Here is a 57,671-nt window from a genome sequence, read left to right on the forward strand (position 1 = left end):
GCGGATGGTCCTCGCCGCGATTTTCGGCGCGGCGCGGAATTCCCGCGAGGTCAAGCGTGAGCACCACGTTCGTGCAGGCCATTTCGTACTGGATCGAAAACAGCAGGAGGTCGAGCGCGGCCAGCGGTGTGCCGGATTCCAGGCCGCGAAGCACGTCGCCCGCGGCGCGCATCTCGCGGATGTAGTCGGTCCACGGCGTGAACGCACGTTCGGCGAACGCGCGCGGCCTGTCGTTGGCGAGCTTGTAGAGAATCTGAAAACCCGTGCTGCTCATGCCGATCTCGTAGAGATCGGGAAAGATCAGCGCGAGGTGCACGTCGACGTCGGCCGGGTTTTTGCGAAAGCTGCCGGCCTCGCCGCCGATATATCGGGACGCCCGCTCAACGCGGGACAAATCCACCGCCATGATCGATTTCCTTATCGAAAACCGGCGGGCGATGCGCTTCGCCGTTTCGTTATTGTTTGTCTGCCGCGCTTTTCGCCACGGCGTTTTCGTCGCGTCGTCGGGCCAGATCCTTCGCTTCGCTCAGGATGACGATTCTCGCCGGATGACGATTTTCGTCGGACGACGAATCTCACCGGAAGACGAATCTCGCAACTTCCGTCGTCGACGACGATCCTCTTAGCGATGCCCGCCGAAGTCCGCGACGAGGATGACAAAACCTCCGCGTCCCTCCGGTGTTGGGCCGAAGCCGAAACGCCAGCGGATATCACGCGTCTCGCGGCGCGCCGGTCGATAAAGCCCCGAGCCATCTGTCGGCGAGTCATCGGCCGGGGCGTCGTCCGCGGCCGGTTTGTCCGGCGCCGCCGGTTTTGGCTCGATGCCAAGCTCGCGTTCGAGCGCGTCGTCCGGCAGGGCGAGCCCGAACAGCGTGCCCACCGTCGCGCCGGCGAGTCCCCCCGCGATGAGGATCGTCGCGAAGTTCCGGTCCGCGTCCTCGTTTTCGTACGTGATGTTGATCGCCCCGGCGACGACGAGCCCCGCGCTCGTGCCGATCACCGCGCCGGCGAGAACCTCGTCGCCCTGACCGGCGCGCGCGGGCGCCGCAAAAACCAACGCGGCGGAAAGCACGATCGCCGAAATGGCAGCCCACGGGCCGTGTCTCACGCAATCGCCTCCCGCCAAAGCGGGAAACCATAACAAGCGGGGAGGAAATAGGAAATAGGGATGAGGAGGATTGAGGATCGAGGATTGAGGATTGAGTCATACCGTGTCGCGATGCGATCGATCCCGTACCCGCTCCCTTGCGGTCACGGTTCCAACGGTTTTGCCGGGTCCGCTCCCTTACGGTCGCGTTTCAAATTCTGCCATTCGGCTCCGCTGGTCGCGGTTCAAACGGCTTTAACGGCTCCGCGTGAGACGTTGCGATTTAACTCAATCCTCAATCCTCGATCCTCAATCCTCAATCGTTAAAAATGATACGCCACGAAAGCGAACACGCGCGAGCGGTCGCGCAACAAGCCCCAGAGGGTGTCGCGCTCGCCGAAAAAGACGTTCGCGCCGGCGCCGATGTGGAACGGGTCGGTGACGGACCACTCGACGATCGGCGTGAACTGGCCGTCCTCGCCGAAGACGTCGCCGTCGCGCGCCATCTCCCCGGTGATGTGCGAGAAATTGTAGGTGGCGACGCCCTGAAGCTGGAGCCGGTCGCGGAAAAACGCGGCGCGCCAGCCGAGAAACAGCATGGCCGTCGTCGGCGGGAAAAGCAGGTCCTCGCCGTCCGCGTCACCAACCGTGGAGTTCCAGAACGTGGCGCTCACCGTGGTGTCACCGGGAAACATATATTCGACATTGATCGCGGTGGAATAGGTCGGTTTTTCCACGGTCGTCAGGTCCTCGCGATAGACGTGCCGGCCCCACAGCGCCGTGCCCTCCGCGCGGATCGCGAACGCACCGACGGTCGTCGCCACGTCCGCGCCGGGGCCGTACAGGCGATGATGCACGACGCGAAACGGGTCGGTGACGGCGGCGGTCGGGATCTCCTCGACTCGGTCGGGCAGGGGGCCGTATCCCTCGGGCGTGCGCTCGAAGGCCCGCGCGATTTCGAGCAGGTCCGGGTTGATGTGAACGGTGGGGATCGGATCGTAAACGCTATAACCCATGACGTCGAAGTCGAACCCGCCCGCGCTTGCGCCGGCGCGAACCGCGCCGCCCGCGCGGGAAAAATCGTCGTCCGGGTTTTCGGTGCGTGCGTCGAAATACGACTGCTTCGATAGCTCGTCGGTCAGCTCGTCCTTCCAATCAGGAATCCAGAGATCGAGAAAGCGCTTGAGGTTACGATACGCCGGTTCGTCCTCGACGGGCGCGAGGATATCGCCAAGCGGGAATCGCTGCCCGAGCACCGCGCCCGCGTCGCCGGCGACCGTCAGGCGCGTCGGACGCAGGAACGGGATGACCAGACCCTCGACCTGAAACGCGCCGGCGTACCACGTCGCGTCGAGCGTCATCACCGGCAGGCGCGCAAGTCCGATCTCCGCGTCGAAGTAGCGGTCGAAGTTGTAGGGGTTGATGAGATCCGTCGGGCTGACGATGTCCGTCTTGCCCCAGGACCAGATCTTCTGCCCCGCGGTGAGATCGACCGGGCCGACGCGCCAGCGCGCGTACGCCTCCCACAATTCGGGCGTGTAGTGCGCGTCGTAGGCGTCCTCGTTGAAGGCGGCGTCGTACGTGACGATCCCGGAGATGCGTGCGGCCAGATCGCCGAAGGTGAAATCCCCCTGCGCGCGGACAAGTGTCAGCAGGGCGTAGATAAACTCGTCCTCGCCGTCGCGCGCGGTGTCGACGGCGGCCTTCTGCCACGCCTCGCCGGAAAGCACGCCGGCCGACACGGGGCCGGCGGCGGGTGCGTCGCCGAAAAAGTCATCCGGATCGTCAGGCGCGGCGGGCGCTTCGCCGAAAAACGCCGCGGAGTCGTCCCCGTCGCCTTGCGCGAACGCGATCGCCCCAAACGCGCAAAACGCGATCAGCGCGGCCATCGCGGCGAGGGATCGGGGAGCCGTCACCCTTGGCGTCGCTAGAGCTGCGACTCGTCTTTCAGGAACCGCTCGGTGAAATAGTCGTCGGCGATCTTCGCGTCGGCCATGTACTTCGTGATGGCAACCGTCGTGGACGTGCCTTTTTGCACGTTTTTCATTTCGAAACGCCGCGCGATCCACAGGCCGGGCTTGTACTCCTCGAGCCCGGCGACGGTCATCGTTTTCAGCAGCTTGCCGTCCTTGTCGGAAAACTCGGCCTTGGTGACGACCTTGTTGTCCTGGCGCACCCAATATTTGATCTTGCTGTATTCCGAACCGGTGGACGCCTTGGGCGCCGTCTCGACGACGTAATGCGCGGCGCCGTCCACCGTTTCGTCGGGCAGACGCTCGTGCGTGCCCTCCTCGGAATCGTGCGGGGAAAGGTCGTAATAGCTGAAGTCCGTGCCCATGAAGCTCGAGGATTTCTGTGACGAGGCGATGCGGCGCACGCGCTTTAGCGCCGGCAGGTAGAGAAGCTGATCGTCGTCGCGCCCTTTGTTCTCGACCACGAGGAACTTCGTGCCCGCCACGTCCGCCGGCGCTTCGAACGAAATCACCGTGCGGCCGAGCTTGTCCTCCATCTTGACGCGGCTACGCAGCTTGCGCTCGCGCGTTTGCCCCTTGGCGTTTGTCAGCGTCATGTCGAGTTGCAGGAGCATGTTCTCCTGATTGAAGCTCGACACCATGTCATCGACGATCTCGGACGCCTTCCTCTCGTCGGCGTGCGACGGCAAGGCGAAAACGGCGGCGGCGATCAATAGGACGAGGGCGAGGGCGCGCGGCATGTTTGGCTCCTTCGTATGATTCGATAAGTCCACACGCGGCATGCCGCGCGCGTCAAGCGGTCAGGCTTCGGGCATCGGATCGCGCGCCGTCTTCAGAAGATCCCACCAGATGATGGCGATCGCGAGGCCGTAAAACAGGCCCGAAAGCCCGCCCGCGCCCGCGACGACGACCGCGAACGATTCGTTGAGCTTGGTCAGCCACCAGCCGCCCACGTCCAGGATGACGCCGATAAAACCCATCAGCACAAGACCCGTTTTGGCCCTGTGCGGGATCGAGGTCTGGTTCCAGAGGATCCAGGACATCGCGAGTGCCAGAAGGCCCATGCCGAAAAAGTGCTGATGCGATATCGTCGCCAGGCGGTCCCACGGCATGCCCTCGTCGGGCTTGGTGACGATGGCGACCTCGTCGTATTCCGTCAGCGGGCGGAAGCTCGATTTGCCAAGCGGGTTGTGGCAGTTCACGCAGCGGTTGTCGAGAACCTCCATGACGGGGCCAAACGTTTTTTCGCGCGCGCCGGCGTCGAGCCATTCGAGAATCGTGTTCAGCTCGTCCTCGGTCTCCAGGTGCTCACGCATATCGCCGAGGACCATGTACTTGAGGCGCGTCATCGTCGGGTCGCCGTGGAAACGCACCTCGATATCGCGAAGGCTCATGCCCGGTTTTAAGTCGGCCTCATGCGTGGAGAAAAAGAGATTCGCGAGCGCCGTGAGATAGCCGAGGCCCAACACAAGCGCGAACATCGCTCCCGGAAGTTTCCGGTGCCAGACAGGTAAGTTTTTCATGGGGGCGGCTCAGTCGTGATCTTCCGGCCGGAAGATATCGTGGCACTTGTCGCACGAGTTTCCGAGCGCCCGGTACTTCTTGACGATCTCGCCCATGCCCGTGGCGCCGGCCAGATCGTTGGCCGCGACGACGGCCTCGTCCGCGAACTTCAGGAATTCGTCCTTGCGGTCCTTGTTTTGCGGCGGATCGAAATTCTTGGCGTTGGCAAGCTCCTTGGCGATCGTTTCCGCGTTTGTCTTCACGCCCGCCGTGTCGGCGTTCTCGACGGCCTTTTTGATCGCCTTGAAGACGTCCCGCACTTCTTCCATTTGCTTGTGAAGGGGCGAGTCCTCGTCGGCGACGAGCCGTGGCGCGTCGATGAGCGCGAACGCGACCATCGCCGCCAGCACCGTCAAACCCAAAACCTTTGCCGATAAACGCATATCTGAAAAACCTCCACGAAATTCGTCCCCGCGGGCGCCAAAAGTATAGGCGCACCTTTCGGCAGGAACAACGGATGGTTTTGCCGGAAATGGTGTGGATGTCGGACGAAGGCTTGTTCCGCTATCATCGCCGGCTAGGGGGACGCGGTGTCCGAAAAAGAAACCAAAACCGAAACCGAAACCGAAATCCTGCGGATCGCGTCGCGCCTGGCGGTCTGCCTTGTCGAGCCCATTCAACCCGGAAATATCGGCTCGGTCGCGCGCGCGATGAAAAACATGGGGATGAGCCGGCTCGTGCTCGTGCGTCCGCCCGACCTGGACGCGCCCGAAGCGCGCATGATGTCCGTCGGCGCCATCGACATTCTGCGGAGCGCCACAATCGCCGACACCGTTCGCGAGGCCGTCGCGCCGTTCCAAATTGTCGTCTCCACCACCGCGCGCGTGGGGCAAAAACGCCCGGCCGATTTCACGCCGCGCTCATTCGCCGCGCACGTCGCGCCGCTTCTTTCCGCCGGCGAGGAGGCCGTCGTCGTGTTTGGCCGCGAGGACAAGGGGCTGACGACGCGGGAGATCGACCTCGCGCCGCGCATCATCAATATCCCCGCCTCGCCGGAGTATCCGTCGCTCAACATCGCGCAGGCGGTGCTCATCGTCGGCTACGAGGTGTATTGTGCCCTGGCGGGCGAGGCGGCCGAGCGCGTGCCGGAGCGAAAGCTCGTCGACGCCGATCAGATCGAGCGCCTGTTCGAGCAGGTGCGCCCGCTGCTTTTGGAAATCGGGTTTCTCGATCCTTCGAATCCGGAGTTCATCCTGAGCGCGCTGCGAAAGATCGCCGGGAGGGCCGGGTTGAACTGGCGCGAGGCGAAGATCCTTCGCGGCATCTGTTCGGATATGGAATGGTATCTCAACCATGTGGCGGAAAAAGGAGAGCGCGATGGTTCGCGTGAAGTGGACGGGGGCCGCGGGCCTTCAGATCACGCACGAAGGCCGGACGTGGCTGATTGATCCGTACCACACGCGCTCGGGCAAGGGGAGCGTGTTGTTCGGCAAGCTCGCCAGCGACGAGGCGCGCGTCGCCGGGATCGCGGCCGGTTTGCCCGGCGAGTTGTCGGGCGTGATCGTCGGGCATACGCATTTCGATCATGCGCTCGACATCCCTTGGTTCGCGCGGCAAACGACCGTGCCGATCGTCGGCAGCGCGTCGCTTGAGACGCTGCTTGGCGTATTCGGCATCGCGGGCCGCGTGACGGTTTGCCGAGGCGGGGAGGAACAACCGCTCCCCGGCGGCGCGACGGTCAAGATGATTCCCTCGCGGCACGGCCTCGTGCTGTTCGGGCGCGTGCCGTATCCAGGCGAGGTGGAGCCCGGCGGCGAGCCGCCGCTTCCGGCCACGCGCTACCGCGTCGGCGGCATCTTCGCGCCGCTGATAAACGTCGGCGGAAAGTCGATCCTGCACATGGGAAGCGCGAATCTCGTGGACGAAGCCCTTGAGGGCGCGCGCGCGGATATCGTATTCATGTGCATCCCCGGCTGGAAACGCACGCCGGACTACCACAAACGCGTCCTGTCGCGCGTGCGTCCGTCGGTCGTCGTGCCGTTTCACTTCGACGACTTCACGCGGCCCTTCCGGGCCGACGGCTCCGCCCCCGACCTGCCGTTTTTCGGGCAGCCCGCCAAGGACGAGTTCGCGCGGGCAATCGCCGCGTGCGCGCCGGACGCGCGCATCGTCTTTCCGCGGACCAACGAGACGCTGGAGCTTTGATCGTGCCGGGACGGCGCGGACGATTCGGACTGACGCTTCGCGCGAAGCTGTTGTTCCTGTTGTTCGCGTTATCCGTGCTGCCCGCGGCCGTGACCTGGGTGACCGCGACGCACCTTATGAACGAGATGGCCGACGACGTGCTGCACGGCATCGACACGGCCGTGACGCGCGCTGAAAGCGCGCTGGCGCGCGATCCGGCCGACGCGCGCGGAAAGCAATTCGCGGATCACGTGCAGGCCATCGCGTCGATGCGTCACCGCGAAATGCTCTGGAATATGGCGGCGACGGGCGTCGGCCTGTTGCTGGGCCTCACCATTGTGTTGCTGGTTTTGTCGCGCCGGCTAGCGGGCCGTATGAGTGAGCCCATCGAGCGGCTGGCCAAAGCGATGTCGGACATGGACACGGGCGAGCGGATTTCCGATGCGATCCACCCGATCCCCGACGACACCGATCTGGCGCGGCTCTCGCGGGATTCGGGCGACGAGCTTGGCGATCTTGCCCGGCGCTTCAACACGATGGCGACGACGATCGCGCACCTGCGCGGCAATCTCGAGGAGTTCAAGGCGCGGATGGAGCGCGCGTCGCAAGCGCTCGACGAGCCGGACCTGCCGCCGGAGGATTCCCAGCGGCTCCAGCAACGGCGGCTGGAAGAGGCGGCCGGGAGCCTGGCGCAGCTCGATCGCGACACCGACGAGCTGTTGTCGATGGTTCGCCACGAATTGAAAACGCCGCTGACTTCGATCGTCGCAAGCTCCGAGGCCCTGCTTTCGAACCTGCCGTTCAGCCCGGAAAAGCGGACGGGGTTCATCCACATCATCCAAGAGGAGGCGCAGCGGCTGACGCGCCTCATCAACGAAGTGCTCGACCCCGCGCGGCCGTCGCCCGCGGCCGTGGGACGCGAGAGGCCCGTCGATCTGCGGGCCCGGCTGCGTCACGCGGTGCGCGCGGCGGCGCCGATCGCCGAAGCCAAGGGCGTGACGCTCGACATGGAAATCGATGATGACGAACGGTTGGCGAGCGTTCCGGCCGACGCGGACCGGCTGGCGCAGGCGGTCACAAACCTGCTCGACAACGCCATCCGGTTCACGCCCGCGGGCGGGCGCGTCGTGCTTGGCGCGGGCGTCAGGAGAGACGGCGACGAGCGGCGCGAAGTGGCGCACGTCTTTGTAAAAGACACCGGGCCGGGCATTCCGCCGGCCATCGAGGATCGTGTCTTCGAAAAATACGAGACGCTTGACCCGTCCACAAAAGACACCCCCGGCGGCCGCGGGCTCGGCATGGCGATCGCGCGGGAGATCGTCGAGGGACACGGCGGGCGCATCTGGTTTGCAACGGCGCCCGGCGGGGGTGCCATCTTCCACTTCACGCTGCCGCTGATGGAGCGCCACGCGGCGTCCGGCGGCGCCGCCGTGAATGTTTGACCGGCAATCCGGCCGCGTGATATCCGGTTGAGCCCTTCGCGGGAGCGTCGATGAACATCCTCGGAATCAGCGCGTTCTATCACGATTCGGCGGCGGCGCTTGTCGTCGACGGCGAGATCGTGGCCGCCGCGCAGGAGGAGCGCTTCACCCGCGTCAAGCACGACGAGGGATGGCCGGAGCACGCCATCGACGCGGTCCTCGCGCAGGCGGGCATCAAGGCCGGGGATCTCGACCTTGTCGCTTTCTACGACAAGCCGTTCAGGAAATTCGAAAGGCTTTTGAAAAGCTTTCTCAACGACGCGCCGCGCGGATATCGGTTATTCCTGCACGCGATGCCGCTTTGGGTTCGCCAGAAACTGCACATCCACGGCATCGCGGAGCGCGAACTCGGGTACAAGGGGACGATCGTTTTCCCGGAGCACCACGAATCGCACGCGGCGTCCGCGTTTTATCCGTCACCGTTTGACGAGGCGGCGTTCCTGACGATGGACGCCATCGGCGAATGGACGACGACGAGCTTCGGCATCGGCCGCGGCAACGACATCGAGATCCTCGCCCAGATTCGCTTCCCGCACTCGCTGGGCCTTTTGTACTCCGCCTTCACGGCGTATTGCGGATTTCGCGTCAACTCCGGCGAATACAAGCTGATGGGCCTTGCGCCCTACGGCGAGCCGAAATACGCCGACCGCATCCGCGACCGTCTCATCGACATCAAGGACGACGGCTCGTTTCGCCTGAACCCGGAGTATTTCACCTACATCGTCGGCACGCGCATGACCGGGAAAAAATTCGACGCGCTGTTCGACGGGCCGCCGCGAAAGCCCGAGAGCCCGACCGATCCGCGTTACATGGACATCGCCGCGTCCGTCCAGGCGGTGACCGAGGAGGTCGTCTCCAAGGCCGCGCGGCACGTGCGGCGCGAAACGGGCATGACGCGCCTTTGCATGGCCGGCGGCGTGGCGCTCAACTGCGTCGCGAACGGGAAGCTGCTGCGCGAAGGGACCTTTGATGCCATCTGGGTGCAACCTGCGTCCGGCGACGCGGGCGGGGCGCTTGGCGCGGCGCTGTGGGCTTGGCACCGATACCACGGCGCGCCCCGCACGCCGCGCCCCCGGGGCACGCAGGGCGGCTCGTATCTTGGCCCCGCGTACGATGACGACGCCATCGCGGCGTACCTCGACGGCATCGGCGCGCCTTACCGGCGCCTGTCGCGCGACAAGCTTTTGCGCGAGACGGCCGAGCGCCTGGCGAATGAACAGGTGGTCGGCTGGTTTCAGGGGCGCATGGAGTACGGCCCGCGCGCGCTCGGGGGGCGGTCGATCCTCGGCGATCCGCGCTCGCCGGCGATGCAGCGCGTCATGAATCTGAAGATCAAGTACCGCGAGTCGTTCCGTCCCTTTGCGCCCGCGGTCCTGGCCGACCGCGCGGGTCAGTGGTTCGACCTTGCGTGCGAATCGCCCTACATGCTGCTTGTCGCCGATGTGCGCGGCGAGCATCGCAAGGCGCTTACCGACGAGGAGAAGAAGCGCACGGGGCTCGATCTTCTCAACACGCCGCGCTCGTCGATTCCCGCCGTGACGCACGTCGATGGCTCCGCGCGCGTGCAGACGGTCGCCCGTGAGGACAACGAGCTTTTCTACGACCTCATCGCGGCGTTCGCGGACCAGACGGGCGTGCCCGTGCTCGTGAACACCAGCTTCAACGTGCGCGGCGAGCCGATCGTGGAAAAACCGGAGGACGCCTACCGCTGCTTCATGCGTACCGAGATGGACCTGCTCGTCATGGGCTCGCTGCTTTTGGAAAAGACCTCCCAGCCGAAGGTCGAGGAAACGCACGACTGGCGGCAGGAATTTCCGCCGGACTGATGCCATGAAACGCAAGGAGAGGCCCGGTGATATCTGGAAGTTCTCGCTGACGCTGGGGTGCATCCTTGCGCTGGTCGGCGGACTGCGCGCGTATCACGGCGCGCCGATTTCCTACCCGCTCATCGGGCTTGGCGTGGTGGCGGCGATTCTCGGTTTCGCCGCGCCGCCGGTGATGCGGCCGATCTACAAGGGCGGGATGTTTTTCGCGGACAAGATGTCGTTTGTCGTCACGCGCATCGTGCTGACGCTCTTTTTCGTCTTCGTCATGACGCCGTACGGGCTGTTTTTTCGGCTTGCCCGCAAGGACCTGCTCGATCGCTATCCTCACCCGGAGCGCGAAACGTACTGGCAGCCCCGCGAACGCAAGCCGTTCGACAAGAAGCAGGCCCAGCGGATGTTTTAGGAAGGCGGCAAGACGGGAAGCCTGGAAGGTCATCGCGGGAATAGTCTGGAAGTCTGAAAAGTCATCGCAAATCGCAAACGCCCGTTCGCCGGGGTCCATCATGTCCATCCAGTCCATCATATCCATTTTGTCCATTCGGGCAGGGGCACGAAGTCCGTCGCGATGCCCGTTCAGACTTCCGGTCTATCCGGCCTGAAAAAAAAGCGGGGCTCCGAAGAGCCCCGCTTTTTGGCGGTCAGGTTTTTTAGTCGACTAGAACTTGAACTCGACGCGGCGATTCTTCGCCCAGGCGGCCTCGTTGTGGGCCGGATCGAGCGGCTGCGACTCGCCCATGGACTTCACGAACAGGTCGTTCGCGGCGACGCCCATGTTGGTCAGGAAGTTCTGGACCGACTTGGCGCGGCGCATACCGAGCGCCATGTTGTACTCATCCGTGCCGCGCTCGTCGCAGTGACCGACAAGCATGATCTTGGTGCCGGCATGGTCGCTCTTGATCTGCGCGGCGTTCTGCTTGGCCTTTTCGACCTGGTCGGGACGGATGTTGTACTTGTCGTAGTCGAAGTACACGTTCGGCAGCGTGGCCGGCGCTTGCTTCAGCACGGGCTTCGGCGTCGGCGGCGGCGGCGGCGGCGGCGGAGGCGGGCAATTCTTCGCGATTTCCGCCAGCTTGATCGTCTCGGCGAACGACACCTTCGCGGCATCGTACTCCTCGGCGGCGTACTGGGCTTCGCCCTTGGCCAGCTCATCCTCGGCGGCCTTGAGCTTGTCGGGGCAGTTCTGTGCGGCGCCGGAAGCCTGAGCATCGGCAACGGCCGCCTTGGCCGCCGCGAGCTCCGCCTCAGGCTTTTCCTGTCCACAGGCCGACGCGAAGAGCGCGACCGCGAGGACAAGAATGAGCGGGGCAAATTTCTTCATACAAAAAACCTCCTTCTGGGTTCCCTTTGGAATGCGGCCGTCTCGGGCCGAATGGAGTCGTGGGTCGTTACGGACCGGTTCCCATACACAGAGTCGAATTCACAGAGCCTGACTGAGCTTGGCCGCACCATTAGCACAGGGATTTTCGCATTGTCAACCAGAAATCGCGTCTTTTTGCGGGCTTTTTACCGCGAATTACTTCTTCAACAACTGAAGCTTTTTCGCCGCTATCTTGGCTTCCTCGGTGCCCGGATAGTCCGACATGACCTTCTCATAGAAGAGTTTTGCATCAAATTTCTGCCCCATCTTTTCAAAGGCCATCGCCTGATTCAGCGCCGCTTTCGGGGCTTGTTTGCTCTTGGCCCACCGCGTCACGACCTCGTCGTAGGCGAGGATCGCGTCCGAATATTTGTTCTGCCTAAAAAGGCTCTCGCCGACGTAGAATTGCGCCTCGGGCGCGTGTTCCGACTGCGGAAACTTTTTTAGAAAATCCTCGAATTTTTTCTGCGCTTCGCCAAAACGGGACTTTTTGAACGAGAGCACCGCCTCCTCGAACTGGTCTTTTTCGGGTTTGTCCTTGACGATCAGGCCGCCCGGGCTCGCCGGAACCGAGGCGATCGCCGGTCCCGGCGCGATCCCCGCCTTGCGCTCGAGTTCAGTGAGCCGCTTGTCGATCTTTTCGAATTGCAGGTCCAGATACTTTCGCAGCGTGTCGTATTCCTTCGCCTGGCGCTCCTTGGCGAACTGGGCTTCGTCGAACGCGCCCTTCATCGCTCCGAACTCCTGCTGCATGTTGTCGAAGTAGACCTGCTGCTCGGCGATCTGGCCGATGTTGCGGTCGAGCACATCCTTGGTGTCCTGCGCGACGCGCTTGACCTCGGCGAGCTCGCGCTCGATCTCGGACTGGCGCTGCTTGTCGGCCTGCGTCGTGATGCAGCCCGACGCCAGAACAAGGGCCAGGACGACGGCAAAAAGACGAGAAACGTTCATTCGGGCGGTCATCTCAATCCTCCGGCAGCGGGCTCCAGTCGGGGCTCGCATCGAACGACGTGCCTTTTGTGATCGGTTTCGTGAACGTGTCGTTGACCGTGCGGATGAACAGCGCGCGGCCGGTGTCCGTCTCGCACGAAAACACAAGCGCGCGCCCGTCCGGCGAGAACGACGGGTATTCGCAGTTGGGCTTCATGTCCGCGGTGAGCGCGTACGGCTCGCCGCCGTATTCGTCGATGACGTAGATCGTGTAGTGCCAGTATTCGCGCGCGGCGTACGCGATCTTGTTGCCTTTGGGCGACCAGGCGGGCGACTGGTTGTACCCGCCGAAAAAGCTGATGCGCACCGGGTTCGATCCGTCGGCCCCCATGCGATAGACCTGCGGGGAGCCGGGGCGATCCGACACGAACAGCATGTTTTGCCCGTCGGGGCTGTAAGTCGGATAAAGGTCGATCGACCAGTTTTTCGTCAGGTTTTTCAGGTTGCCGCCGTTGACGTCCATCTCGTACACGTCGGTCGAAACGCCGAGCGATATTCCCGCCGCGATGCGCGTGCCCGACGGCGAAAAATCCGGCGTCAGCACGACGCCCTGGTCGATGCCGTAGATTTTTTTCGCCTTTCCGGATTCTACGTCAACGATGTATAGCGACGGTTGCGTCACATCGCTCGACGCCGCAAACACGATCGACTTGCCGTCCGGGCTCCATCGGGGTGTCATGGCCAACACGCCGAGGTTCGTCAGGCGACGGCGATTGCGTCCATCCAGATCGACGACGTACACCTCGCGCTGGTTCTTGGTGCCCGAAACGTAGGCGAGGCGCGAGCCGAAAAAGCCCTTGTTGCCGAACAGCGAAAGCAGAACCTCATTCGCGAACAGGTGGATCATGCGGTAGTAGTCGTCCGCCTTGCCGGAATACTCCTTGCCCATGACCAGGCTCTCGGTACCGACGTTGTATAGCCGCGCGGTGATCGTCAGGCTTTCGCCCGCGCGCTTGTACGAGCCCTTGATGAGGTATTCGACGCCGATGATCTTCCAGTCGCTAAACGAGAAACTGCCCGGCTTCACGCCCGCGCTGCGGGGGTCTTCCAGGTAGCGTGCGCGGTCGGCGACCTCGAATTCGCCGCTCATCTCCATGTCTTCGGTCAGAAGGTCCGCGAGTTTATGCGACAGATCGTCGAAACCCGTTTCCGACTCGGCGAAAAACTCGGGGATCGCCATGGAAATCTTCTGGATCGTCGTGCCATAGATCTTGGACGGCGTGATGACGCCGCCTTCGACCGGGCCGCCTTCCGTGCCGGATCCGGGCGCCGGCGGCGGGCCGCCCTCTGGAGGCGGTGTCGTCTGGGCCAAGGCCGGTGCGGCGGATAACGCCATGAAAAGACTAAGGAAAATCGCGATTATGACGTGGACCGTGGCCGGCGGGGGCGAGGCGGTCCGCAATCTTAAGGGCATCATGTCTCCCGGTTCGATCGTCGCGCGCGCATTTTGAGGTTTTTGCGCGCGTTGTAAACCGGCGCCCAATCGCCTGGCGGGCGCGCGTCAGTTTGCTTCTTTCGGCTTGAACGTGAACGAGATGCCGCCGGCCAGTTTTCCGTGCAGCTCCGACGGCGGGCGGGAGAATGGCACGGCGTTTGACACCGCCTGGCGAATGCTCGCGTCGAGCGAAGGGTCGCCGGACGACTTGATCGCGACGCCGATGAGGTTGCCGGCCGCGTCGATCTTCACCGTGGCGGGGATGCTTTTGTCGCGAAGCTCCGCCGGCATTCCGGGCGGCAGTTTCCAGCGCGAGCGGATTTTTTCGCGAACGCCCGCGAGATAGAGCTTTTCGATCGACGGGCGCGTGCCGGCTTCGCCTTCGCCGCCGCCGCCGGCCTGAGCCTTGCGCCGCAAATCCTCGATGCGTTTTCGGGCGAGTTCCTCCTGGACGCGGGTTTTGGCGGATCGCTGCTTGACGGTCGATTTCACCTTGGGTTTGGGCGCGACGTTTTCCGGCATGTCCTCGGTTTTCGTCGCGGTCTGTTTGACCTCGCGCTCGAACGGGTTGAGCGCGGTCTTGCGCACTTCCGGCACCGGATCCGCGCCGACCGATCGCCCCTTGGGCAGGTCCGCAAGATCGAACACGAGCGGTTGATCGGGCGGGGGAGGCGGCGCGTTTCCGACCGTAACCGCGACGAAGATCGCATACGCCACGAAAAACCCGACGTGAGTGAGGATCGACGCGAACCACATCGCGCCGAAAAGGCGGCCGAACGGATCGGGGCGCGGCGGGTTGTAGCGCGGGACGGCGGCCAGGCGGTAGGTCATCGCGCGCGTCGCGCGGCCCTTACGGGCCCGCGTTCCCCTTGGGCAGGGTTTTCAGGCCGAGCTGCTCGACGCCCGCGGCTTTGGCCTCGGCGATCGCCGCCACCACGACGCCGTAATCGACGGCCGTGTCGGCCTCGACGAAGATGCGTTTTTCGGCCTTGCCCTCGTACAGCTTGCGGAGTTCCTCGCGCAGCGCTTCCCTGGCGATAGGCGTCTTGCCGATGAATATCCGCCCCTCGGCGTCAATCGACAGGCGCACGTCTTCCTCCGCGGACTCGATCTTCTTGCCTTCCGCCGCGGGGAGATTGACGCCGATGCCTTCCTGCATGAGTGGCGCGGTAACCATGAAGATCACGAGCAGCACCAGCATGACGTCGACCATCGGCGTCACGTTGATGTCACTCATCATGTCGCGGCGCCGGCCGCTGGATCCGACGCTCATGCCCATCGGACACCAGAAAACAGAAAAGAGGAAAGAGAAAAGAGAGTCACGACGTGCGACCTTTCAGGAAAATTTTCCCGATTGCGATTCATTCCGCATTCCGCATTCCCAATTCCCCATTCATTAACCAATGGACGCCGAACGAATCGACTCGGTTCCGCGCCTTCACACCAGCCTAAAGGATATGCCGGTCGATGATATTCAGGAAGTCCGCCGTGAAGGCGTCCATTTCGCCTTCCAGGACGCGGATCTTGTTGTTGAAATGGTTGAAAAAAATGACGGCGGGGATCGCCGCGAAAAGGCCGATGGCGGTCGCGACGAGCGCCTCGGAGATGCCGGGCGCGACGACGGTCAGGCTCGCGGAGCCTTTTTGCCCGATGTCGTGGAAACTGATCATGATGCCCCAGACCGTGCCGAAAAGGCCGATGAACGGCGACGTATTGCCGCACGTGGCCAGAAACGGAATCGCGCGCTCCAGGCGCGTGATTTCGGCGACCGTGGTGCGGCGCAGCGCGCGGGCGATGTTCTCGCGCGCGGCCTCTTTTTTCGTGACGCCGCCTTTTGGCGATGTGCCCGCGGTCATGGTGATTTCGGTTTGCTGCCCGGTGTCGCGGAAACGCTCGAGCTCGCGGTAGCCCGCGCGGTACAGCTCGCCAAGCGGCGTCAGCGTCAGGTCGCGCGAAGCCCGGTAGATCTCGTCAAGCTGGCGGGACTCCCAGAAGAGCTTGAGGAAGACCTCCGACTCGCGGGCGGCTTTCCGCAGGGTCAGCCCCTTCAGGAAGATGATCGCCCAGCTCGTGACGGAAAAAACCAGGAGCAGCAGCATGACGAATGTCACCACCGGGCCCGCGTTCTTGATCACCTCGACGATGTTGAACGCGGACGGGCCGGTGGAATCCAACGGCTGCGTGACGGCCAAAAGGGCCAGGGAAAGTTTCATGCGCGCCTATCCGGAAAACGGCGAAAATTCGCGCGGCAACGTAAGCGACCCGCCCGCCGATGTCAACGAAAAATCGCGTCCGGCGCGCGGGCAAACAGCCCGGACGGACCCGCCAAAAAGGCCAACTTTCGCGCGCCGCGCCGGCGGAATTTACAGGCGGGCATCCACGTGTAAGATATTGGCGCGGAAACGCCGATACGTATGAACCTGCCGCCGGCCGCAAGAAAAATTGACAGCGGCATTCGCCACGGGGCCAACGGAGCCCGGCGAAATTGAATTTACCAGGTTGAACCACGAAAACGACTCCTCCCTTTCCCGGGAACGGAGCGTGGAGAGCGTCATGAATGCAAGGCTCATGCTCGCGTTGTTTTGCACCGCCGCCGTGTTCGCGCTTGTCGTCGGGTTCGCGTGCGTTCCGGGCGACGATGATGACGACGACGATGACGACGACGACGATGACGACGACGAACTTCCCACCGAAAGCATCAAGACCATCGAGGCGATCGCCGTCGGCGACGACGCGGGCCGATACAAGAACGGCCGATGGAGCCCGGACGGCGACGTGCCCGCCGAGGCCCTGCCGCTTTCGACAATCGATTTTCGCGGCCCGGATTTCGGGTTCGCGGCCGGCGTCGGGCGCATCCTGCAATACGAAGACGGCGAATGGACCGGCGCCGCGGCGCCGATCGAGCCGGACCTCGATGTCCGCCGCATCCTGATCCACCCGGACGGCCGCGTGTTCGCGTTCGGTAACCGCGGCGTCGATTCCGGCGGCGTGCTGGTCACGCGCGGGCTCGACGGAATCTGGACGCGCGACGACCTGTCGAGTCTGACCTCCGACGGCGTTTTCATTCGCGACGCGATGCTCTCGGACGAGGGCGTCATCCTGCTCGTCACCGTGAACCTCTCCGCTTACCTGTACATGGCCGGCGGGGTCGCACCCGCGTCGGTGCAGGTCTATGCGTTCGATCCGACGAATTTCCTCACATACAACGCCATCGGCCGGTTGTTCGACGGGCGCATCCTGCTTGGCGGCTGGCGCAGCGACGGCATCAACCGCTTCGGATTCGTGATGGTGGAGGACGGGCTGGGCGGCTACATGCCGTTCGAACTCCCCGCGAGCGACTGCCCGGTGCAGGAAGTGCATCGCTTCGAATCCATCGCGCTCGCCACGTTCATGGTCGGCAAGTGCGTCCGGTCGGTGCTGTACGCATACGAGCAACCGGCGTGGACGGAGATACCGCTGCCTGGCAGCAAAGGCGCGGATTGGCGCATCAACGACCTCGGCTTCATCTCGCGGCGCGAAGGATTCGCGGTGGGTTATGACGACACGTCCGACGACCTGCTTACGCTGATTCGCGAGCCGAACGGCTGGGTGCTGATGGAGCCGTACGAGGGTGACACCCCGGGCCGGCGCCTGAATGCCGTCGCCGTCTGGCCGGCGGGCGCGTCGCTCGACGATGACGACACCGCGGACGACGATTCGCTCGATGACGACACTTCCGATGACGACACGGCCGATGACGATACCGCGGATGACGACACCGCGGATGACGACACGCTCGATGATGACACGGGAGACGACGATACGGTGGGTTCGTGACGAATTACGAGTGACTAGTGACGCAGGCCATCCCGCGTCGCCCGGTGTTGACGGAGTCGCGCGCGTGGGCAAGCGGCCGCCCCTATCGTATTGGCGAGCGGACCTCTCGGAAGAACCACCCGCAGCCGAGTTGGAGTTCGGCGCTCCCGCCGCTAACCGCGCTCCGCGATATACCCGCCCAGCCGACGCAACCCCTCCATCAACCGATCCAGGTGATTCGCATAGCTTAAGCGGATGTACCCCTCGCCGCCGGGACCGAAATCCGTGCCGGGCGTCACGGCGACGTGCGCGCGTTCGAGGATGTCGAACGCGAGCGCGAGCGAGTTGAATCCCGTCGCGCGGCACAGCTCGCGCACGTCCACGAAGACATAAAACGCGCCGGTCGGCTCCACCTTCGGCGCAAGCCCAAGCTTCGCGAGCCCCGCCAGCACCGCGCGCCGGCGCTCGTCGTAGAAGACGCGCATGCGCTCGACGTCGACGGCGGCGTGCGTCAGGGCGGCATTCGCCGCCGTCTGCGCGAAGCTTGGCGCGCTGATGAAAAAATTCTGCTGGAGATTGCGCATCGGGCGCACGAGATCATGTGGAACGATCGCGTAACCGAGCCGCCAGCCAGTCATCGCGAACAGCTTCGAGAATCCGTTGATGACGATGCCGTCTTGCGTGAACTCGCCAAGCGACGCCGCGCGGTGCTTATAGGTCAGCCCGTGGTAGATCTCGTCGGACACGACTGGGACGGGCAGCTCGGCGAGCGCGGCGATCGCCTCGCGCGGCATGACCGCGCCCGTGGGGTTCGCGGGGGAGTTGATCAGCAGCGCGCGCGTGCGTTTGGTGATCGCGCCGCGTACCGCGTCCGGGTCGAGCGCGAAGCCGTCTTCCTCGCGGATCGGCACGCGCACCGGCACCGCGCCCGCGGCGGCGATGATGTTCGGATAGCAGGCGTAGTAGGGGTCCGGGATGATGACCTCGTCGCCCGGATCGCCGATCGCAAGGAACGTCAAAAGCAGCGCCGCCGACGTGCCCACCGTCACCAGAACGCACTCCGGATCGACCGCCACGCCGTATTGATTTCGATGCCACGCGGCGATCGCCTCGCGCAGTTCGGGCTTACCGAGGCTATGCGTGTAGTGCGTGTCGCTTGTGTCGATCGCGGCGGCGCCGGCCTTACGCGCGGCGGCGGGCGAATCGAAATCCGGCTCGCCGACCTCCATGTGCACGATGTCGACACCCGCGTTTTCGAGCTCCTGCGCGCGCTCGAGTACCTCCATCACGTAGAACGGCGGCGTGGCGACGGCGAGTTTCGAGACGTGATGCATGCGTCCGTTGTAACGCGAAAAAAATGCATTCACCACAGAGAACACGAAGGACACAGAGGCCCACGCAAATTTTTTTCTCCGTGTTCTCCGTGTTCTCTGTGGTTCAAGTCCGCTTTCGTGGTAGCAAGGGCGCGTGCGTATCGTGATCGCCATCTTCACGTGGATTTTCACGCGGCCGTCGTGGGAGCGCTCCGAGATCTGGGGCGAGCGGATCGGCCGGCTTATGTGGCGGGTCGGCATCCGCAAGCGCGTCGTCATGGACAATCTTCACCTGGTATTCGCCTCCGATACGACGCCCGAGGGCCATCGAAAAGACGACGCCGAGCTCGCCGCGATCTGCCGCGCGGTGTACGAAAACCTCGGCCGTCTCATCGTGCTCTATTTCCGCACCGACCTCATGGACGCGGCGTTTTTTCGCGACCGCTTCGAGGCGGAGGGGATGGAACATCTGCGCGACGGAATCGCCAGGGGGCGCGGCGTTCTCGGCATCGGCATGCACTTTGGCATCCTCGATATCGCGATGGGCAAGGCCGCGCACGAGCTCGACGCGCCGATTACGCTCGTCGGCAAAAACATCAAGAATCCCGTCGTCAACAACTGGTTTATCGAATCGCGCCGGCGCATGCGTTTCGATACGGTCGGCCCCAAGGACACACGCCAGGAAATTCTGACGCGGCTTGGCCGCAACGAGCTTGTGACGATGGTGCTCGATCAGAGCATGCGCGAGCGCTACGCGATTTACGTCAACGTCATGGGACGCCTGACCGCGACAAACAAGTCCGCCGCCGGGCTTGCGCGCGATTCCGGAGCGACGGTCGTTCCGGGCTGGGCGTATCGCGTCGGCCCCGCGCGCTACCGCCTGGTCGCCCAGCCGCCCATCCCGTACATCACGCATGACGACCCCGACGAGGAGCGGCGGCTCAACACGCAGGCGTACGTCGAACGCCTGGACGCGGCGATCCTCGAGAATCCGGAGCACTGGTTCTGGCTGCACCGAAGGTGGAAGCGGGTAAAGGAGATCGAGGATCGAAAATCGAAGATTGAAGATTGAACGGAACGCGAGCGTGAATTCTTCAATCCTCGATCTTCAATCTACAATATTGCCTACTGCCTGACTTTCACCAGTCCCACCAATCCCCCAAGTCCGAATATCACGTGGCTGCCCCAGGCGGCGGCGACAGGCGGCAGGGCGCCGGATTTGCCGAGCGCAAGGCCAAGGCCGAGCACGATCCAGTAAACGACGCCGATGACGACGGCGATGCCGACTCCAAGCGCGATGCCGCCGGAACGGCCGATCCGCACGGCGAACGGCACGCTGAGCATCGCCATGATGACGGGCACGAGCGGAAACGCGAGCTTGCCCTGCATGTCCACGCGATAGGACGTGGTGTCGTAACCCTTTTCCTCCAACTCGCCGACAAGCGCGGCCAGTTCGCGGTAGCTCATCGTCTCGGGGTCTTTCTGATAGATCTTCATCTCCTCGGGCGTTTCGTCGAGATCGATCGCAAGCGTCTCGAACGGGGTGGACGACGCGATGCGGCCTTCCGCGAATCGCCACGCAACACCGGACACCAGCTCCCAGTGATCGCCCGCGTAGCGCGCCGTTTCGGCGATCGCGCGCTCGGCCAGGTGAAAATTTTCGTCGAAGCGATACAGGCGCACGTCGCTGATCTTGCCCTGTTCCGGGACAAACAGGCCGAACGAATAGATGGTCTCCCCGCTTTTGTAATAGACGTTCTGCTTGCGGTATTTGACGCGCCAGACCTGTTTTTTGATTTGCACCTTGTAGATGTATTCGCGCGTCTCGTTCGCGCGCGGCACGACGTATTCGTTGATCAGGAACGCGCCGCCGGAAATCAACGCGGACAGTGCGAGAATCGGCGCGCAGGCGCGCAGGATCGGCACGCCGCCGGCCTTGATCGCGGTGATCTCGCTGCCGCGCGCAAGGCCGATGAGCGAAAGCAGCGCGCCGAGCAGGCACGCCACGGGCACGATCTGAAAAAGAATCAGCGGCATCTTGTAGAGGAAATAGAGAGCCACCGCCGTAAGGGGGGGATCGCTCTTGAAAATCTGGCTCGACCGCTCGATGAAATCGACGACGATGTAGATGACGACAAAACCCGAAAGGCAAAGCGCGAACATGCGCGCGAATTGCGCGCCGATGTAGCGATCGAGCACGCGAAGGCGCATCAGCGCTCCGGCCGCGTGCCGGCCCGGCGGCGAAACAGACCGCGCACCCGCGCGGCGGCGCGCACGATGGCGGCCAGGAACCACACCTCGCGATCCTCGCTTTTTCGCCAGAGCAGATAAAAACCGATCGCGGCAAACAGCGCGTTCGGCGCCCACATCGCGACAAACGGATGCACCACGGCTTTCCATCCGAGATTCTCGCCGACGCGGAACATGAGGTAGTAGAGGCAAAGCGCGACGATGGCGAACGTGAACCCCTGCCCGCGGCCCGAGCGGGGCGGCACGACGCCAAGCGGCATGCCGATAAGCCCGAACACGACGCACGCGAACGGAAACGCGAACCGGCGGTGATACTCCACCCAGGCGCGGCGCATTTCGCGCTCGTCCTCGCCTTCTTGACGAAGCCGGGCGACGTGCTCTTTCAGGTCGCCGACCGACATTTCGAGATACGACCGCTCGGGCGCGTCGGCGGAAAACGATCGCGACACGTCGATCGCGACATCGTACTTCGAGAAGGTCGCCTGCTCGTAGGCGCGTGGATCCTTCATCGTGCGATGGACCGCGCCGTCCGTCAGGCGGATGACGAGCGTCGCCTCCTTGTCCTCGGCCGCGGCGACGCGCCCCTTGCGCGCAACGATGATGTTCGGCGCTTCCGGGATGCGTTCGTCGAAGATGAAGATGCCGTCGAGTTCGTTCTTCTTTTTGTCCACCTCCTCGACGTAGATGACGAAATCCTCGAACCGATCCTGAAACACGCCCGCGGCAATGCCGAGCGTCGCGTGCTTGCGGCCGGTTTCGATCAGCATCTCGCGGAATCGTTCCTTCCCCCAGGATTCGGCCTTCAGCGTCATGACGGCCGTCGCCGCGCCGACCGCGAGCGACAGCGCGAGAATGGGCGGATAGATGCGCGTCAGGCTCACGCCCGCGGCCTTGAGGGCCACGAGTTCGGAGTCGGACGACATTCGCCCGACCGCCAGGATCACGGCGAGGAGGTACGCCATCGGCAACGTAAAGACGAAAAACGGAGGCAGGATGTAAACAAGGACAAGGAACACGTCGGTCACGGCGATGCCGTATTGCACGACCATCTCCGTGATCTTCAGGATCTGGAACATGAGAAGGACGAAGGTGAAAATCACGACGCCGAGGATAAACGGAACGAGCACCTCGCGCCCGACGTAACGATGCACGATCCTAAGCGACATGGCGCGCGAGTCTAGGCGCTTTTCCCGTACGCGGAAAGAAAGCGCGGGCCGCGCGCCGGATCAATTGCCCGCGGCGCGAGGCGCGGCGATAATGGCGCGCCACTTCCCCGGGATTTCATGAGCCGTCCGTCGTTTTTTCACCGCATTTGGCGCAACCGCCGAAACCTGTTGATTCTCGCCGGGTGCGTCGTTTTTCTGGAGATCGTGTTGCGTTTCGTCTTTCCCGTTCAGGACGAGACGTATTTCTATCGCCGTCCCGGCGACGACAATTACGTCGAGGACCGCGAACTGTTCTGGGTGCCCGGAGATCGTTATGCGTCGCAATGGAGCGTTGTCGACGCGACGCCCGCCGCGAATCTGATCTACACGTTCGGCGGGTCGATCGCCACGGAATGCTGCGGGGCCACCACGAATTTCAGCCGGATCGTCGACGAAAAGCTGCCGGACTTTCGCGTGGCGAATATGGCCACCGCGGGATTTACGTCGTTTCAGTCGCGCCGCCTGCTTGAACGCGCGTTCAAACGCAAGCCGGCGCGCGTCACGTTGTTTTGCCACGCGTTCAACGACATGGGGCCCGCCTACCATACCGACAAGGAAATGTGGATTCGCAATCAGCGGTTCTCGACAAAGGCCCAGTGGTTTCTCATGCGTTTGAAAACCCTGGCGTTGCTGCGTCGCGGGATTCGCGCCGCGCGCGGGTTTGATCCCTACGCCGGCGATCCGCGGCCGGCGCGCGTGACGCCCGCGGAATATTGGGAAAACCTCGCCGGCGCCGCCAAACACGCCACACGGTTCGGCGGACGGGTCGTCTTTGTCACGCAGGGGTACGCGGACGCCTATTCCAATCGCGCCGCCGAGCCTTATTTCAAGGAAATGCGGCGGATCGCCGAGGCGATGGATCGCGTGGAATTCATGGACGTGCGCCCGGTGATCGAGGCGCGGATCGTGGAGAAATTCGGCGCGGTGCCCGAGCTTTACGATTTCAATCGGCTGGCCGTGCACACCGACTATTGCCACCTCACCGACGAAGGCCACGCTCTCGTTGCCGACTTGATCGTCTCGTTCTTGCGCGCCAAGGGCTACGCGCGGCCGGCGACGCCGACGAATTCCTCGCCCGGAGCTTCGTGATCGGCGCCTCGCTCGAAACGCCCACGGCCCGCCGGCGACGCGGATGGCTCATCCTCGCCGGAGTCGTGTTCATGCTGGAGTTTGCGTTGCGCGTGATTTTTCAGGGAGCCGATGACACCTATTTCTATCGAGAGCGCGGCGACTCGGGATACCGGGAGGATCGTGAATTGTTTTGGGTGCCTCGAGACCGGTACGCGTCCCAATGGCGCGTCGCCGATCAAACACCGGCGGATTCCCTGATTTACACGTTCGGAGGATCGATCGTCACCGACTGCTGCGGGGCCACGACGAACTTCAGCCGCATGGTCGACGAACGGCTCCCCGGGTGGTCGGTGGTCAACTTCGGTACCGTCGGTTTCACGTCATTCCAGTCCGCTCATTTGCTGGACCGCGCGTTTACCCGCAAACCCGCGCGCCTCGTGTTTTTCTGCCACGGATTCAACGACATCGGGCGCGGATTCGCCGCCGACCGGCGGATGTATGCTCGCAATCAGCGGCATGCGACGTGGTTTCAGTGGCTGCTGATGCGTTCGAAGATCCTCGCGACCTTTCGGCGTGGCCTGCGTGCCGCGAGCGGATTCGATCCGCACGCGGACAATTCGTCGCGACCGTCACGCGTATCCCTCGAAGACTTTTTGGAAAATCTGACCCACGCGGCCACGCGGGTCGCCCAGTCCGGCGGGCAAATCGTGTTCATCACGCAAGCATTTCCCGACGCCCATCGGAATCGAGAGGTGGCCCCGTATTTCGCGGCCATGAAAACCGTCGCCGCGAGCGTCGATGGAGCGATGGTGCTTGATGTTCGCCCGTCCATCACCGCAAGGATCGAGGAGGCCTTCGGCGACGTACCGGAGTCTCTCACCCCGGGCCGACTGCACATGCACACCGACCTTTGCCACCTCACCGACGAAGGCCACGCTCTCGTTGCCGACTTGATCGTTTCATTCCTGCGCGCCAAGGGCCTCGCGCGGCCCGCGGCATCAGCGCCGCGAACAGGGACGCCCGAACCGCGACCCTAAGGAACGGGGTAGCCCCGCGCCGACACGATCCGCGTCTCATTCGCCAAGATCCACCGCATCGAGTTCCCGCGCGATGTCGATATCGCCCGTGTAGACCTTCCGCGCTCTGGCCAGAAACTCGTCTGGGTCCGCGGCGGGCGCCAGGTGCGTCAGGCGCACGCGTTTCGCATTCGCGGCAGCGGCCGCCTCGCCCGCCTGCTCGGGCGTCAGGTGCATGGGATACGCGCCGGTCGTACCGGCTTCGCAAATGAACAGATCCGCGTCGCGCGCCAGCTCGATGAGCGCGTCGCACGGCCCGGTGTCGGCGGAAAAGGCGATCACGGCGCCGCCCGACTCGATGCGGTAGCCGAAAGTCGGATCGCGATGCGAAACCGCGTGCGGCGTGACGCGGCATCCCGCGATATCCACCGCCAAATTCGGCGCAAGTTCCCGGATGTCGAGCGCCGGAATCTCATCGAGAAGATCGGGATCGCCGAACTTCGGGAGCAGCGCGACAAGCCCGGCGATTCCCGGCGGCCCCGCGATCGTCATCGGCGCCGTTCTCATTTTCGTGACGCGCAGAGCGAAGAAAAACGGCAGCAGACCGGCGACGTGGTCGGGGTGCGTGTGCGTGACGAGGATCGCGTCCACGCGCTCGATCGGCACGTTCGCCCCGACAAGCCGCCGAACCGCGCCTTCGCCGCAATCGACCAGCAACGCGCCGCCCGCGGACTCGACGAGCGTCGCCGGCCCCGCCTTGTCCGCCTCGGGAAACCAGGAGCCGACGCCAAGGAACGTGACGCGCAATCGGAGCGAATCGCCCTGGCTTTCGCTTCGTCGTTCGTCGTGCAAATTCTCCCGCATATCGACACCCGATTGCATAAAGCCGTCATTCGCCGGTCCCGCCGCCGTGTACGCAATAATACATCCAGAATCTTCGCCGTCATGACTCCAAAAGCGGAGAATTGCAGCCCCATAGCGATCGGAGACGCGAAAACGGCCGCGTTCACCTTTTTTGGGGGCATTCCTGTCGGCGCGAATCGCGACAAGAAGCGCGGCGGGACGGCAAACGCGGATCGATTGCACCCGAAGCGCCGAAAAGCGCCGATTCGCGGGGTTTTTTTCGTTGACACCCGCATTTGCGTGATTAGGTTTACGGCAGCCTGAACGGGCTGGGGATGAAATGACGATTGCAGGATAGGAGAATCCCACATGGGAAAAATCATTGGAATTGATCTTGGCACGACGAACTCCGTCGTCGCCGTCATGGAAGGCAACGAGCCGCGCGTCATCACGAACGCGGAGGGAGGGCGCGTCACGCCGTCCGTCGTGGCGTTCACGAAAGACGGGGAGCGGCTTGTGGGGCAGCTCGCCAAGCGCCAGGCCGTCAGCAACCCGGAGCGCACGGTTTATTCGATCAAGCGCTTCATGGGCCGCCGGTACGACGAAGTGAACGAGGAGGCCCGCATGGTCTCCTACAAGGTCATCCGCACGGAAAACGGCGATGCCCGCGTGCAGGTCGGCGACAAGCAGTATTCGCCGCCCGAAATCTCCGCGATGATCCTGCAAAAGCTCAAGAGCGCGGCGGAGGACTATCTCGGCCAGACGGTGAACGAGGCGGTCATCACCGTGCCGGCGTATTTCAACGACGCGCAGCGACAGGCGACCAAGGACGCCGGCAAGATCGCCGGGCTCGACGTCAAGCGCATCATCAACGAGCCCACGGCGGCGGCGCTCGCCTACGGCATGGACAAGAAGAAAGACCAGACCATCGCCGTGTACGACTTCGGCGGCGGCACGTTCGACGTGTCGATCCTGGAGGTCGGCGAGAATGTCGTGGAGGTCAAGTCGACCAACGGCGACACGCACCTTGGCGGCGATAACCTCGACCATCGCGTCGTGGACTGGATCATTCAGGAGTTCAAGAAAGACCAGGGCATCGACCTGTCCAGGGACGCGATGGCGCACCAACGCCTGCGCGAGGCGGCGGAAAAAGCGAAGATCGAGCTTTCCTCCACCATGGAGACGCAGATCAACCTGCCGTTCGTCACCGCCGACGCGACGGGGCCCAAACATCTGGACCTCAAGCTGACGCGCAGCAAATTCGAGCAGCTTGTCGGCGACCTGCTCGAAAAGACGCTCGAGCCGTGCCGCAAGGCGCTGCGCGACGCGAAGATGTCGCCGTCGGACATCCACGAGGTGATCCTCGTCGGCGGCTCGACGCGCATCCCCAAGGTTCAGGAGTACGTCAAGGAACTGTTCGCGCGCGAGCCGCACAAGGGCGTGAACCCGGACGAGGTCGTCGCGGTGGGCGCGGCGGTGCAGGGCGGCGTGCTCGCGGGAGACGTGAAGGACGTGCTTCTGCTTGACGTGACGCCGCTTTCGCTCGGCATCGAAACGCTCGGCGGGGTCATGACGCGGCTCATCGAACGCAACACGACGATCCCGACGCGCAAGAGCGAGATCTTCTCGACCGCGGCCGACAGCCAGACGAGCGTGGAGATTCACGTATTGCAGGGCGAGCGCGAAATGGCGCGGGACAACCGAACGCTCGGCAAATTCCACCTGGTCGGCATTCCGCCGGCGCCGCGCGGCGTTCCGCAGGTTGAGGTGACGTTCGACATCGACGCCAACGGGATCGTTTCCGTGTCGGCCAGGGACAAGGCGACCGGCAAGGAGCAAAAGATCACCATCACGGCGAGCTCGGGACTGTCCGACGACGACGTGAAGAATATGGTGAAAGACGCCGAGGAACACGCCGACGAGGACAAGAAGCGGCGCGAGGAAATCGAGTTGCGCAACAAGGCCGATTCGCAGGCCTACGCGATCGAGAAGATGCTGAAGGAAAACGAGTCCGCGATCGACGCGCCCGAACGCGAATCAATCACGGCGGCCATCGCCGACGTGCGCGGCGCGCTCGAGGGCGATGATGTCGAGGCGATCCGCGCCAAACTCGGCGCGCTCGAGGCCGCGAGCCACAGGCTTGCGGAGGCCATGTACAAGAAGGCAAGTCAGGAGCAGCAGCCGGGCGCGGAGCCGGGCGCGGGCGGCGGCGCCAAGGCCGGCGCGGGTCACGGCGACGACGTCATCGACGCGGAGATCGTTGACGAGAATTGACGCATTGCCGATAACGGGCGAGCGGCGGCCGAACATCGGTCAACGCAAGGAGGACGCCATGACGCGGGAATCGCAGGATCTGGTCGGGCTCACCAAGGAGCTTCAGCAAAAGATCCGCGCCCGTGTGACCGCCGCGGCGGGTATCGCCGCCGGCGCCGGAGGCGCGGACGAACCCGCGTGCGATGTCGTCGAGACGCCCGACGCGTATATCCTTGCCATCGAGTTTCCGGGCATCGATCCCGATAGCGTCGAGATCGACGTGAAGGATCGGACCGTGCGCGTCACGGCGACATCCAGGCCGGATGGGGTGAATCGCGAAACGCGGCAGGCGATCCGCGTCGATCGTGGCGCCGACAAGTGGGTACGTTCGGTGGAATTGCCGCAACAAGTCGAAGCCGGGACGGGTAAGCGTTCGTACGACAACGGCGTTTTACGCGTCACGTTGTCCAAGTCGGCGTCCGGCGGGCGCTGAGCGAAAATTTCGCGCCCGGCCGCGAGCCGGAACGGGTCCGCGCCGGGGGTCGGCGCGGGCCATTTTGCTTGTGGGCCCATTGAGTTTGTGAACGAAATGGAAACCGGAAAACGCGATTATTACGAAGTTCTCGGCGTGCCGCGCGGCGCGTCGGACAAGGACATCAAGACCGCGTATCGCAAGCTCGCGCGCGCGTGCCATCCGGATTTTCATCCAAACGACCAAAACGCGGAGCGCAAGTTCAAGGAGTTGAACGAGGCGTACGCGGTGCTGTCGAACGACGAGGCGCGGAAAAAATACGACCAATGGGGACACGCCGGCGGGCCGTCGGCAAACGGGCAGGGGTTCGATTTCTCGAATTTCGATTTCTCGCACGGCGCGGGATCGTTTTCGGGCTTCGGCCAGACCTATCAGTCCTCGGGTTTCGACGACATCATCAACGAGCTCTTCGGCGGCATGCGTGGACGCGGCGCAAAACGAACGGGTTTTGGGGCGGGGCGTCAGGCGCGCGGGCGCGATATCGAGTCGGAACTGGCGATCGAATTCAGCGATGCCATCCACGGCGCGAAAAAAACCGTGAATCTCGAATGGCCCGACGGCGCGCGGACGATCAGCTTCAACGTTCCGGCGGGCGTCACGGACGGAACGCGCATCCGTGTGCCCGGCAAGGGGCTGGCCGGCACGGGCGGCGCGGGCGATCTGTATGTCCGCCTGCGGGTAAAGCCGGACCCGCGATTTTCGCGCGACGGCGACCACCTCCGCACGAGCGTGGGGATCAGCATCGCCGAGGCGGTGTGCGGCGCGAAGATACCGGTGCCGACGCCCGAGGGGCCGACAACCATTTCCATCCCGCCCGGAACGCAGGGCGGGCAGGTGTTTCGCGTCGCCGGCAAGGGCGTGCGACGCAAATCCGGGCCCGCGGGCGACCTTTTGGTGACGATCAAGATCGTCGTCCCCAGGGACGTCGGCGAGGCGGGCCGCGAGTTGATTCGACGGTTTGACGGAGAGCATCCCGTTCGCGCGCGATAGCGCGGCGGCCAGGAGGAAAGCGTTTCATGAGTGTGTACGACGAAAGCGGGAATACCCGCGATGAGCATCCGGTTGACGTCGGTCCGTCCGACGCGCCGTCGGAGGAAGAACAGGTGGCCGCGATCGAGAAGGAAGGCCTCGAGGGCGAATCGACCGATGACGCCGCCGCATTGAAGTCGAGGGAGCAGGAGTTGCTTGACCATCTTCAGCGCCTGATGGCGGAATTCGACAACTACAAAAAGAAAAACGCGCGCGAATATGAACGTGGCGTCGCTCGCGGTGTCGAAAAGGTCGTTTTGGCCTTGTTGCCGGCCTGGGATAGCCTGCGTCTTGCGTCGGAGGCCGCCCGCACGGCGACAGATGCCGAAGCGATCGGGAAGGGTGTCGAGGCGGTGACGCGACAAATGCAGACGGCGTTGGAGTCGATCGGCGTCGCGGAGATCTGTCCCGAACGCGGCGACAGGCTCGATCCGGCGCTGCACGACGTGATGCTCGCCCAGCCGACCGACGATTTCGAACCGGATGCCGTCATCGAGACGTTTCAATCCGGTTTTCGCCTTGCGGATCAGGTGATCCGTCCGGCGAAGGTCAAGGTCGCGCGCGCAACCGACGCCTGAAACCCCAGGAGGCCATCCGATGTCCGACCCGAAGGAAAAAGACGAATTGAAGGTCACGGACAAGCGCCGATTCACGCAACAAGGTGAACCGGTGGCGTCCCCGGCACGCGAGGAAAAACCGAAACCGGCCGCGCCGACCGAGCCGCCCAAAGGCAAGGACATGCCGGCGGGGACCGGCACGCGTCCGGAACCCTATGAGGGCGCGGGCGAGGCCGAGGCGCGTCACGCTTACGCGCAACATTCGCCGGGCCATGCCCAGGCGAGCGGGCAGCCGATCAACTTCGACACGCTCGTCTTTTCGCTCGCGAGCCAGGCGATGATCTTCCTGGGCGACGTTGCGGACGACGAGGGCAAGCGCCACACGGACCCCGCGCTCGCGCGCCAGATGATCGACCTGCTTGGCATCCTCCGCGAAAAAACGCGCGGCAACCTGTCGCCGGACGAGGATCGGTTTCTCGGGGACACGCTGCGCGACCTTCGCCTTCATTTCGTCGCCGTGACCGGCGCGAAGGGGCAAACGTGACCCCGCAAAACGAAAAAGCCATGACAAATGCCGAGGAGAAAAGAATGTTGCGCAGGAAATTTTTGTATCCCCTGGCCCTGGCCATGATCCTGATGGCCACGTCGGTGTGCGTTGCCGATAAATCGGCGCCCGATGAACAGGCCGAAGGCGCCGCGGGCGCCGGCACGGACGCGCCTCTTTCGACCGACGAAATCAATCGCGCCAGCCGCGGTTTCGCGACGCTCGCACGCACCGCGTCGCCCGCCGTCGTCAATATCGCGGTCGAAAAGCGCGTCCGGACAAGGGGATTCAATCCGTTTTTCGGGCCGGGACCGAACGATCCGTTCCACGATTTTTTTGAGCGCTTCGGCATGCCGGAAAGCGAGCGCATGCAGCGTGGCCAAGGCTCCGGATTCATCATGAGCAAGGATGGCTACATCATCACGAACAACCACGTCATCGCGGACGCGGACAAGGTTTCCGTGAAGCTGCACGATGAGCGCGAGTTTGAGGCGACGGTCATCGGCGCGGATCCCAAGACGGACGTGGCGCTCATCAAGATCAAGGATCCGGAGGCTCTGCCGGTGCTGCCGCTTGGCGATTCGGACGGCCTGGAGATCGGCGAGTGGGTCGTGGCGATCGGCAATCCGTTCGGCCTCGAGCACACCGTCACGGCGGGCATCGTTTCGGCCAAGGGCCGCGTGCTCGGCGGGCCGTACGACTCGTTCATCCAGACCGATGCGTCGATCAACCCCGGCAACTCGGGCGGGCCGCTCATCAATACGCGCGGCGAGGTTATCGGCATCAACACGCTGATAAACGCCTCGGGCCAGGGCATCGGTTTTGCGATTCCGATCAATCTCGCGCGCGGAATCGTCGAGCAGCTTCAAAACGAAGGCAGCGTGACGCGCGGCTGGCTTGGCGTGGCCATTCAGCCGATCCGCGACGAGATGGCCGGCGCGCTCGGGCTGGCTTCGACCGACGGCGCGTTGATCGGCCAGGTCTACGAGGATTCGCCGGCGAAGAAGGCGGGCCTGCGTCGCGGAGATGTCATCACGAGTTTTGACGGGCAAAAGGTCGACTCCTCGCGCGATTTGCCGTCGATCGTCGCGAACACGGCGGTCGGCAAAACGGTCGATGTCGAGGTCGTCCGAGACGGCAAGGCGAAGACGGTGCGCATCGAGGTCGGCCGCATGCCCGACGAAACGACGCCGGCCGCGATGAGCGAGGACGAGGAAAAGTCGATCGGCCTGTCCGTGCGCGACGTGCCGGTCGAGATGGCGGGCGAGCTTGGCGTGGCGCCGGGGCAGGGTGCGATCGTCACGGACGTGCAGCCCGGATCGGCCGCGGACGAGGCCGGCCTTCGCCGCGGCGATGTCATCCTCGAGGTCGCGCAAAAGCCGGTCAGCGGCGCGGGCGAATTCGTCGAGGCGATCCGCAACGCGGAAAAGGGGAAAGCGGTCCTGCTGCTGATCCAGCGCGAGTCCGACACGCTATTCACGACGATCACGAAGGAGTGACGAGTCGCTATCGTCGGCCGTGTGCAATGCAGAGGGGACACCGGCATTTCCGCCTGCCCGTGAAATGCCTTAGACCCACCAACTGCGTACCCCGGCGGTCGACGCGAGGCTCGATGTGTCGCCAAAGATCGTCCTCTTCGTTTTCGATGTATCGACGTAGTGCGTATGCGCAAAGATCGGCCATCTGGATCATTGTGGTCAGCGCGCTGTCGACGAATAGTGGCGTTTCGATGACTTGGCGAATCTCGCGGTAAAACGTCCCGCGCTCGTGAAACAGCCGGCAAAGACGGGTTAGCCGCGGCGCGGCCGTGTCGTTGTTGTCGGCGATGATCAGGCCGTTAAGGTTGAAGTTGGCGAGCATGATGTCAAATCGGGAGATGATCTGCTCGAACGCGATTTCGTAGGGGGAGGCGGTTCCCTGCCAGTTGAAGTCGGGCTTGCTGATCGCTTCGGCGAACACACGAAGCTCGCTCCATAGACCGATTTCGCGGGCCAAATCCGCCAGGGCTATTTGGCGTTCATCCCGGGTCAGATGGACGTAGGGGGCGATCGCGCGGTACTCGCGCCGATACGATTTTATCTTCGCCATGTTGCCGCCGATGCCCAGTTCGCCCGATCGGCGCTTGGCTTCTGACCAAACGGCTTCACGCCGTTGTTCGGCCGACAGCGATTCAAAATCGTGGATCGCTTCCTGTTCGCGGTAACGCCGCGCGACCCATGCCGTATGGATCTCAACATTGTCCAGCGCATGTCGCGCTTTGATCGTCTCGATCTGCTTGTCGAATTCCTTCCATCGAGAGATCGGGACCGCCAAGCCCAAAACGATGAAATGATTTGACCCCGCGTTTCGTTGCTCGACGCCGGATTCGTCCAAGTATAGGAGATACATCGGAAGCTTTTTGTTTTTTGGCAAAAAAGGGCGTCTAGAGTGGGGCCGTTCAGCCCCAAAGGAGTCGGCATGCGTCTCCTCCTCTAGTCGCGAATCCAGAGTGGGTCCAAATTTATTCCAAGTCAAGCGCATCTCGCGAAAAATTCGCCAGCGTTGTTGTGTTGTTTCTTCTCCAGTCGTGGTTATGGTTATTCAAGAACGATACCAGGCCATGCCTGTTGAGGAGTTCATTTTATGAGAATGGACAAATTGACCGTGAAAAGTCAGGAGGCGCTCGCCGAGGCGTCGCGGATTGCTTCGCGCCGCGAGCACCAGTCGGTGGATGTCGAGCATCTGGCGCTCGCCCTGGTGACGCAGGACGGGAGCGTCGTTTCGGCGATCCTCGCGCGCATCGGCATCGCGCCAAAGGCCGTCGAACAGTCGATCGCGGCCGAGATCGACCGCCTGCCGAAGGTGCAGGGCGCGAGCGCCGAACAATACATCACCCCCAAGCTGAAAAACGTCATCGACCTGGCCGAGAGCGAGGCCGGCCGCATGCGCGACGACTACATCAGCACCGAGCATCTTTTCCTTGCGATCGTCGGCGCGGAAGGAAGCCGCGCGGGCACGATCCTGCGCGACGCCGGCGCGACGACGGATGCCGTTTACAAGGCGCTCACCGAGATCCGGGGCAGCCACCGCGTGACCGACCAGGATCCCGAAGCCAAATACGAAGCGCTGAAAAAGTACGCGGTCGATTTCACCGAGCGCGCCAGGGCCGGCAAGCTCGACCCCGTCATTGGGCGGGACGCCGAGGTGCGCCGCGTCATTCAGGTGCTGAACCGTCGCAAAAAAAACAATCCCGTGTTGATCGGTGAAGCGGGCGTCGGCAAGACGGCGATCGTCGAGGGGCTTGCGCAGCGCATCGTCTCCGGCGACGTGCCGACGACGCTGGCCGACAAGCGCGTCGTGTCACTCGACCTTGGCCAGCTTCTCGCGGGCACGAAGTACCGTGGTGAGTTCGAGGATCGCCTGAAGGCCGTCTTGAAGGAGGTCAGCGAGTCCGAAGGCGAGATCGTCCTGTTCATCGACGAATTGCACACGCTCGTCGGCGCGGGCGCGGGCGAAGGCGCGATGGACGCCAGCAACATGCTCAAGCCCGCGCTCGCGCGCGGAGAACTGCGCTGCAGCGGCGCGACGACGCTCGATGAATACCGCGAACGCATCGAAAAAGATCCCGCGCTCGAGCGGCGATTCCAGCCGGTTTTCGTCGCGGAGCCGAGTGTCGAAGACACGATCTCCATCCTTCGCGGCCTGAAGGATAAATACGAAATCCACCACGGCGTGCGCATCACCGACGGCGCGATCGTCACGGCGGCGACGCTCTCCAGGCGCTACATCCCCGACCGTTTCCTGCCGGACAAGGCGATCGACCTCATCGACGAGGCCGCCGGCCGCCTGCGGATCGAGATCGACTCGATGCCCACGGAGCTTGACGCGATCACGCGCGAAATCCTGCAACTGGAGATCGAGCGCGAGGCGTTGCGAAAGGAAAAAGACGCCGCGAGCAAGCAGCGCCTGGCGCAGCTCGAGGAACGCGTCAGCGACCTGAAAACCGAACAGGAGGCGATGAAGGCCGTCTGGGAGAAAGAAAAGGCGGTTATCCAGCGAATTCGCGAACTGAAAGAGCGGATGGACGAAGGCAGGGTCGAAGAGGAAAAGGCCGAGCGCCAGGGCGATCTCAACCGAGTGGCGGAACTGCGCTACGGCGTGCTGCGTAATCTGAATGCCCAGGTCGAGGCCGCAAGCAAGGAACTCGAAACCCTGCAAGCGGACAAGAAAATTCTGAAAGAAGAGGTCGACGCGGAGGATGTGTGCGAGATCATCTCGCAGTGGACCGGCATACCCGTCGTGAAAATGATGACCGGCGAGATGGAGCGCCTGCTGCGCATGGAGGACGAACTCGGCCGGCGCGTCGTCGGCCAGTCCGAGGCGGTCACGGCCGTCGCAAACGCGGTGCGTCGATCGCGCGCGGGAATTCAGGATCCCGACCGGCCGCTGGGTTCGTTCATCTTTCTTGGGCCGACCGGCGTCGGCAAGACGGAACTCGCCAAGGCCCTGTCGGAATTCATGTTCGACACCGAAAGCGCCATGGTGCGTATCGACATGAGCGAATACATGGAGCGCCACGCGGTCGCGCGGCTAGTCGGTGCGCCGCCGGGATACGTCGGATACGAGGAAGGCGGGCAACTCACCGAGGCGGTCCGGCGCCGGCCGTATTGCGTGATCCTGTTCGATGAAATCGAAAAGGCGCATCCGGACGTCTTCAACATCCTGCTGCAAATCCTCGACGACGGGCGCATCACCGACGGGCAGGGCCGCACCGTCGATTTCAAGAACGCGATCCTCATCATGACGAGCAACATCGGCTCGAACCTCATCCTCGAGTTCGACGAATCGCGTTACGACGAGATGAAAGAGCGCGTCATGGGCGAGTTGCGCGGCCATTTCCGCCCGGAGTTCCTGAATCGCGTCGACGAGACGGTGATCTTCCATCGACTGCGTCGCGTGGAGATCGAACGGATCGTGAAAATTCAGGTTGAGCGATTGGCGCGGCGACTTGCCGATCGGCGCATCAGCCTTTCGATCGACGACGCGGCGCTCGCGCTGCTTTCGGAGATCGGTTACGACCCCGTTTACGGCGCGCGTCCGCTCAAGCGCGCCATCCAGACGCACGTCATGGACGCAATCGCGCGCAAGCTCATCGCGGGTGAGATCGCCGACGGCGCGCAGGTGCGTGTCAGCGCGAAGGACGGGCGCATCGAACTGGCGGCGTAGGGCGCTACTCGGCGGTTGATGGTTCCGGCATGCCGAATGTGCGTGACGGCGCGCCCGGCATGTCGTGCCGGCGGCGCGCTTCGAAAAAGCCGCGCCCGCGGACCACTTCGCCCTGCCAGCGGCCGGCGACTCCGATGCCGCCTTCCCACAGCGCGCGGTCGATCTCCTGATTTTCGAAGTCGGCGGTCAGTTCGAACCGCGCTTCGTACTCGGGAATGATCACGACCCACGCCGTGTCCCAACGCACGCCGGTTTCGGGAGAAAGCCATGTGGCCTTGGCGGTAGAGCGGAACCGAAAGTCACTGCGCGACTGCTGATTCGGCAGGCAGATGTCGCCGAACTGGTGGATGATCCGGCCGTCCTTCCAGAACTGAAAAAGCAGGATCTCGGTGTTGTTTTCAAGCTGGATCGAAAACCAGTCCCACTTGTCGAAGTCCCAGGTGTGCCAGTTGCCCCATTGCCGGTCGATCCAGCCGCGCCCCACGAAATTTGTCTGGTGCGCACCGAGGCGACCGGAGCCGCGCACCACCGCGTTCGTCATGCTGTAATACTTGCTCTCACCGGACTCGCCCATGCGGATCGTCCCCGTCTCGCCGATCGCGATGGGCGGCTTCTCGGCGCAAATGTCCAGGTCGATTGACACGTCGTCGCGCGCGACGACGAAATCGTAGCAAAGATAAGCCGGATCGGGCTGCGTCAGCGTCGCCGCGCCCACGGAAAACGAGCGCGACGCGGGATCGAAGGAGACAGTCGTTTCGGGCACCGCGATGATGGCTCGCTGCTTGTTGCGAACGTCGGAAAGCACGCCATACAGGCGCCCGTCCTTGAGCATCGCGATCATGACGGCGAACATGTTGGCATGATCGTCGAACAGATGTGCGTTGATGTACCACCACTCCTTCGACGCATCGTCGTGCAGCACGCCGACGTCGAAAGCCTCGCGAATTTCGGGGGAAAGCCCTGCAAACGCCTGGCGCTTCAATACGAACTTCTTTTCGTACTTCCTGGCGAGCGTACCGGCGCCGAAGATGTCGACCAGCCACTCGCGCCCGAAAAGGACGCCGGCAAGAACCGCCGCGACAAGCAGGAGGACGACCGCGGCGAGGCCCCAAACGAGCCGGGCGCTGGTCGCGTCGTTCGACGTGTTCCTGGGGTTTGGGGTCATCGTTTCCGGGGCCAAGGCGTTTGGGGCGCGCGATCGTAACAAAGGCCAACCCGGCATGCCAACCCGTTTCGACGGGTTAGCGCAAAAACAAATTCTGCATATTTTTGTGCGCCCGGAGCCTCGCGTGGCGTTATCTATCGCGTGAACCGAATTGTCGATGGGGGGAGTGGGAGGTTGCCGGGGATCGGACGCGGTGGGAGCAGGGCGCGTGGGGCCGCGAAATCCTCCGGTACGTTTTTTCCGACAGGTGCATCGGGTTCGCGATTCGCGTCTCAAACGCGTCTTCGAATCGTCCGCGGGATGGTCTCGCGCGCGTTCGATGCGTGTCATTCGCCGGGACGGCAAGTCCGTCCATGAGGAGGAGAGTATGAAGCGCGTCATGTTGGGTGTTGCGGTTTTGTTCGTGATGGCCCTGGCGGTCGCCGCGTACGCCGGGGGCTCGCTCGACGGCAAGACGTACGAGATCACCATGCCCGGCGAGGACGGCAAGCCCGCGCCGGACACGCTGGAATTCATGGCCGGCAAGCTTCATTCGACCGAATGCGACAAATATGGCTTCAAAGCCGAGGCGTACACGGCCAAATCGATGGGGCCCGCCACCGATTTCACGTCCACGGCGATGAACGACAAGGGCGGCAAGAATGAGTGGAAAGGAAAGGTCGTCGGCGACACGATCAGCGGAACGCTGGTTTACACGGAAACGGGGAAAGACCCGCAGACCATGCCGTTTTCCGGCAAACTGAAAAAATAGCCGACTTCAGCGCGATCAGAAAAAACGGGCCCGGCATCGCGCCGGGCCCGTTTTGCGAGTGGGCCAAGCTCGTACCCGCTCCCTTGCGGTCGCGGTTCCAACCGTTGGGACGGCCCTTATTCCTCGCCGCGCCAGTCCGCGTAGAGATTGGCGTAACCGTCGATGAGCGCCGTGCCCGTTTGCGGACCGACCGAAAGCAGGTCGTTGTAGATGTAGGCGATGTGGAAGAACTGCTCGGGCAGGATGACGTAGCCCACCCAGTCCTGGCCGAGATTCATGACGAACTGGTGCTCTCCCCCCATGATGCCGCGAAGGATGAAGCTGATGTCCGGCACCAGCTCGCCGGGAACCGTGGCGAATTGGGCGGGCCCGATGGAAACCGCCGTGATCTTCGTTTCGCCGTCCTCACCGAGGTTCGGCACGTCGCGCGGGATGATGCCCCACGTGCCGACCAGATAGAAAAACGGGTTCTGCAATTTCGCGAACAGCGGTTGCGTCACGGTCTCGATATGCGTGTCGCCGGTTTCGCGCGCGGTGTCGAGAAGATCCTGCGCGTCGTCGGCGAGCACGCGGCCGGTGTTATCGACATCCTGCCACGTGCCCCACTCGCGGCCGTCGCCGTAATCCCACGGATCGAAGGGATTGATGGGGTGCACGCTCGCGCCGAGCGATCCGTTGACGAACATGTTCACGCCGCCGACCTCGTCGTCCATGAGGCGATAATACGCGCCGGCGAAATCCGCGGTGACTTCCGTGTTCTGCGGACCCATCACCATCGGGTGACAACCCCAGCTCATCATGGACGCGATCGGCGCGCCGTCCGGATCCCGCATCGCCATGACGGTCATCGTGCTGTCTACCATGGCCGTGGGATCGAGGACATCGTTCGAGTTGTAGTGCATGTCCGGTTCGGTTCCGGTGGAGAAAAACAGGCGCGCGGGGCGAAGATCGCCGATCGCGTCCAGCGCCGACGCGATCGCGCCCTCGACAACCTGATCCATGTACGCCTCGTCGCGCCCGGAAATCGGCGGGACGATGACGCCCCAGATGCCGACGCTGTCCGGGCTGCCGTGCGTATGGCTCGCGGTGACGATGACGCGCTCCGCATCGATGCCCGCGGCAAGCGCGACGCCGTCCTGAATGCGCACCACGTCCGTGATGACGACGCCGACGAGATCGAGATTGACGAAAACAAGCGGCGCCGACGCACGGTCGCGCACGGCGATGGCTGTCGCGAAGAGCGGATCGTGCACGCCCGTGGACCAGCGGCACATGTTTTCCGAAAGGAAGTAGATGCCGTAGCCGCCCATCTTCAGCGGCCAATCGGAAGCGGGCGAAATGTCCACGCGCGACGCGCCCGCGAAAAAGAACGGGCCGGCGTCGTCGTCCGCGGCATCGTCATCGGCCGCCGTATCGTCGTCCGCGTCGTCATCGTCATCCGCCGCGTCGTCGTCGGTCGCCGTGCCGGAATCGTCGTCATCGTCGTCGTCGCCGCAGGAGCATCCCGGCGCGAAAAGCGCGAGCGCGGAAAGCACCCACAGCGTGCTGAACACCTTGATCCGCGATTTCCTGATCATCAGAAACCCTCCGAAAAACTGATGCTCGCAAATTCGCAAGCGCCTGACAACGACGCCAGGCGGAACGCAAAGTCCGAAAGCGACAACGAAGGCCACGTCGTTTTGTCGCGTATCGAGAAACCCCATGGAGGCGCGCCTACTCCGTACACCACGTCCCGCACGTCCGACGTCTTGTGGTTTAGCCGTGTCGTATCGACATGGAACGGGACGGACAACACCGTATATGGTGCATCGGTTTTCCACGCGGTGTTGAATTTTTACGAATTATTGGGAAAATTTCCTCAATAGCCGCAGCAGCCCTTGTCATCGTCGTCACCCCCGCCATCGGCGGGGTCGCCGGAATCGTCGTCGAGCGCTGTATCGTCGTCGTCCGGTTCTTCGGGTTGAGTCGTGGTGGTGGAGGTCGTAGACGAACTCACGGTTGTCGTACTCGTCGATGTCGTCGAGGCGGACATAAAAAACACGTGGGTCTGCATTTCGTACGATCCGGGTCCGACGTAATTTTGCGCGGTCCAGGCAAAATCGGCGTAACCGTTGTTTTGAACGTCGCCGCCTTCGCCGCCTAGGTCGTAGCCGATATAGGGGATGTAGCTGTACGTGTAGTCGTCCCAGTCGTATTCCCAAAACGAAGTTGTGTCGACGCCCGTTGCCGATCCGAACATAATTCGTATGATTGATCGGTCCATTGTAATCGCGATGTCGTCATATCCGTCGCGATTGATATCTCCAAGGTATTTCGCGTGGGCATAACCCGATATGGGGGGAGGAAGGATCTGTGTTCGAAATGGTAATATCCCCAAACTAGATCCGAAGAAAATATAGATTTCGGCTGTGCCTTGATCATACCCCCATAAATCGTCGTTTCCGTCACCGTCAATATCACCAGCTCTTTCAAGCTCACACCATGCAGGAAAATCGGCGCCGGGGTTGCTTAATGCTATTTCGTCAGGTTGATTGCGCGGGCCGGTTTCACTCCCGTGAAATATGTCGAGAAAGACAGGCTGTGACCCGTAACCATTTGCGCAAATCGCGAAATCGTCAAATTTGTCCCCGTTGACGTCGCCGAGAGCAATAATTCCGAATATTTCTATACCGTCATAATCATAATCCCACACAGGCGCGTTAAAAACGTGCGTCGAATCGTCGCCGTAAAATGCTTCGATTATGTGTAAATCATCGTTGAATTCCGGAGTACGGTTCCAAATTTCACGTTGCCAAACGAGATCGCTATAGCCATCGCCGTTTATGTCGATATCCGACGCCACCGAATCCGAATAGTAGTAGCGGTTCTGAAAGTTTCCCGTTAGAATTTCGACGGTATCTGCTTCAAGTCCGTAGGGCGTCCCGTAGAAGAGAAAGAACCGGCCAACCGAGCCAAAACCACCGGGCCAATTCCAATCATGAATCAACAAATCGCTTATGCCGTCTGCATTGACGTCTCCGGCGTTCTGGATGCCTTGGCCGAATATAGAAGAATCGTCACGAAATAGATATTGGTCCGGCTCGGCCGACAAGCCGTCCGCGCTCCCGAAAAATACCAGGATCGTGCTCGAGTTTTGCTCGTATTCGCCGGATTCGTAGTCTAGGTGTCCGTATCCTAACAGCAGGTCGTCGTAACCGTCCCCGTTTACGTCGAGAAAGACGATCGTCGGGCCATCGAGATTTTGGTTCCAGTCCGGATGGTCGCCGTTTGCCGGATAGGACCAGGACGGGGCGGGTCGGTCGGGAATATCCAGTGCCAAAGCTGCGTGGCAAAAGATTCCAAAAAATATAATAATCGGAATCAGGATAATTCGAAAAATACGTGAAACATTGAACGAAGACGACACTGCCCGCAACGCGGATTTCGGATCGGCTGCGTTTCTCACGTTCCCGCCCCTCCCGATTTTCAGGAGAATCCCGCCGCATTTCACCGCTTGTGAATGGTGATTCCCGTGCTATCCAGGGTTGCCCCCGCGTCAGATGCCTTTCGGAACGACGCAAATGAAAACAAGATCCTCGGCGCCCGTGTTGCGGATCTGATGAACCGCGTCGGGCGCGACGTAGGCGACGTAACCCGGTCCTACCGGAACGACCTCGCCCTCGTACTCCACCTCGCCGACGCCGGCGTGGAAGAAAATTTCGTGCTCGTAGGGGTGATGATGATGCGGCGTGTGACCGCCGGGCCTCACGGTGAAAACGCGCATGGTGAAGTTCGGCGCGCCCTGGTCCGGCCCCGCGCCGACGCGCAGGGTGACGCCGGAAACCTCGTCGTTTTCGATCGCTTTTCCTACGATATTTTTGTACGCGACGATGTGCATGCGGCCCTCCGAATCGGGCAATATTTTACCACGCGTATCCCGCGGCGGCGATCCGCGCGGCGTTCGATTCTATTCGAAACGCCGGAACAAGACGTAGGCGTCCTCGCCGGTTTCGGCGTAATACCCCCGGCGGGTGCCGACGCGCGCGAATCCGAATTTTTCGTAGAAACGGATGGCCGCTTCGTTGGTGGTGCGCACTTCGAGATATTCGAAGCGCGCGCCGCGCCTGCGGCCCGATCGTTCGCCCTGCGCGAGAAGCTCCGCGCCGACGCCCTGGCGCCGGTATCGTTCGTCGACGGCGATCTTCAGCAGATGCATCTCGTCGACGATCAGCCACCACAGCGCAAAACCGCAGATTCCCTGGGGACACTCCGCGACAAGAAAGAGCGAAAAAAGGTTCTCGAACTGCTTGCTCATGGTCTGGCGCGACCACGGGCCGGGGAACGCCGCCTCCTCGATCGCCATGACTCCTTCGAGGTCCTCGCGCACCGCGGCGCGAACGATGGGAGAAAGCTCGCGTCTCATTCGAAACGGTCGTCGTCCTCGCGGGGATCGCGCGACTTGATCCGGTATTGCCGCTCCAGGTGCGGCAGCAGATCGTTCACGATCATTCTACGAAATTCGCCCGGAAATTCCGACGCCGTGGGATCGAAAAAGAACGAATAACCCTCGCGGCCGGCCGGTGATGCGTCGCCGGAAACGAGCACCATGACGACCTGCTGCGCGTATCCGCGCGCGGCGAGCGCGCCCTGCGCCTCGACGAGCTGGTCCATGTCGTTTGGCGTTTTGCCGCGATCGAGGAAAACAAGAAGCAGCGGATACGTCTTCCAGCGGCTGCGTTCGTCGTAGTAACCCGCGGGCAGGAAAACGCCATACTCGACGACGACATCTTCGCCGAACGTCGAGGCGGCAAACGCCCTCGTCTGATAATACGGGCGCGAGTCCTTGGGGTCGTCGCCGAACAGTCCGTTCGCGACGCGCGAGGAGGCAAACGACAGCACGTGATTGTAGCGCGCGACGCGCACGGCCTCGCTGCCGGTGTGCTTTTGCTCGATGTCATCCGGCGCCGCCTCGGATTCGAACAAAAGCGACGCGTGCTTGGACGCAAACCAGATCGGCTCGGTAGGCGAAGGGAAGCCGCCGATGAAGCCGTCGTAAAGCCCGGCCTCGAACCGCAGGCAATAGGCCGGGTCCGGTTCGTCGACCGTCAGATAATGCGCATTGATCGCCGAGGCGAGCGACGCGGCGTGCGTCGCGAACGGCCAGTAATCGTCCGTAGCGGCGTCCGCGTAGAGCCCGCCGCGATAGCGCGAGGTGGCGTCGATCTCGCCGCTGCGCGCGCGCGCCGCGGGGCTGCGGGCAAACCAGTTCGCCACGTTGGGGGTATAGGAATAGGCGCCGTCGCCTTCGCCCGCGTCGCCGGTGCCCGCGACGCCGTCCGGGCCGAGGTCGTCAAACGCCTCGCCCGCGTCGTGCACGCCGTTGCCGTTGCCGTCGGTGAACGCTTCGCGCATCGGGCAGAAGATCGGCTCGCCCGGATCGCGGCGGCTGTTGCCGTTGACGTCGACGGCGAGAAGGAAATCGACCAGGAACTCGTCGTCCTCGCCCTCGAAAAACGTCGTCAGCGGCACGGAGCCGTCGGGCGAATCGGGCGTCGGAACGCCGGTGACGATTTGCTGCGTTCCGCCGGTGACGCCCGGCGGGTAAAACGCGCTCGCGGGATTGAAATAGCAGGGGTTGCCGAGCGCGATGAAAATGTCGCGAAGGAAGGCGAAGTATTCCACGCGCGAGGGCAGGTCGTCCCAGTCATCTGGCGCGTCGAGCCGGGCCTTGATCGACCCGAGCAGCAATTCGAGATCAACCGGCCCGCCGAGCGACGCGGCGGTGGCGAACAGCTCCGGGTTGTCGAGCGCGATATCCATCGCGCCAAGGCCGCCAAGGCCGATGCCGAGCGCCATGTGCCACGGACCCTTGTAGTCCTCGTCGATGATCTCGTTCGGGCACGGCGGCTCGTAAACGCCTTCATACGACGCGTCCTGCGTGCAGGCGAACGCAAAAAGTCCGACCGCGACAATCGCCGTCAATGCATGAAAAAATTTGGGCAAAGTTGATCCCCGGGCAAGTGGGCGCGACAGTGTATGCGCGGGCGATGGGAGGGTCAACGAAGGCGCCCCGGACAAGGGCGTGGGCGATGGCGGCGTTTGCGCCGTGCGGCGCGCGCTCCTATCATCACCACTTCAAATGCGCAGACGTTTTCTTGTCCCCTTCGCGATCTTGCTGTTTACGGCCGGCGTGTTTCTCGCGGCGGCCGGCGCATCCGCGGTGTACACGATCGTCGAACACGATTACCTCGGGCGCGAGTTGCCGAATGTCGCGCGCGGTGTCGTGCGCGCGCGGCTTTCCGCCTTTGTGATGCGCGGGATTCTCGCCGGGATCGCGATCGTCGCGTTCATGTCGATCGCGCGGCGCATCGCGAAGGATACCGTCCGGCGGCGCCGCGCCTTCGCCGCCTTTCCGTTCGCGCTGTCGTTTGTGCTCGCGGGCGTCGTGTTCGCGGTGACTCTCGTGATGCGCCACAACCTCGCCGGGCCACTGGCCTCGGAGCTGTCCGCGTTTGTCGTGCTTTCGCGCGTCATCCTGCCGATGCTGCTCGACCCGGTGACGCTGCCGCCGATGATCGTCGCCGCGGGGGCGCTCGTGGCGGCGACCGCGGCCTTCGCGCTTGCGACGCTGCTTGTCGCCTTGCCGATCGGGAGCCGGCTTGCCGGAAAGATTTCGAAATTCCGCAGGCGGAAGGAGATCCTTCGCTTCGCTCAGGATGACAAAGCGGCACGGGATGACAAAGCGGTGCGGGATGACAAAGCGGTGCGGGATGACAAAGCGGTACGGGATGACAAAGCGGTGCGGGATGACAACGCGGTACGGGATGACAAAGCGGTACGGGATGACCGTCGAAAGAAACGCCCATCGCGGGCGCCGTTCGCGCTTTTGATCGCGGGTGCGATTCTCGTCGGTGGCGCGATCCTGGCTTACGGCGCGGCGCGGCCCGTGACGCCCAACGACGGCGCGCCGGACATCATCCTTATCAGCATCGACACGCTGCGCCGCGATCACATGAGCCTGTACGGATACAAGCGCGAGACGACGCCGAACCTCGATCGCCTGGCGCGCGATTCCGTGGTGGTGGACGAGCACATTTCGCACGCGCCCTGGACGCTTCCCGCGCACATGAGCATGTTCACGGGCCTGCTCCCGTTCGAGCATGGCGTCGTTTCGATCGACCGGTCGCTCGACCCGAAAACGCCGGTGCTTGCCGAATCGCTGAAGGAGCGCGGATACGCGACGGCCGCGTTCGCGACGAACTACCTGCTCAGCCCGCGCTACGGCTACGGATCGGGATTCGATTTCTACGTGCTGCGCGCGGACTTTCCCGCCGAGGACGCGGTGGATCGCGCCATCGAGTGGCTTGCGGCGACGCCGACGCCGGCGTTCGTCTTTCTGCATCTCTACGACACGCATTACCCCTACGCGCCGCGCGAGGGCTATCGCGGGCGCTTCGGCAGCAAGGGCGACGGCCTGGACGCGATCATGTCCGAGCCGTTTTTCACCTTCGCCAGGCAAGCGCGCGATTTTTCTCGCGGAGACGAGCGCAAGGTGCGCGCGCGCTACGACGAAGAAATCCTGGACGTTGACGATCACGTCGGGCGTCTTTTCTCGAAGATGAAGGGGTGGGGGCGATACAAAAACGCCTGGATCATCGTGACCTCCGACCACGGCGAGGAATTCAACGACCACGGCATGTGGGGGCATTCGATTTCGCTCTACGAGGAAATGGTGCGCGTGCCGCTGATCGTGAAGCCGCCCGAGGGCGGGTGCGCGGGCATCGTGATGACCGGCGCGCAGATCGCCCAGCGCGCCATTTACGACATCGTGCGCGCGGCGTCGTTCCTACCGCTCGGTGCACATCCGGATGTGCGCTGCGATACGGGCGCGCCGCGCATTCTGACGCAGTTCGCCGAGGAAAACGTGCTCGCGGAAAGCGAGGTCTTCGGCCCTCATCGATTCGGAGTACGCACGACGACAAAGAAACTCGTGGAGCCGATCGTATTTGATCTCGACGACTTCCGCGTGGAGCGCGGCCACGAACTTTTCGATCTTAATCGCGATCCGAAGGAAAAGACGAACGTGTACGAACCGGGCGCGGCGCCCGCGCTCTCAGCGATCATCGACAAGGCCAATCAGGCGCTGAAAACGCGCACCGAAACCGGCGAGCGCGATCTATCGCCCGAGGAGCTGGAGCGACTGCGTTCGTTGGGGTATTTGCAATAGTGAGGAAAGAGAAAAGAGGAAAGAGGAAAGAGGAAAGAGGAAAGAGGAAGCAGGAAATAGGAAAGAACTACGGACCCCGCTTCCAGCCTCCTCAAGTTCCGAACGTCTTGTCGCAGATATCCACGATGCGTTCGGCGGAGTGGCCGTCGCCGTAAGGGTTCTTCGCCATCGCCATCGCGCGCCAGGCGTCGTCGTCATCCATCAGCGTCGTCACCGCTTCGACGATGTCGGCTTCGTTCGTGCCGACAAGGCGAACGGTGCCGGCCTCGATTCCCTCGGGGCGCTCGGTCTTTTCGCGCATGACGAGCACGGGTTTGCCGAGCGACGGCGCCTCCTCCTGCACGCCGCCGGAATCCGTGAGGATGATGTGCGCGCGTTTCATCAGGTGGACAAACGGCGCGTAGTCGAGCGGCTCGATTAACCGGACGTTCGCGTGGCCGCCGAGGATCGCGTTCACCGGTTCGCGCACGTTCGGATTCAGGTGCACCGGGTACACGAACGCGGCGTCGGGATAGCGGTCGGCAAGACTCGCGATGGCGCGGCCCATCGCCTGAAATGGCGCACCGAAGCTTTCGCGCCGGTGCGCGGTGATGAGCACGGTGCGCTCCGGCAGATCGGCGAGCATCGGATCGTCAAACGAAAACGGGCGCGCGGCGACATCCAGCAGCGCGTCGATGACGGTATTTCCGGTGATGTGGATGGTTTCGGCCGGGATGCCCTCGGAAAGCAGCGCGGCGGCCGATCGCGGTGTCGGCGCGAAGTGCAGCGACGCAAGCCGCGAGGTGAGCTGGCGATTGATCTCCTCGGGGAAGGGCGAATAGCGATCGTGCGTGCGCAGCCCGGCCTCGACGTGGCCGACGGGGATCCGCCGATGAAACGCGGCGAGCGCGCCGACGAAAGTGGTCGTCGTGTCGCCCTGGACGAGGACGAGGTCGGGCCTGGCCGCGTCAAAGGTGCTTCCCAACCCCTCGATGGCGCGGGCGACGATGCCATCGAGCGTCTGGTTCGCGCGCATGATGTCGAGATCGGCGTCCGGCACGATGCCAAAAAGCGCCAGCACCTGGTCCAGCATTTCACGGTGCTGGGCCGTCACGGCGACGAAAACGTCAAACCGCTCCGGCCGGCGGCGCATCTGGGCGATGACGGGGGCCAGCTTGATGGCCTCCGGTCGAGTGCCGAAGACGACAGCGGCCCGGATTTTTTCCGGCAAGGAGCCTCCCGGGTTGTTCGTCGATCGTAATCGCCCCAACGCCGGCCGGTCAACGAAATCCGGGGCCATTAAGTTATCTCACGATACGGGACGGAATTTTTCGTCATCGCGCGCGGGGGCTTGCAAAATCGTTGTGTTTTCCTTAGATATCCCGTTCCCTGCCACCATAGATGGGAGATGGAATCGAAAATGGGTGGACCGAGAAAAAAACCGGCGGATGAGCTTACCCCTGAAGAACTCGAGCGCTATTACTCGATTCTGATGGAAAAGCGCAACGAAATCGTATCAAAAGCCAAGCAGACGCTCGGTGACGGCGCCCTTTCGGGCGGAACGGCCGGCGACGAGGCGGATCAGGCCATGCACGCAAGCGAAGCGGCGTTGGCGTGGCGCCTTCTGGATAAAGACCGCAAATTGCTCAAGGAAATCGAACACGCGCTCGCTAAGTTCGAGGACGGCGAATTCGGGTACTGCGAAGGCACCGGCAAGCTGATCGACCGCCGCCGCCTCGAGATTCGCCCGTGGACGCGCTATTCGGTCGACTACAAGGCGGAACTCGAAAAAGAAAAGCGCTCGCGGCGCGGCATCACCGGCACAAAAATCGATACGCTATTCTAAGTGTAGGAAAACACTTCGGAATATCGAAAGGCTCCGCCGAAAACGCGGGGCCTTTTTGTTTGGAGGATTGAGGATCGAGGATCGAGGATTGAGTGTCCTCCAATCGCGTTCGAGTGCGTCGCCATCCGGTTCCGGCGGCAGACTTACCCGGCTTCCACTCGCGGTTCGCGACTTGCGGTTTGCTGAACGTGAAGCGGCTTTGCGATTCCACTCGATCCTCAATCCTCAATCCTCTATCCTCGCCTCAGATCAAATCCGCGAAGTCTCTGGAAAATCGGTGGAAAAACACCCAGCCGATGATCGCGACCAACAAGGAGAGCGCGGAGAAGTAACTGAAGCCGTAGAGGTCCGGCACGACGTCGCCAAGCAACGCGGCCCGATAGAGGTTGACGAGCCACGTCAGGGGATTGAGATAGAAAAACGCCTTGATCGACTCCGGAACGAGCACGACCGGGAAAATGATCGGCGTGCCGAAAAACCAGAGCGTGAGGATCGCGGCGGTCAGCTCGCGGGCGTCCTTGTAGAACACCGTCACGGCGCTGACGATCATCGCGATGCCGAGGGTGAAAAGAAGCTGAAGCGGCCAGATCGCGAACAAAAGCCCGAACATGACGATGGAAGGCGACTGACCGAGCGCGGCCAGGATGACGATAAAAACGATGAGCGCGACGATCTCGTGAAGGAACGCCCCCAGAACGCAACGCAGGGGCAGCATGATCTTCGGGAAGTTGACCTGTTTCACGAAATCCTTGTTTTCCATGATGACCATGGACGATCGCTGCACGGCGTCGGACAGGCCGATCCACGGCAGCATGCCGGCGAAAAGGAAGATGCCGTAGTTTTTCGGTCCGGCGTTGCCGCCGACGTTGACGTCGAGGATGTAGCCGAACACGAGCACATAAAGCAGGATGAGCAGAAGCGGATTGATGACCGACCAGAAAAGGCCAAGGAAACTGGCGCCGTAGCGGTTGCGCAGATCCGCCCGCACGAAACCCCAGAGGAGGTACTTCTGCCGGTAGAGCGATCGAAATTGTTCGAGCAAACGGCCGTCCTCGCCACGCGGGCCGCGAATGAGAGGCCCACCGTGCGTCTTGTTTACCCGAATCCGCCGCGCGCGCGAAGAGGCCGCGCGACGATCGGGCGATTTGACGTCGTTAATCGAAAGACGCGGCGGTGGGACGAGCTTTGAATCGGCGCCGGCCCCGGCTCGACGACGCGATCGCCGTTGCCGTCATCACCGCCGTCATGCTCGCCGCGAAAATCGCCGCCGGGCGATTTGCCGCCGTGCCGCTCGACGACTCCTGGAACTTCGTTCTTCCGCTGAAGCACTTTCTCGAAAGCGGCGTCCCCCGATTTGATTCGTTCAACTCCGCGGCGGCCGTTTTGCATTTAGCCGCCGCGTGGCCACTCGCGAAGCTGTTTGGCGCATCGTTCCCGCTGACGGCCGCGTTAAACTTCCTGATCACCGCCGCGGCCGTTTACGCGGTCTATCTTCTTGCGCGCGTCGCGGGGGGGACCGCGCGGTTCGCGGCGATTGTCGCGCTTTGCGCCTTCGCCGCGCCGCCGGTTTTCGTCGTTGCGTTCACTTTCCAGAGCGATCCCGTATTTCTTCTCGTGGAGACGCTCGCGCTCGCGGCATTCGTCGATTACGCGCGAAGGCGGCGAACGGCGTCGCTCGCGGCGGCGTCGGTTTTCGCGGCGCTTTCGATCTGGGCGAAGATCCACGGGCTTTTTCTCGCGCCGGCGTTTATCGCCGTGCTCCTTGCCGTTGCCCAACTGCGAAAACGCACACCGGCGTGGGCGTTCGCCGCGCTCGCCGCGCCGACGCTTGCGTCTTACGTCGCCTTTCGTCTGGCGAAGCCGTTTGTTCACCCGATCTCGACAACGCTCGACCAGAAGTCGGCCGAATTCGCTGAACGCCTGTTTTCGCCGTCCGTCTGGCTTGCGGACGGACCCTGGCGCGCCATTGTCGCAATCGCGTCGGCCGCGTTCTATTTCCTTCCTGCGATCGTCGCGATCCGGCGCGCGCGCGAGGAAGCGGCGGGAAAACGCGCGGCGCCCGCGCTCGTCGTCGCATCGCTCGCCGGCGCCGTGTTGGGGGGGATCATCGCGATCGTCCGCGCGCGAGGCGGATCCTGGGCGCTTGCGCCGAGCATGTTGACCAAGGCGCCGACGCTCGCGCCGATGTCGGCGTGGGGTTGGGTGTACGCGGGTGTTGCCGCGGGCGCGCCGATGCTTTTGTATTGGCTGTTAAAGACGCGTTCCGACGCTCCCGCCGCCGCACTTCCCGATGGCGGGAGGGGCGAGGGCCTTCGCATCGATCCGCTTGTCGCGATCGCGCTGATAGTGATTCTGTCCCAGGTTGCCCTCATGGTACCGATACGCTGGTTCATGGATCGCTATTTCATTGTGCTCGTTCCGCCGATGGCGCTTGGGGCCGTCGCCGCCGCCCGCGATCGGCGGATCGCGCTTGCTTTCGCGATCCCGATTCTGCTCCTGATCCTGGCGCTGGATGTCGTGCGCGTCCGGCAGTATCGCGACGGCGCCGAATTGCGCTGGGCGATGGCCGACGCGATCGCGAAATCCGGCGTGCCGGTCGAGAACATCGACGGCGGGTACGAGTGGTTCGGGTGGCACAACTTCGAGGCCTGCGAAGCGCGCGGGCGGCGCGGGACACGCGCGCCGGGTGCATCGGCCTGGGTGGCGGAACTTTGCCCGGACCTCGCGCCGAATCACCACGTCACCTTTGAGCCGCCGCCCACCGGATGTGATATCATCGAGACGCGCTCCTATGGTGCGGGGCCGCTTCTCGGCGAGCGTCCGGCGTTTGCCTATCGTTGCGCGCCGCGGGAAACGAACGCCGGCTGACAAACGCAAAACGCGTCTTGTTGGGAACATGGTTTTGTGCTAGTAACGCGCGCCTCGCGGGGACGAGTCCCCGCGTTTCGTCGTTTTTACAAGGGAAAAAAGATGGGTCTGCAAAACGTGAGAAATATCGGCATCGTCGCCCACATCGACGCCGGCAAGACGACCGTCACCGAGCGCGTTCTGTTCTTCACGGGCATGAAGCGCACGCTCGGCGAGGTTCACGAAGGCACCGCGACGATGGACTTCATGAAACAGGAGCAGGAGCGCGGCATCACGATCGCGTCCGCGGCGATCTCGTGCAAGTGGAACGATGCGTCGATCAACATCATCGACACGCCCGGGCACGTCGATTTCACGATCGAGGTCGAGCGCTCGATGCGCGTGCTGGACGGCATCACCTCGGTGTTCTGCGGCGTCGGCGGCGTCGAACCGCAGAGCGAGACGGTCTGGGGCCAGGCGGATCGCTACCGCGTGCCGCGCATCGCGTTCGTCAACAAGCTCGACCGGCCGGGCGCCGATTACTTCGACGTCATCGCGCAGCTCAACGACCGGCTGGACGCGAACGCGATCGCGTTTCAGGTGCCGATCGGCAAGGAAGACGGGTTCATCGGCCTTATCGATCTCGTGGAGATGAAGGCCATCACCTTCCCGGAAAAGCAGCGCGTCATCGGTGACATCCCCGACGAATACAAGGGCGAGGTGGAAACGCACCGGCAGGCTCTTCTCGAAAAGCTCTCGGAGTTCAACGACGAGATCGCCGAGCTGTATCTTGACGAGAAACCGGTTCCGACCGACCTCATCAAGCGCGTGACGCGCCACTGCGTGCAGCGGCTACTGCTGACGCCGGTTTTCGCGGGCGCGGCCTACAAAAACGTCGGCGTGCAGCTTCTGCTCGACGCGATCGTCGACTACCTGCCGTCGCCGCTCGATGCCGGCGCGATCACCGGATACGACATCGACGATCACGAGAAGACGCACATGCGTCATCCGACCGAAAACGATCCGTTCTCGGCGCTGGCCTTCAAGATCATCCACGATCCGTACGTCGGGCAGCAGACGTTCGTGCGCACGTATTCGGGCGTGCTGAAGGCGGGACAGCAGGTTTACAACGCGACCAACGGCAAGAAGGAGCGCGTCGGCCGCATCCTGCGCATCCGCGCGAAGGAACGCGAGGAGGTCGAGCAGGTCGGCCCGGGCGACATCGTCGCGCTGATCGGCATGAAGGATACGCACACCGGCCACACGCTTTGCGATCCGGGGACGCCGATCCTTCTCGAGTCGCTGACGGTCCCGGAGACGGTCATCAGCGTGAAGGTATCGACCGAGACGCAAAAGGACCTCGATAAACTGCACCAGTCGCTGCGCAAGATGGCGCTCGAGGATCCGTCGTTCCAGGTTCGCGTCGTCGAGCGCACGGCGGAGACCGTCATCGCCGGCATGGGCGAGTTGCACCTGGAGATCATCGTCGATCGCCTGAAGACGGATTTCGGGGTCGAGGCGAACGTCGGCGCGCCGTCGGTGGAGTATCGCGAAACCGTGACCGCCGAGTCGCAGCACGCCTACAAGCACGTCAAGCAGTCCGGCGGCAAGGGTCAGTTCGCGCATACGGTCATGCGCGTCGAGCCGAATCCCGGCGGCGGGTTCGAGTTCGTCGATCACATTACCGGCGGCTCGATTCCGCAGGAGTTCATCCCCGCGGTTCGTCATGGCATCGCGGACACCATCAAAGCCGGCATTCTCGCGGATTATCCGGTCGTCGATGTGCGCGTCGTGCTGATCGACGGCAGCTTCCACGCGGTCGACAGCTCGGAAATGGCTTTCCGCACGTGCGCGTCGATCTGCTTCAAGGAGGCGTTCCGCCGCGCGAATCCCAAGCTGATGGAGCCGGTCATGGCGCTCGAGATCGCCACGCCCGACGAACACATCGGCGACATCGTAGGCGATCTCAACCGCCGGCGCGGGCGCGTTCTGAACATGCGCCGCTATCGCGCGGGTTCGCAGAAGCTTTCGGCCGAGGCGCCGCTGATGGAGCTTTTCGGATACGCGACGACGCTTCGCTCGCTTTCCTCGGGCCGCGCGAACTACGCGATGGAAGTCGCGCGTTACGACGCCATGCCGGCCAAGTTGCAGGAGACGGTCCTGGAAGAGGCGCGCAAACGGATCGCCGCCGCGCACGGGCAGTAGGAGAGGATCGAGGATCGAGGATCGAGGATCGAACTTGACCGCGATCCCCGGCAATTCAAATCCCGTTTCTGAACAACGAACCGCGACCTTCAGGGAGCGGGTCGAAAAATAACCGCCCGAGTTTGACCGGGCGGTTTTCTCGTCATTGGTTTTCGGGCACGGGCGCGGGCGCGGTCACCGACGCTTCGCGATTCCATTCCGCACTCCGCATTCATTCAGACAAACGTATGCCAGCCGTGCGTGTCGTCGATCTCGGCGCGGACGTATTGCAGATAGCGCTCCTGCACCTTCGCGGTGATTGGCCCGCGCCGTCCATCGCCGATCGGAATCTTGTCGACGGAGACCACCGGCGTCACCTCGGCGGCCGTGCCGGTAAAGAAGATCTCGTCGGCGAGATAGAGCATTTCGCGCGGGATCTGCGCTTCAACGACCTCGTAACCGATTTCGCGCAAGATCGTCATGGCGCAGTCGCGCGTGATGCCGGGCAAAATCCCCGAGGCCAGGGACGGCGTGAAGGCCTTGCCGTTTCGAATCAGGAAGACGTTTTCGCCCGAGCCTTCGCTGACGATGCCGTCGGTGCCAAGCGCGATCCCCTCGGAAAAGCCGTAGAGGGAGGCTTCCATCTTGATGAGCTGGCCGCTGGCGTAGTTGGCGCCGCATTTCGCCGCGGCGGGCAGGGTGTTCGGGGCCACGCGGTTCCAACTGCTGACCATCACGTTCACGCCTTTTTCGAGCGCGTCCGCGCCGAGGTACGCGCCCCATTCCCACGCGCAGATGAAGGCCTCGACGCTGTTGGTCAGGGCGTTGACGCCGAACGTGCCGGTCCCGCGAAAGACGATCGGCCGGATGTAACAGGCGGGAAATCCGTTCGCCCGCACGGTGTCGAGAATCGCGCGCCGAAACTCGTCTTGCGAAAATGGAATCGCCATGCGGTAGAGTTTCGCGGAGTCGAAAAGGCGCCGCACGTGTTCATCGAGCCGAAACACCGACGGCCCTTTCGAGGTGCCGTAGCAGCGGATCCCCTCAAAGACGCTTGAGCCGTAGTGCAGGGCGTGCGTCATCACGTGAACGGTCGCGTCTTTCCAGGCGATGATTTCGCCGTTTTTCCACACCTTGGTGTTGCCCGATATGTCCTGGAACGCGGTCATGTTGGTCTCCCCATGGGAATGTCGCGACGAGTCGCCGAAAAAATTATGGGATCGACGGCCACAAATCAAGGAAACGCGCCATTCGGACCCTCGAATTGTTCGTCGCGCGCGCGACGGACGGTTGACGCACGGCGCCGGCGTTGCGCGTTGAACGCAATTCCCTATCCTTTATCCGCCGATCCACGTTTACCCCGGACAAGCCCGTGTTCACCGATCGAATCATCCCCATCGTTCCCGGCATCGATTTGCTTGTCGGCGGCAACAACGGCCGGTTGCCGTTTTCGCACAGCTTCCTGGTGCGCGGCGATTTTGTCGCGGTGATCGACACCGGTTGCGGCGAGGATTTATTGAAATACGTCCGCGCGCGATTCGCGCCGGACCTCGTCATCAACACGCATTCGCATCTGGATCATTGCAGCCGCAACGGGATCTTCACGGGCACGCGCCTGTCGGTGCCCCATCCGCATCACCAGACGGTGGGCGATCTGAAGGCGCTCGCCGAGCGCTTCATCGGCGACACCGGCCTGCGCGAGGAGTGGGTGCATACGATCGTCGATTTCACGGGGTTTTCGCCGCTGCCGCCGACCGAGACTTACAACGACGGGGACGTGTTCGACTTCGGCGCCGTGCGTCTTCGAGCCGTGCACCTGCCGGGGCATCTGGACGACCACTTCGGATTCGTCGAGGAGACGTCGGGCGTGGTGATCTGCACGGATGTCGATCTCACCGCGTTCGGTCCGTGGTACGGGAATCCGGAGTCGAACATCGAGCAGTTCGAGGCGTCGATCGAACGCGTGCGCCGGCTTTCGCCGAGCATCCTCGCTCCGTCGCACCGTTTTCCGCTGCGCGAGGGGATCGACCAGGCGCTCGCCGCGTACGAGAAGCGCCTGCGCGACAACGAGGAAAAAGTCTTTCGCGCGCTGATCGAACCGAAGACGCTCGACGAATTGTGCGAACGCAAGCCGTTTTACCGCATCCATCCGTCGCGCAAGAGCCTGCTGCGTTATTTCGAGGGCGTGATGATCGGCAAGCACCTGGAGCGTCTCGTCGCGGCGGGGCGCGCCGTCGAGCGCGACGGGCGTTTCGTGCAAGCGGTCAGGGAATCGTAGCGAGCACGCGGTCCATGAGGATGGCGGCCTGCCGGTAGAGCGCGGAGTAGGTGTTGAAGTCGTCGATGCGAAAGTTTTCGTATTCGGCGTACACGTCCTCGCCCCGGATATGCAAGACGCCGTGCCAGTCGTTGTCGAACAGGTGGCGCGAGTCCATGTGACCGCCGCCGATCCAGACGACCTCGCCGGTCTTGATGTCGATGATTTTGGCCTCGACGCTGACGTCCCAAAGACCGTAGCTGACCCAGATGCCCTCGGCTTCCTGCGGGCGCGGAAGGTTGCGGAACTCGAATTCGTCGGCGTCAAAAAGAAAATCGACCTCGCGCGGCCATGCGCCGACGTGGCTGATGACAAGGATGGCGTCGGCGTTTGTCTTCTTGCCGAGAAGGAGCGCCGACTGCGTCGGATTGCCGGGCCGCGCCGGCAGATTCTTGCCGAAACGTTTGCTTTTCACGTTGTCCAGGCGCGCCACGATGTCCTGCGAGATCACGCTGAATCCGCGCTCGAGCAAGATCCGCTCGGCCTGATGAACGATGAAGTCGTAATCCTCCGATCGCGTGAGCGTCATCGAGGGATGCGGCGCGGCGCTATCGAGCGGGCCATCCCCGCGCGGCGGCTGCGTGGGATCGCCGCCGGAGGCGGTCACCTGCGTCAACGGGCTCGAATCGGGAATGACGACGAGAATCGACCGGTACTTGGAGCGCTTGAAGTCCGGCGAGACGGAGCTTTTGATCTCGGGCGCGGGCAGCGCGGGGATGGTGATTTCGGCCTTGCCGAAGGCGCAACCGGAGACAGCCGCGACGAACGCAAGCACGAAAATGCGCATGAACGCGCGGCGATTCCGGTGTGTTGTCATGGGCACGCGAAATTTGTTTTATCGCGCCGCTCGCGCTTAAGCAATGGAGAGGGGGAGATGTCGTTTCAGCGTTCGAGATCTTCGGCGTTGGGAGTTCGTGAAGGCTTCGAACCCCAGTCCTTGTAGGTCTTGGTCACGTTGCCATTTTTGTCGAGGATGCCGGCTTTCTTGAGGATTTCGATGTCTTCCTCGACCGTCCCACGACGTATCGCCGCCAGCATTTGCTCGTGCGACCAAACGTCCTTTGGCGCCTGTTGGCTCGGGGCTGGCACTCCGTTTTTTTTTATCTTTGCCATACCGACCATCTCTCCGAACGGGCCACACAGCGAGAATATTCGCCGGAGCACGCACCGATAATTGTATATGCGCGTTTTGAAATACGCCACTGCGAGGCCAGACGCGAGGCAGCTTGCCGCCTGACTTTAAGGGGACAAAGACCGCGCGCGTGCTTTCGATCGCCAGTCCCTCGTCCTCAAGTTTTTGAAACAGGTAATTGAAGACCGCGCAATCGCGAAATTTGTGTTTATTGGCATTTTGAAGCAAACGCTTTCCGGAGGCGTTCAAAACGGACGCCAGCTTGTCGTGCGTTGCTTTGAGGATGACCGCGTTTCCGGGGTCCAATAGGTCAAGGCATCGCCCCAATCGAATCAGCGATCCCACGACAGCGGCCTCGGTTTTGCCGAATCGATCCTCGGCCCACGCCCACGCCTGTTGCGGCGCGTATTCCCAGAAATAGATGCCATGACCGAGCCAGTCGTCGTCATTTTCGCTCGGGCCGAACGGCGCGCCGTCAACGAGCTTTTCCGCGACGCGCTTCCTTGTTCCGTGAAACGCAACGACCGTTCGATCGTAGTCGAACACCATTTGCCGTGTGGGGATGTTTTCGCTCGTTCTTTTCTTCATCTCGTAATTCCCTTTACGACCGATCCGCGCGCTTCCAACTCGACGGCGGGCGCAGCGCGCTTTTCGCCGCGAGCGCGATCTTCCAGGCGATGAACACCGGGACCAGAAGAACGCCTCGAACAAGAGCCGCGGACGGACCGGCGCGGAAAAATGCAACGGCGCCGCAAAAGGCAAGAAACGCGATTCCCGAAAGCGCCGCGGCAAAGGGGGGGATGGCGGTTATCGCGGCGGCGAGCGTCCCGAGCATCGCGAGCATCCCCGCGAGTGTCGCGTAGCCGGGCAGTATCACATCGAAGGCGAGTTCCAGACGCGCGGGGGAGCGGTCGCGGATGGCAGTAAACAGAAGAGGCAGTGCAAGCTGGCGTACGAGGCTCGACTCGCCGCCGCTCCAGCGGCGACGCTGCGAGCCGGCCGTGGCGAACGTGCGCGCCTTCTCCGAAAGAATGCGTGCGTCGGATACGTACGCGGCGAAGATGTCGCGCGCGGCCAGGCGCAGCGTCTGCTCGAAGTCCTCGGTCACGGAAAAGCTGATCCATCCGGGATCGCGAAGGACGGAGCCCGACAGGCACCAGCCGTTCATCAGCGGCGCGGGAAGGCCAAAACGCGCGCGGCCGGCGTAGGTGCCCGCGTTTTTCATCGTGTTCGTGAGAAGCGACAGCGTCGCCAATGGCGAATCCGGCGCCGACTGCGCGCCGTTGTACCCCTGCACGGCCGGTGCACCGGCGGAAAGGCGCGCGTCGATGGCGCGCAGATACGCCGCGTCGGCCACCGAGTCGGCGTCGAAGCACACCAGCGCCTCGTCGTCGTCCCACGCGCGGTTCGCGACATACCACGCCAGCGCCTGCCCCTTGCCCGGGTGCGTGGGATCGATCCGCTCGGCGACCTCGGCGCCGACCTCGCGCGCGATCGCCGCGGTGCGGTCGGTGCAGTTGTCGGCGAGAACCACGACGCGAAACCGATCCGCCGGATAGTCCTGCGCCTTCGCGGACGCGATCGTGCGCGCAACGCCCGCCTCCTCGTCGTGCGCGGGAATGAGAATCGTGAAGCGCGTGCGCGGCGGATCGCCCTTTGCGGCGTTTTCGCGCGGCAACAACGAGGCGAGCGTGTAAAAAAAATGCCGGAACGCGGCGGCGGCAAGAGCGCACGCGACGACGGCGAGCAAGCCGCGGGCGATTTCCGCCGCGCTCATCCGGACGCCTCGATGTAC

At 63.1% G+C, this 57,671-nt stretch carries 52 protein-coding genes (1 of these 52 running past the window's edge); 22 read left to right on the forward strand and 30 right to left on the reverse strand.

The window, feature by feature from the left end; translation table 11 throughout:
• From K8I61_17890 to K8I61_17915, 6 genes are all read right to left on the reverse strand, one after another.
• Positions 1–406 (reverse strand): B12-binding domain-containing radical SAM protein (locus K8I61_17890; protein ID MBZ0273915.1); only part of this gene is annotated, 406 nt, incomplete at its 3' end.
• A gap of 216 nt (positions 407–622) precedes the next feature.
• Positions 623–1,108, reverse strand: coding sequence for a hypothetical protein (locus K8I61_17895; GenBank protein ID MBZ0273916.1), 486 nt, complete (start codon positions 1,106–1,108; stop codon positions 623–625).
• A gap of 302 nt (positions 1,109–1,410) precedes the next feature.
• A complete protein-coding gene (locus tag K8I61_17900) occupies positions 1,411–3,003 on the reverse strand; it encodes a hypothetical protein (protein MBZ0273917.1) in 1,593 nt (530 codons plus the stop codon).
• 11 nt (positions 3,004–3,014) lie between these two features.
• Positions 3,015–3,800 (reverse strand): outer membrane lipoprotein-sorting protein, encoded by a 786-nt coding sequence (locus tag K8I61_17905; GenBank protein ID MBZ0273918.1) that lies wholly within the window; start codon positions 3,798–3,800, stop codon positions 3,015–3,017.
• A 60-nt stretch (positions 3,801–3,860) separates the two neighbouring features.
• Complete coding sequence (locus K8I61_17910; GenBank protein ID MBZ0273919.1) at positions 3,861–4,583, reverse strand: hypothetical protein; 723 nt, start codon at positions 4,581–4,583, stop codon at positions 3,861–3,863.
• Positions 4,584–4,592: 9 nt separating this feature from the next.
• A complete protein-coding gene (locus K8I61_17915; protein ID MBZ0273920.1) occupies positions 4,593–5,006 on the reverse strand; it encodes a hypothetical protein in 414 nt (137 codons plus the stop codon).
• 147 nt (positions 5,007–5,153) lie between these two features.
• Here K8I61_17915 and K8I61_17920 point away from each other — a divergent pair, with 147 nt between their 5' ends.
• The 5 genes from K8I61_17920 to K8I61_17940 are packed head-to-tail and all read left to right on the forward strand — an operon-like array spanning position 5,154 to position 10,457.
• Positions 5,154–6,011: an RNA methyltransferase gene (locus K8I61_17920; protein MBZ0273921.1), complete on the forward strand. Its 858-nt coding sequence runs from the start codon at positions 5,154–5,156 to the stop codon at positions 6,009–6,011.
• On the forward strand, positions 5,941–6,768 hold the full coding sequence (locus K8I61_17925) for an MBL fold metallo-hydrolase (GenBank protein ID MBZ0273922.1): 828 nt from the start codon (positions 5,941–5,943) through the stop codon (positions 6,766–6,768). Before K8I61_17920 ends, K8I61_17925 begins: the two co-directional genes overlap by 71 nt.
• Positions 6,769–6,770: 2 nt before the next feature.
• Positions 6,771–8,189, forward strand: a complete 1,419-nt coding sequence (locus tag K8I61_17930; protein MBZ0273923.1) for a HAMP domain-containing protein — start codon at positions 6,771–6,773, stop codon at positions 8,187–8,189.
• 50 nt (positions 8,190–8,239) lie between these two features.
• Positions 8,240–10,054, forward strand: coding sequence for a carbamoyltransferase (locus K8I61_17935; GenBank protein ID MBZ0273924.1), 1,815 nt, complete (start codon positions 8,240–8,242; stop codon positions 10,052–10,054).
• 4 nt (positions 10,055–10,058) lie between these two features.
• Positions 10,059–10,457 carry a hypothetical protein gene (locus tag K8I61_17940; GenBank protein MBZ0273925.1) on the forward strand — a complete coding sequence of 133 codons (399 nt, stop codon included), beginning with the start codon at positions 10,059–10,061 and terminating at the stop codon, positions 10,455–10,457.
• A gap of 252 nt (positions 10,458–10,709) precedes the next feature.
• Here K8I61_17940 and K8I61_17945 read toward each other — a convergent pair whose 3' ends face one another.
• The 6 genes from K8I61_17945 to tolQ form a co-directional block, all read right to left on the reverse strand.
• Complete coding sequence (locus tag K8I61_17945) at positions 10,710–11,372, reverse strand: OmpA family protein (protein ID MBZ0273926.1); 663 nt, start codon at positions 11,370–11,372, stop codon at positions 10,710–10,712.
• 195 nt (positions 11,373–11,567) lie between these two features.
• Complete coding sequence (gene ybgF, locus K8I61_17950) at positions 11,568–12,374, reverse strand: tol-pal system protein YbgF (GenBank protein ID MBZ0273927.1); 807 nt, start codon at positions 12,372–12,374, stop codon at positions 11,568–11,570.
• A gap of 1 nt (position 12,375) precedes the next feature.
• Positions 12,376–13,737, reverse strand: a complete 1,362-nt coding sequence (locus K8I61_17955; protein MBZ0273928.1) for a hypothetical protein — start codon at positions 13,735–13,737, stop codon at positions 12,376–12,378.
• Between the two features lie 165 nt (positions 13,738–13,902).
• Positions 13,903–14,667 carry a TonB C-terminal domain-containing protein gene (locus K8I61_17960; protein MBZ0273929.1) on the reverse strand — a complete coding sequence of 255 codons (765 nt, stop codon included), beginning with the start codon at positions 14,665–14,667 and terminating at the stop codon, positions 13,903–13,905.
• A 19-nt stretch (positions 14,668–14,686) separates the two neighbouring features.
• Positions 14,687–15,109, reverse strand: a complete 423-nt coding sequence (locus K8I61_17965) for a biopolymer transporter ExbD (GenBank protein MBZ0273930.1) — start codon at positions 15,107–15,109, stop codon at positions 14,687–14,689.
• 175 nt (positions 15,110–15,284) lie between these two features.
• Complete coding sequence (gene tolQ, locus K8I61_17970) at positions 15,285–16,049, reverse strand: protein TolQ (GenBank protein MBZ0273931.1); 765 nt, start codon at positions 16,047–16,049, stop codon at positions 15,285–15,287.
• Between the two features lie 340 nt (positions 16,050–16,389).
• Between tolQ and K8I61_17975 the strand changes: the two genes are divergently transcribed.
• Positions 16,390–17,652 carry a hypothetical protein gene (locus K8I61_17975; protein ID MBZ0273932.1) on the forward strand — a complete coding sequence of 421 codons (1,263 nt, stop codon included), beginning with the start codon at positions 16,390–16,392 and terminating at the stop codon, positions 17,650–17,652.
• Between the two features lie 152 nt (positions 17,653–17,804).
• Here the strand turns inward: K8I61_17975 and K8I61_17980 are convergent, their stop codons facing one another.
• Complete coding sequence (locus tag K8I61_17980) at positions 17,805–18,965, reverse strand: pyridoxal phosphate-dependent aminotransferase (GenBank protein MBZ0273933.1); 1,161 nt, start codon at positions 18,963–18,965, stop codon at positions 17,805–17,807.
• A 133-nt stretch (positions 18,966–19,098) separates the two neighbouring features.
• On the opposite strand from K8I61_17980, the gene K8I61_17985 reads away from it, so the two are divergent.
• On the forward strand, positions 19,099–20,016 hold the full coding sequence (locus tag K8I61_17985) for a lysophospholipid acyltransferase family protein (protein MBZ0273934.1): 918 nt from the start codon (positions 19,099–19,101) through the stop codon (positions 20,014–20,016).
• A gap of 53 nt (positions 20,017–20,069) precedes the next feature.
• Here K8I61_17985 and lptG read toward each other — a convergent pair whose 3' ends face one another.
• A complete protein-coding gene (gene lptG / locus K8I61_17990; GenBank protein MBZ0273935.1) occupies positions 20,070–21,155 on the reverse strand; it encodes an LPS export ABC transporter permease LptG in 1,086 nt (361 codons plus the stop codon).
• A complete protein-coding gene (gene lptF / locus K8I61_17995) occupies positions 21,155–22,360 on the reverse strand; it encodes an LPS export ABC transporter permease LptF (GenBank protein MBZ0273936.1) in 1,206 nt (401 codons plus the stop codon). The genes lptG and lptF overlap by 1 nt, the downstream gene beginning before the upstream one ends.
• Before the next feature lie 117 nt (positions 22,361–22,477).
• Here lptF and K8I61_18000 point away from each other — a divergent pair, with 117 nt between their 5' ends.
• Together K8I61_18000 and K8I61_18005 are read left to right on the forward strand one after the other, a co-directional pair.
• Positions 22,478–23,488 (forward strand): SGNH/GDSL hydrolase family protein, encoded by a 1,011-nt coding sequence (locus K8I61_18000; protein ID MBZ0273937.1) that lies wholly within the window; start codon positions 22,478–22,480, stop codon positions 23,486–23,488.
• On the forward strand, positions 23,485–24,507 hold the full coding sequence (locus K8I61_18005; protein ID MBZ0273938.1) for a hypothetical protein: 1,023 nt from the start codon (positions 23,485–23,487) through the stop codon (positions 24,505–24,507). The genes K8I61_18000 and K8I61_18005 overlap by 4 nt, the downstream gene beginning before the upstream one ends.
• 36 nt (positions 24,508–24,543) lie before the next feature.
• Here K8I61_18005 and K8I61_18010 read toward each other — a convergent pair whose 3' ends face one another.
• On the reverse strand, positions 24,544–25,368 hold the full coding sequence (locus K8I61_18010; GenBank protein ID MBZ0273939.1) for a ribonuclease Z: 825 nt from the start codon (positions 25,366–25,368) through the stop codon (positions 24,544–24,546).
• Positions 25,369–25,698: 330 nt separating this feature from the next.
• On the opposite strand from K8I61_18010, the gene dnaK reads away from it, so the two are divergent.
• The 6 genes from dnaK (at position 25,699) to K8I61_18040 (ending at position 31,743) form a co-directional block, all read left to right on the forward strand.
• Positions 25,699–27,603 carry a molecular chaperone DnaK gene (dnaK, locus tag K8I61_18015; protein MBZ0273940.1) on the forward strand — a complete coding sequence of 635 codons (1,905 nt, stop codon included), beginning with the start codon at positions 25,699–25,701 and terminating at the stop codon, positions 27,601–27,603.
• 58 nt (positions 27,604–27,661) lie between these two features.
• A complete protein-coding gene (locus tag K8I61_18020) occupies positions 27,662–28,075 on the forward strand; it encodes an Hsp20/alpha crystallin family protein (protein ID MBZ0273941.1) in 414 nt (137 codons plus the stop codon).
• Between the two features lie 96 nt (positions 28,076–28,171).
• Entirely contained in the window at positions 28,172–29,104 is a 933-nt protein-coding gene (locus tag K8I61_18025; protein ID MBZ0273942.1) for a J domain-containing protein, read from the forward strand.
• Between the two features lie 26 nt (positions 29,105–29,130).
• The gene (locus tag K8I61_18030; GenBank protein MBZ0273943.1) at positions 29,131–29,721 is read left to right on the forward strand and encodes a nucleotide exchange factor GrpE; all 591 of its coding nucleotides are present in this window, start codon (positions 29,131–29,133) and stop codon (positions 29,719–29,721) included.
• A 160-nt stretch (positions 29,722–29,881) separates the two neighbouring features.
• A complete protein-coding gene (locus K8I61_18035; protein MBZ0273944.1) occupies positions 29,882–30,244 on the forward strand; it encodes a DUF1844 domain-containing protein in 363 nt (120 codons plus the stop codon).
• Between the two features lie 44 nt (positions 30,245–30,288).
• Positions 30,289–31,743 carry a DegQ family serine endoprotease gene (locus K8I61_18040; GenBank protein ID MBZ0273945.1) on the forward strand — a complete coding sequence of 485 codons (1,455 nt, stop codon included), beginning with the start codon at positions 30,289–30,291 and terminating at the stop codon, positions 31,741–31,743.
• A gap of 7 nt (positions 31,744–31,750) precedes the next feature.
• On the opposite strand, the gene K8I61_18045 is transcribed toward K8I61_18040, so the two are convergent.
• Positions 31,751–32,617: a DUF3800 domain-containing protein gene (locus K8I61_18045; protein MBZ0273946.1), complete on the reverse strand. Its 867-nt coding sequence runs from the start codon at positions 32,615–32,617 to the stop codon at positions 31,751–31,753.
• 249 nt (positions 32,618–32,866) lie between these two features.
• Between K8I61_18045 and clpB the strand changes: the two genes are divergently transcribed.
• The gene (gene clpB / locus K8I61_18050) at positions 32,867–35,449 is read left to right on the forward strand and encodes an ATP-dependent chaperone ClpB (GenBank protein ID MBZ0273947.1); all 2,583 of its coding nucleotides are present in this window, start codon (positions 32,867–32,869) and stop codon (positions 35,447–35,449) included.
• Positions 35,450–35,453: 4 nt separating this feature from the next.
• Here the strand turns inward: clpB and K8I61_18055 are convergent, their stop codons facing one another.
• Complete coding sequence (locus K8I61_18055; protein MBZ0273948.1) at positions 35,454–36,614, reverse strand: hypothetical protein; 1,161 nt, start codon at positions 36,612–36,614, stop codon at positions 35,454–35,456.
• 367 nt (positions 36,615–36,981) lie between these two features.
• On the opposite strand from K8I61_18055, the gene K8I61_18060 reads away from it, so the two are divergent.
• Entirely contained in the window at positions 36,982–37,365 is a 384-nt protein-coding gene (locus K8I61_18060; GenBank protein MBZ0273949.1) for a hypothetical protein, read from the forward strand.
• 116 nt (positions 37,366–37,481) lie between these two features.
• Here the strand turns inward: K8I61_18060 and K8I61_18065 are convergent, their stop codons facing one another.
• The 5 genes from K8I61_18065 to K8I61_18085 all read right to left on the reverse strand — a co-directional run bounded on the left by K8I61_18065 (position 37,482) and on the right by K8I61_18085 (position 43,347).
• Positions 37,482–38,942 (reverse strand): neutral/alkaline non-lysosomal ceramidase N-terminal domain-containing protein, encoded by a 1,461-nt coding sequence (locus K8I61_18065; protein MBZ0273950.1) that lies wholly within the window; start codon positions 38,940–38,942, stop codon positions 37,482–37,484.
• Positions 38,943–39,223: 281 nt separating this feature from the next.
• On the reverse strand, positions 39,224–40,810 hold the full coding sequence (locus K8I61_18070; GenBank protein ID MBZ0273951.1) for an FG-GAP-like repeat-containing protein: 1,587 nt from the start codon (positions 40,808–40,810) through the stop codon (positions 39,224–39,226).
• Positions 40,811–40,900: 90 nt separating this feature from the next.
• Complete coding sequence (locus K8I61_18075) at positions 40,901–41,242, reverse strand: cupin domain-containing protein (GenBank protein ID MBZ0273952.1); 342 nt, start codon at positions 41,240–41,242, stop codon at positions 40,901–40,903.
• Between the two features lie 69 nt (positions 41,243–41,311).
• A complete protein-coding gene (gene rimI, locus K8I61_18080; GenBank protein MBZ0273953.1) occupies positions 41,312–41,767 on the reverse strand; it encodes a ribosomal protein S18-alanine N-acetyltransferase in 456 nt (151 codons plus the stop codon).
• A complete protein-coding gene (locus K8I61_18085; protein MBZ0273954.1) occupies positions 41,764–43,347 on the reverse strand; it encodes a hypothetical protein in 1,584 nt (527 codons plus the stop codon). The genes rimI and K8I61_18085 overlap by 4 nt, the downstream gene beginning before the upstream one ends.
• A 136-nt stretch (positions 43,348–43,483) precedes the next feature.
• Here K8I61_18085 and K8I61_18090 point away from each other — a divergent pair, with 136 nt between their 5' ends.
• Positions 43,484–45,571: a sulfatase-like hydrolase/transferase gene (locus K8I61_18090; GenBank protein ID MBZ0273955.1), complete on the forward strand. Its 2,088-nt coding sequence runs from the start codon at positions 43,484–43,486 to the stop codon at positions 45,569–45,571.
• Positions 45,572–45,662: 91 nt separating this feature from the next.
• On the opposite strand, the gene wecB is transcribed toward K8I61_18090, so the two are convergent.
• A complete protein-coding gene (gene wecB, locus K8I61_18095; protein ID MBZ0273956.1) occupies positions 45,663–46,850 on the reverse strand; it encodes a UDP-N-acetylglucosamine 2-epimerase (non-hydrolyzing) in 1,188 nt (395 codons plus the stop codon).
• A 120-nt stretch (positions 46,851–46,970) separates the two neighbouring features.
• Between wecB and K8I61_18100 the strand changes: the two genes are divergently transcribed.
• Complete coding sequence (locus K8I61_18100; protein MBZ0273957.1) at positions 46,971–47,396, forward strand: TraR/DksA family transcriptional regulator; 426 nt, start codon at positions 46,971–46,973, stop codon at positions 47,394–47,396.
• Positions 47,397–47,640: 244 nt separating this feature from the next.
• On the opposite strand, the gene K8I61_18105 is transcribed toward K8I61_18100, so the two are convergent.
• Positions 47,641–48,438, reverse strand: coding sequence for an ABC transporter permease (locus tag K8I61_18105; GenBank protein MBZ0273958.1), 798 nt, complete (start codon positions 48,436–48,438; stop codon positions 47,641–47,643).
• A gap of 143 nt (positions 48,439–48,581) precedes the next feature.
• Here K8I61_18105 and K8I61_18110 point away from each other — a divergent pair, with 143 nt between their 5' ends.
• Together K8I61_18110 and fusA are read left to right on the forward strand one after the other, a co-directional pair.
• Positions 48,582–50,264 (forward strand): hypothetical protein, encoded by a 1,683-nt coding sequence (locus K8I61_18110; protein MBZ0273959.1) that lies wholly within the window; start codon positions 48,582–48,584, stop codon positions 50,262–50,264.
• A 102-nt stretch (positions 50,265–50,366) separates the two neighbouring features.
• Entirely contained in the window at positions 50,367–52,448 is a 2,082-nt protein-coding gene (gene fusA, locus K8I61_18115) for an elongation factor G (GenBank protein ID MBZ0273960.1), read from the forward strand.
• Between the two features lie 215 nt (positions 52,449–52,663).
• On the opposite strand, the gene K8I61_18120 is transcribed toward fusA, so the two are convergent.
• On the reverse strand, positions 52,664–53,596 hold the full coding sequence (locus tag K8I61_18120; protein MBZ0273961.1) for a branched-chain amino acid transaminase: 933 nt from the start codon (positions 53,594–53,596) through the stop codon (positions 52,664–52,666).
• Between the two features lie 203 nt (positions 53,597–53,799).
• On the opposite strand from K8I61_18120, the gene K8I61_18125 reads away from it, so the two are divergent.
• Positions 53,800–54,705 (forward strand): MBL fold metallo-hydrolase, encoded by a 906-nt coding sequence (locus tag K8I61_18125; GenBank protein MBZ0273962.1) that lies wholly within the window; start codon positions 53,800–53,802, stop codon positions 54,703–54,705.
• Here the strand turns inward: K8I61_18125 and K8I61_18130 are convergent.
• The 4 genes in view from K8I61_18130 to K8I61_18145 are tightly spaced (at most 36 nt apart) and all read right to left on the reverse strand, a layout consistent with a single transcriptional unit that may run on beyond the window.
• Positions 54,692–55,561: a hypothetical protein gene (locus tag K8I61_18130; protein MBZ0273963.1), complete on the reverse strand. Its 870-nt coding sequence runs from the start codon at positions 55,559–55,561 to the stop codon at positions 54,692–54,694. The two genes, K8I61_18125 and K8I61_18130, sit on opposite strands and share 14 nt — an antisense overlap.
• Before the next feature lie 36 nt (positions 55,562–55,597).
• Positions 55,598–56,464, reverse strand: a complete 867-nt coding sequence (locus K8I61_18135; protein MBZ0273964.1) for a hypothetical protein — start codon at positions 56,462–56,464, stop codon at positions 55,598–55,600.
• Between the two features lie 13 nt (positions 56,465–56,477).
• Positions 56,478–57,653 carry a glycosyltransferase family 2 protein gene (locus K8I61_18140; protein ID MBZ0273965.1) on the reverse strand — a complete coding sequence of 392 codons (1,176 nt, stop codon included), beginning with the start codon at positions 57,651–57,653 and terminating at the stop codon, positions 56,478–56,480.
• Positions 57,650–57,671 carry the final stretch of a glycosyltransferase family 4 protein gene (locus tag K8I61_18145; GenBank protein MBZ0273966.1) on the reverse strand. Its footprint extends 1,073 nt past the window's final position, so the window shows 22 of its 1,095 coding nt (coding positions 1,074–1,095); the start codon falls outside the window, past its right edge; its stop codon occupies positions 57,650–57,652. Before K8I61_18145 ends, K8I61_18140 begins: the two co-directional genes overlap by 4 nt.

It is taken from the genome of bacterium, from assembly GCA_019912885.1.
Lineage (GTDB): Bacteria > Lernaellota > Lernaellaia > JACKCT01 > JACKCT01 > JAIOHV01.

Bases quoted from the DNA above. Each gene is read 5' to 3' on its own strand.
- K8I61_17905 (MBZ0273918.1), bottom strand. From the start codon at position 3,800: ATGCCGCGCGCCCTCGCCCTCGTCCTATTGATCGCCGCCGCCGTTTTC.
- K8I61_17910 (MBZ0273919.1), bottom strand. From the start codon at position 4,583: ATGAAAAACTTACCTGTCTGGCACCGGAAACTTCCGGGAGCGATGTTC.
- K8I61_17915 (MBZ0273920.1), bottom strand. From the start codon at position 5,006: ATGCGTTTATCGGCAAAGGTTTTGGGTTTGACGGTGCTGGCGGCGATG.
- K8I61_17925 (MBZ0273922.1), top strand. From the start codon at position 5,941: ATGGTTCGCGTGAAGTGGACGGGGGCCGCGGGCCTTCAGATCACGCAC.
- K8I61_17935 (MBZ0273924.1), top strand. From the start codon at position 8,240: ATGAACATCCTCGGAATCAGCGCGTTCTATCACGATTCGGCGGCGGCG.
- K8I61_17940 (MBZ0273925.1), top strand. From the start codon at position 10,059: ATGAAACGCAAGGAGAGGCCCGGTGATATCTGGAAGTTCTCGCTGACG.
- K8I61_17945 (MBZ0273926.1), bottom strand. From the start codon at position 11,372: ATGAAGAAATTTGCCCCGCTCATTCTTGTCCTCGCGGTCGCGCTCTTC.
- ybgF (MBZ0273927.1), bottom strand. From the start codon at position 12,374: ATGACCGCCCGAATGAACGTTTCTCGTCTTTTTGCCGTCGTCCTGGCC.
- K8I61_17955 (MBZ0273928.1), bottom strand. From the start codon at position 13,737: ATGGCGTTATCCGCCGCACCGGCCTTGGCCCAGACGACACCGCCTCCA.
- K8I61_17960 (MBZ0273929.1), bottom strand. From the start codon at position 14,667: ATGACCTACCGCCTGGCCGCCGTCCCGCGCTACAACCCGCCGCGCCCC.
- K8I61_17965 (MBZ0273930.1), bottom strand. From the start codon at position 15,109: ATGAGCGTCGGATCCAGCGGCCGGCGCCGCGACATGATGAGTGACATC.
- tolQ (MBZ0273931.1), bottom strand. From the start codon at position 16,049: ATGAAACTTTCCCTGGCCCTTTTGGCCGTCACGCAGCCGTTGGATTCC.
- K8I61_17975 (MBZ0273932.1), top strand. From the start codon at position 16,390: ATGAATGCAAGGCTCATGCTCGCGTTGTTTTGCACCGCCGCCGTGTTC.
- K8I61_17980 (MBZ0273933.1), bottom strand. From the start codon at position 18,965: ATGCATCACGTCTCGAAACTCGCCGTCGCCACGCCGCCGTTCTACGTG.
- lptG (MBZ0273935.1), bottom strand. From the start codon at position 21,155: ATGCGCCTTCGCGTGCTCGATCGCTACATCGGCGCGCAATTCGCGCGC.
- lptF (MBZ0273936.1), bottom strand. From the start codon at position 22,360: ATGTCGCTTAGGATCGTGCATCGTTACGTCGGGCGCGAGGTGCTCGTT.
- K8I61_18000 (MBZ0273937.1), top strand. From the start codon at position 22,478: ATGAGCCGTCCGTCGTTTTTTCACCGCATTTGGCGCAACCGCCGAAAC.
- K8I61_18010 (MBZ0273939.1), bottom strand. From the start codon at position 25,368: ATGCAATCGGGTGTCGATATGCGGGAGAATTTGCACGACGAACGACGA.
- dnaK (MBZ0273940.1), top strand. From the start codon at position 25,699: ATGGGAAAAATCATTGGAATTGATCTTGGCACGACGAACTCCGTCGTC.
- K8I61_18020 (MBZ0273941.1), top strand. From the start codon at position 27,662: ATGACGCGGGAATCGCAGGATCTGGTCGGGCTCACCAAGGAGCTTCAG.
- K8I61_18025 (MBZ0273942.1), top strand. From the start codon at position 28,172: ATGGAAACCGGAAAACGCGATTATTACGAAGTTCTCGGCGTGCCGCGC.
- K8I61_18030 (MBZ0273943.1), top strand. From the start codon at position 29,131: ATGAGTGTGTACGACGAAAGCGGGAATACCCGCGATGAGCATCCGGTT.
- K8I61_18035 (MBZ0273944.1), top strand. From the start codon at position 29,882: ATGCCGGCGGGGACCGGCACGCGTCCGGAACCCTATGAGGGCGCGGGC.
- K8I61_18040 (MBZ0273945.1), top strand. From the start codon at position 30,289: ATGTTGCGCAGGAAATTTTTGTATCCCCTGGCCCTGGCCATGATCCTG.
- clpB (MBZ0273947.1), top strand. From the start codon at position 32,867: ATGAGAATGGACAAATTGACCGTGAAAAGTCAGGAGGCGCTCGCCGAG.
- K8I61_18055 (MBZ0273948.1), bottom strand. From the start codon at position 36,614: ATGACCCCAAACCCCAGGAACACGTCGAACGACGCGACCAGCGCCCGG.
- K8I61_18060 (MBZ0273949.1), top strand. From the start codon at position 36,982: ATGAAGCGCGTCATGTTGGGTGTTGCGGTTTTGTTCGTGATGGCCCTG.
- K8I61_18065 (MBZ0273950.1), bottom strand. From the start codon at position 38,942: ATGATCAGGAAATCGCGGATCAAGGTGTTCAGCACGCTGTGGGTGCTT.
- K8I61_18075 (MBZ0273952.1), bottom strand. From the start codon at position 41,242: ATGCACATCGTCGCGTACAAAAATATCGTAGGAAAAGCGATCGAAAAC.
- rimI (MBZ0273953.1), bottom strand. From the start codon at position 41,767: ATGAGACGCGAGCTTTCTCCCATCGTTCGCGCCGCGGTGCGCGAGGAC.
- K8I61_18090 (MBZ0273955.1), top strand. From the start codon at position 43,484: ATGCGCAGACGTTTTCTTGTCCCCTTCGCGATCTTGCTGTTTACGGCC.
- wecB (MBZ0273956.1), bottom strand. From the start codon at position 46,850: ATGGCCCCGGATTTCGTTGACCGGCCGGCGTTGGGGCGATTACGATCG.
- K8I61_18100 (MBZ0273957.1), top strand. From the start codon at position 46,971: ATGGGTGGACCGAGAAAAAAACCGGCGGATGAGCTTACCCCTGAAGAA.
- fusA (MBZ0273960.1), top strand. From the start codon at position 50,367: ATGGGTCTGCAAAACGTGAGAAATATCGGCATCGTCGCCCACATCGAC.
- K8I61_18120 (MBZ0273961.1), bottom strand. From the start codon at position 53,596: ATGACCGCGTTCCAGGACATATCGGGCAACACCAAGGTGTGGAAAAAC.
- K8I61_18130 (MBZ0273963.1), bottom strand. From the start codon at position 55,561: ATGACAACACACCGGAATCGCCGCGCGTTCATGCGCATTTTCGTGCTT.
- K8I61_18135 (MBZ0273964.1), bottom strand. From the start codon at position 56,464: ATGAAGAAAAGAACGAGCGAAAACATCCCCACACGGCAAATGGTGTTC.
- K8I61_18140 (MBZ0273965.1), bottom strand. From the start codon at position 57,653: ATGAGCGCGGCGGAAATCGCCCGCGGCTTGCTCGCCGTCGTCGCGTGC.